Origin of the sequence: Dietzia sp. KRD202 (assembly GCF_017168155.1) — a bacterium.
GTDB lineage: Bacteria > Actinomycetota > Actinomycetes > Mycobacteriales > Mycobacteriaceae > Dietzia > Dietzia kunjamensis.
In genome coordinates, this window is the sequence record NZ_JABFAN010000019.1 from 384,943 (window position 1) to 426,480 (window position 41,538).

A 41,538-nucleotide genomic window follows, 5' to 3' on the forward strand; every position below is an offset into this window, starting at 1 on the left:
GGCCCAGGGCCGCGCAGGCGCGCCGGCTCTCGGAGATCCGCAGCGCGGTGAGCCGCGCGGGCGTCACCGTGGGGGAGTCGGGGTGCGAGGCGTCGCCGTCGGTGACGGCCACGATCACCACCTCCACCCCGGCTGCGGCGAACCGGGCGGCGGTGACGCCCACGCCGAGGATCTCGTCGTCGGGATGCGGCGCGACCACGACCACCCGCCGGACCCCGGACGGAACGGTCAGCTCCGGGTCGGCGGTACGCCCGCCGAACCAGGCGTCCCAGGCGGCGTGGGTAGTGCCGCGGTCGTCGAGCCCGATGCCGGTCCAGTGGGTGGAACCGCCCTCGGCGGGATCGGTGGTCATCGCGCCCACCCGCCGTGGGTGCGGGCGGTGGCGCCCAGCCCGGCGAGGTCACGCTCGGCGTGGAACTGCCGGATGTACACCTCGGCGTCGAGGACGTTCTGCCCGTGGCGCGGGTCCATCGCGAGCGGTCCCGGGCCGAGCGCCCGGCCGACACGCCGGATGGTCTCGTCCACCGCGGCCTCGACCATCGCCCGCACGCGCACGGCCCGGTGGCGCGCGACGGTGAGGTCGGCGCCGGGTCCGTCGCGATCGACTTCCGCGGCGGCGGCGTCCAGCGCCCACGACGCCCCTCCCAAGGCCACGTCCACGGCGCCGAGGTGGGCCAGCGCGTGGGGGTCGACGTCGGGCCGGGTCGCCCGCGCGAGCAGGGGCCGGGCCACGGCGATCCCGGCGCCCAGCCAGCAGGCGGCAACCCCGATCCCACCGTGCCAGAACCCGGCCCGCTCGAGGTAGGAGCGGTGGTCCCCGACGGAGCGGGCCGGCACGTCGGTGAATTCGACGGAGGTGGTACGGCTGCCCGCCATCCCCGGGTGCGCCCAGCCGCCCGCCCGGGGCGCGACACCGGGCTGACGCAGGTCGACGGCGAAGAGGCGCGGCTCGTCGTCGTCGAACGCGGTGACCAGGGCGTGCGTGCACACGTCGCCGCCGGAGCACCAGGCCTTGACCCCCTCGAGTACCCACCGGCTGCCCGAGCCACCGTCTGAACCACCGCCCGAGCCACTGCCCGAGCCTCCGCCCACGCGCCGGGCGCGGAGCACGGGCGTCGGCGGTTCGGCCGCCCAGACGCCCCACAGTTCGTTGCGCCCCACGCGGGTGCCGGAGATCTCGGCGAGGATCGCGTCGGCGTCGGCGTGGGCCTCGACCAGGCGGCCGGCGGAGACGTCCCGGGTGCACATCGCGGTGAGCTCGGACCATCTCGTCCGGGTGTCGCCGCGGGCGGGCAGGGGCAGGTCGGCGCGGCCGGCGCGGACCCATTCGCGGGCCAGGTCGGCGGACGAAGCGGCGTCCGGGGAGCCGCCGGGGGGCACGTCAGTGTTGCTCACGGGGCCTCCTTGCTCGCGGACACGCGGTCATGACGCGGTGGTCCCTGCGCTGGCGGCGCGTTCGGTCGCGGCGCTCTCCGTGGCGGCGAGGTGACCGGCGAAGCCCCCGGGGGCGCGCGCGGTCCGGCGGGCCGAGGTCATCACCGGCGCGGCGGTGGACCACGCCACCGTCCGTCCGGCCTCCTGCGCGCGCCGGACCAGCTGGACGTCCTCGTGGACAGGGAGCGGGTCGAAGCCGCCGAGCTGCCGGTAGGCGCGGGCGGAGATGCCGATGTTGGCGCCGTGGATGTGCCGGTGGCCGGGGCCCGGGTGGTAGCCCTCGAGGTAGCTCAGCCGGGTGGCGGGGGTCCAGTCCGACCAGTCGTCGACCGCGATCAGGCCCGCCACCACGTCGGCGCCGGAGCGGGCGACCGCCAGCTGGTCGGTGAGCCACGTGCGGGGCACGCGGGAGTCGGCGTCGGTGGTCGCGTACCAGCGCCGCGAGGGGGACGGCACGGAGCCGGGCGACGACGATGAGGGCCGCCGCAGCGAGTCGAACCCGCGCGCGCGGGCGATGCCGACGTTGTGGGCGCTCGTCCGCACGATCCGGGCCCGGCCCCGCGCGATCTCCTCGGTGGCATCGCGGCAGGAGTCCAGCACGACCGTCACGGTCACCGGGACCGGGGTGGCGGCGGTGCAGTCCTCGAGCGCGTCGAGGCAGCCCGCCAGCAGGTCCTGCTCATCGTGGGCGGGGATCACGACGTCGACCCCGGTGTACTCCACGGCCGGTCAGAGGTTGGCGAAGAAGTCGGCCCAGTAGAAGTCCCAGAACGCCCACAGGATGACCCCGGCCACCGCGAGGTACCAGACCACCACGGGCACCAGGTGCCACCGCTGCAGTGCGCGCACCCACCGCGCCCGGGTGAGCTTGGCCAACACGTGCAGCAGCGTGTACCAGAACATGGGGATGGTGGCCGCCCACACCACCATGCACCACGGGCACAGGACCCGGATCTGGAAGATCGACTGGTAGGCCAGCCAGTGGACGAATCCGGCGGCGAACGTCAGCCCGAGCAGCGCACCCACCCAGTACCAGCGCGGGAACCGCACACCCGTGGCGGCGGCGACGCCGATCGCGATCACGATGCCGAACCCGATCAGCCCGATGAACGGGTTGGGGAACCCGAACGCCGCCCCCTGCTCGGAGTTGATGACGCTCTTGCAGCTCATGAGAATGGAGAAGTTGCACGCCGGCGTGTAGTCCGGGTTCTCCAGCAGCCGGATCTTGTCCAGGCTGAGCTCGAACGACGCGACCAGCGCGAGGGCCGAGCCGAGGGTGAGGAGCACGCCGATCCACCGGTCGGTGAACACGCGCGCGCCGATCGTGTCGGGGGCGGCGTCGTCGGCGGTGGCCGCGGCGGGGGAGATCGTCACCGGGCCCGCGGGGGCGCCCGTGGGGTCGTCGTGGGGGGCGTCTGAGGTCTCGCGCATGCGGCAAGCATACCGATGGCCGATCAGCCCGCGCGCTCCTGCGACGGTGGACGCTGCCCTTGGTGGCCGCGGGAGTGGTCGGCGTAGAACCGCATGTGCACTGCGGCCGCCGCGTCCCAGGTCAGCGAGGCGGCCAGAGTGCTGCCGTCCCGGGCCCTGACGGGATCGGGGGAGAGTGCCGACTCCAGGCGGTCGGCGAGCTCAGGGATGGACGCGGCGTACTCCACGCAGGTGCCGAACACCTCTCGGAGGATCGGCAGGTCGCGGGCGACCACCGGCCGGCCGGCCGCGAGCGCCTCCATGGCGGCCAGCCCGAAGCCCTCCTTGGTGGAGGGGAAGGCGAAGACGTCGCACGCCGCGACGAGGCCTGGCAGGTCTCCCTCCGGTACCACCCCGAGGACGACGGGGTCGATCCCCAGCTCCACGCACCGCCGGTCGAAGCGCGCGCGGTAGTCGCGGTAGTCGAACAGGGTCTCCCCGCCGGCAAAGACGAGCGAGAGGTCCGGACGCCTCCGGCGCATCAGCGCGAACGCCTCGAGGAGATCGATGCTGCCCTTGCGGGGTTCGATGCCGCCGACGGCCAGCACGTACGGGCCGAGGTCGCTGCGCCACCGTTCGCGGGCGGAGACCGCCCCGGCCCCCGGGCCAGCGACCTGCGCGAAGCGGGCGTGGTCCACGCCGTTGGGGATCACCGTGGGGGACAGTCCCCACCCCCGCCGGACCTCGGTGGCGACGGCGTCGGAGACGCACACGTGCGCGTAGGGGGTGGTGATGGCCTTCTCGTGGCAGTCCACCAGTACGGGGGTGGTGAAGTCGTCGAGGTGGTGGATGGTGCGGATGCACCGGCCGACGGCGTTGGCGCTGATGCAGTCCTGGGCGTGGACGATGTCGAAGCCGTCCGGATCGACGAACTCGCGCAGGGTGGCGATCGAGCGCACGATGCGGTCGGTGACGGACTCGCCTGGGCGATCCGGGAACGGTGCGAGACGGACAGTGACGGCGGGGTCGACCTCTCGGAAGAAGCCGGCATCCGCGCCGCGGGCCAGCGAGTACACCGTCACGGCGGCTCCGGTCCGGGCCAGCGCCTCGGCCAGGTGCAGGGTGTGGACCACGCCTCCGCGCGGTCGGGTCGAGTAGGTGAGCAGGGCTATGCGCACGGCGGGTCCCCTTGCGGTGGCGGCGTGTAGGTCTCGGGTCGTCGCTCCGCGAGGTGGTTGAGGACCCTCCTTGATCGGCGGAGCTTCGTGTCGAGGTCCACCTCGACCCTCGCGATCCCGCCCTTGGACCGGGTGGCCGCGAGGACCTCGCCGCCGGGCCCCACGACCTTGGCCTGGCCGAGGAAGCGGAGGGAGCCCATGACTCCGGTCTGGTTGGAGGCCACCACGAACACCTGGTTCTCGGCGGCCCGCGCGCAGTCGTAGAGGTCGAACAGCCGGGATTGACGGTCCGCGGGGAGTCGCGCGGCGCGGTCGGTCACGCTGGCGGGCCACGCGGACAGGGTGGCCACCACCTGGGCGCCATCGAGGGCGAGCGATCGCGCCGACTCGGGGAAGGTCTTGTCGTAGTCGATGAGCATCCCCAGGCGCCCGACCGGGGTGTCGAACGCGCGGAACGTCTCCCCGGCGGCGTAGTGGGTGCCCTCGTCCACGGGCTGGTGGACCTTCCGGTGGACGCCGAGCACCCCGTCGCCGGTCAGGCAGACGGCGGTGTTGTAGCGCGTCCCGTCTCCGGCCTCGGTGTACCCGATGCAGACGGTCATGTCCCCCGCGGCGGCGGCGATGGCGGCCAGCTCCGGGCCGTCGGGATCGAGCGCCGGCGGGAGGGTCTCGGTCGAGGGCGAACGCAGGTCGCCGAGGTAGCCGCCGAGGGTCGCGTGCGGGAAGACGAGCAGGTCCACGCCGTCGCGGGCGGCGGCGTCGATGATCCCGACGGCCTTGCCGACGCACCGCGGGAGATCCCGTCCGAAGTTCCCGGCCAGCGCCCCCAGGGTCACCGTGCGCATCAGGCGGGGCCCAGCCCCGTGACGGTGCCGGCGACGGCGACGGTCACCTCGCCGTCGGGCCACCGCAGCCTCACCCCGGGCTCGGCGGTGAGGCGACCGCACGCCGCGCTGACCGCCGGCCCCGCGGGTGACGGGGCGGGGGCACGGTCCGTGGTGAGCATGGCGTAGCCCGGGAAGCAGGTGAGCCAGGCGCCGACGCTCGCCCCCCGGGGGCGCGGAATCGCAGCGACGTCGAGTTGGGCACCGGTCCCGGAGGCCTCGGCCAGCATTCCCGCCGTGCCGACGATCCCGGCCATGCTCACGTCCTTGGCGGCGGCGGGTGCGATCTGCGCCACGTGCCCGGAGAGCAGTCGAAGCTCCTCGGAGGTCCGGCTGCTGGAGGAGTCCCACTGCCGCTCGTGGTAGCCCGGGCGCCAGGAACCACCGAGGTCTGCGGTGAGGGACAGGGTGTGGCCGACGCGCCCGCCTCCGGCGGGGACCGGCCGGGAGGTGCGCCCGAGCGCGGTCACCGACAGCGCGGACGGGACACCGACCTGCGTGTGGCCGCCGAGCACGGGTACACCCCAGGCCGCGGCGGCCGCGGCCACGCCCTTGACGATCCGCTCGAGATGGGAGCTGGTCGGCGCGGCGACGGCGTCCAGCAGCCCCACGGGGTCGGCGCCCATGGCCGAGAGATCGCCGAGGTTGACCAGGACCGAACACCACCCCGCCCACTCGGGGTCACGCTCGACCATCGAGGGGAGGATGGCGTCGCACGCCGCGATGAGATCGGTGCCCGGCACCGGCGCCCCGTCGTCACCGCGGAACCCGGTCGCACCGAGGCCACCGGGCTGCCCGGCGAACGGGGACAGGAGTCCCGACAGCAGGGACTTGGTGGAGTCGGCGAGGCGCTGGATCCGGTCGACCGGCCACCTCATCCGGCGGTGGGCGCGACCGGCGACGACCGGCCCCGCCCCGGTGTCGACCCACCCCAGGGAGGTGAACAGCGGCGAGTAGCGGTCCTGGACGGTGGCGTCGAACCGCAGCACACCTCGGGCCTCCACGTGCGCGCAGGCGGAGCGGATCAGGGCTGGGCCGATGCCGCCGGAATGGGCAGTGTCGGCCACGACGAGTCGGCTGCCGGACCACCACCCGATGTCCGGCTGCGCGCACGGCGCGATCCGGACGCCGCCGAGGACCGTGCCGTCGGGGGCGACGGAGACGAGCACCAGAGTGCGGGGATCGGAGTCCACCTCGTCGAGGTCGCTCACGGTGAAGAGCCCCTGGCGGAGTACGAACTCCTCGTGCCGGAGCCGGTGGTAGGCGGCGACGGTACGTGGATCCTCGGCGATCCGCACCACCGGGCCCGGCTCCGCGCGGCGGCCTCCCGCGAGGAGGGACGCGGCGGCCGAGCCCAGGACGGACTCCGCCGTGCGGGTCCGGCCCGAAAGGGCGGGGCCGGTGAGGTCTCGGATTTCGAGCATCGTCTCAGCCCCCGACCGACTGCAGCACGCTGCACGCCCCGCACGCCGCGCAGCCGGCGCGCTGGTCGGCCCCGGCCATCCCGATGCGCCCCAGGTGCGCGCCCACCTCGCGGCTGATGTACTCCACGCGTCGCTGATCGGGGGCGGGTGCCCCGTCGACGTCGACGGCCAGCGTCCCCGACTGGGGGCGGTACGGGACGATGAACGGATAGACGCCCGACTCGGCCAACTCCTTGGCCCCGGCGATCATCTCGTCGGGGTCCTCGCCGAGTCCCACGAGCAGGTAGGTCGAGACCTGGTTGCGTCCGAACACGCGGACCGCCTCGTCCCACGCGGCCCGGTACTCCGCCAGGGGCACTGACGACTTGCCGGGCATCCACCGCCGGCGGGCGTCGTCGTCGAGCGACTCGACGTGGATGCCGATCGCGTCGGCACCGGCGTCGCGGAGGTCGGTGAGGACCGCCAGGTCGGCGGGTGGCTCGCACTGGACCTGGATCGGCAGCTCCGGGACCGCCTTTTTGACGGCGCGGACGCAGCGGGCCAGGTGGGCGGCTCCGCGGTCGCGGCCCGCCGAGGTCCCGGTGGTCATGACCATCTGGGTGATCCCGTCCAGGTCCACGGCGGCACGGGCGACCTCGGCAAGTTGCTCGGGTTGCTTGACTGGCACCGTCGTGCCCGCGCGCAGCGACTCCTCGATCGAGCAGAACCGGCAGCGCTCCTCCCGGCGGTAGCGGATGCAGGTTTGCACCACCGTCGTGGCCAGGACGTCCCGGCCGTGGAGGCGCGCGATCTTCTCGTAGGGCACCCCGTCGGAGGTCGTGCGGTCGTAGAACCGGGGTCGGCCGATCGCGGAGATCTCCAGCCCGGTGTCGACGCCGTCACGCAGGACCCGGTCGCCGTCGAAGACGAAGGGGCTGTCGGGATTGCGGGGGATCGCCGCGTCGCGCCCGGAGACGACGAGGTGCCCGTCGTCGCTGGGTCCCGCGCCCCCACTGCGGTGCAACGGAGGGGTGCCCCGGATGCCGAGGAGGGCCAGGTCGACCCGGGTCGAGGTGGATGCCCCGGTGGTGGAGGTGGTCATGATGCCTGTTCCTCTCTGGTGGCGTGACTGCGGGCGATGATGCCCTCGGCCAGGTGGGCCGCGTCGCGGTCGATGCCGAGAAAGCGGCCGGAGCCCCAGGTGTGCATCCAGGGCAGGCCGATGAACGACAGGCCGGGGACCTCCGTCACGCCGCGGGTCTGCATGGGGTGGCCGGCGCCGTCGAACGCGCTGGCCTCGATCCAGCGGTAGTCGGGCCGGTAGCCGATCGCCCAGATGATCGTGGTGATGCCCTCCGCGGCGAGGTCGAGTGACGTCGGGTCGGCCTCGGGCGCCCACACCGGCTCGTACCGCGACGGCGGCGGGGCGTCGATCCCGTGTGCGTCGATGTGTCGGTCGATGTCCGCGCAAATGGAGTTGTACACGCGGTCCGCGGAGTCCAGGGCGTCGCTCAGCGTCGGAGCGAAGCGCAGCCCGGAGTCCCGGCCCGAGGTGAGCGTGCCGTACAACCGCATGCCCTCTGCGGCGAAGCGCCGCAGGTCCACATCGCGTCCGCCGTCGCGGCCGGTGACGTAGTGGTTGGTCTTCTCTTGCGCGGCTTTGCCTCCGGGGTACTGCTGTGCTGGGGTGTCGTACAGGCCCATGTCCGCGAGCCAGGTCATGCAGTCCCGGCCCCGGTAGAACCGCGCGACCCGCGGGGCGCCCCCCACGGCCAGGTGGACCCGGCGCCCGGCCAGGTGCAGGTCCTCGGCGATCTGAGCGCCGGACTGGCCGGAGCCCACCACAAGGACCGCGCCCTCGTCCAGCTGATCGGGGTTGCGGTATTGCTCGGAGTGCAGCTGCGTCACCGCGGGGTCGAGGAACGAAGCGTAGGGCGGGATCACGGGGACCGGGTAGCCGCCGGTAGCCACCACCACCTCGTCCGCGGTGATGGTCCGCTCGCCGATCGGTCCGGCGAGGGTCACCTCGAAGCCGGTGCCGGTCCGGCGGAGCCGGGTGGCCGCCGTGTGCTCGGCGAGCGGCGGGTCGAAGGTCTCCAGCCACCCGTGCAGCCACTCGACCACCTGGTCGCGGGTCATGAACCCGTCGGGATCGGGGCCCTCGTAGTGGTAGCCCGGCAGTCGGCAGTGCCAGTTGGGCGTGACGAGCGTGAACGAGTCCCACCGGGTGTCGGCCCAGGCGTGGACGGCGGTCTGCTTCTCCACCACCAGGTGGTCGACACCCGCAGTGCCGAGGTGGTGGCTCACCGACAGTCCGGCCTGGCCGCCGCCGATGACGAGCACCGGGACATGGGCGACGGGGGAGACCTGCGTGGGGTTCATGGGTGCTCCTGGGGGTCCGGGGCGACGGATCGGAGGTCCGGCGCGGGGGGCTGGGACGCGGAAGGCAGCGGGGGGTGCATGGAGACGACCTCGACGAGGGCGTCCCCGGGGTGGACCCGGGACGCGGAGGCCACCTGGGCGGCGGTGTCCGCAGCGGAGCTACACAGGAAGCCGTAGCGCGCGCGGACCCGCTCGCCCGCCTCGGTGAGCCCGTCGGTGGCCCGGCGGCGGAACTCGGCCACGCTGAGGCGGTCGCCGACAGTGAGGTGATCGTGGATCACCAGACTGGGGGAGTAGTAGTCCCGGACCGTCCCGTCGGGCCACCGGACGGCGAAGCTCATCTCAGGCACTGGCGAGCGTCCTCTCCTCGGCCGGGTCGCTGACCTCGACCAGCGACCCGTAGACGTCGGGGCGCCGATCGCGCAGGTGGAACATCCCGGCGCGCATGGCCGCGAAGGTCCCCGCCACGTCGACCTCGGCGACCGCCAGGCCCTCGTCGAGGGTGGTGGTGGCCAGGATGTTCCCGCCGGGGTCGACGATCTTGGCGTTGCCGACATACCGCAGGGACCCGAAAGTCCCCGCCTGGTTGGAGGCCACCCAGAACACCTGGTTGTCCAACGCCCGTGCGGAATCGAAGAGGTTGAACCGGTAGGTCCAGCGGTCCTCCTGGAGGTTGGCGGCGGTCGCGGTACGTGCCGCCGGCCACGCGGACAGGGAGGCGATGATCTCGGCGCCCTGCAGTGCCATGACGCGCGCGGCCTCGGGGAACGCCTTGTCGTAACAGATCTGCAGGCCCACCCGCCCGACCGGAGTGTCGAACACCCGGTAGTCGCCGCCGGAGGCGTAGGACATGTTCTCCCCGAGGGGCTGGTGCACCTTGCGGTAGGTGCCGTAGACGCAGGTTCCGTCGAGGACAGCGGCCGCGTTGTAGCGGCTCACCCCGTCGTCGTCGAGTTCGCAGAACCCGATGGCCACCACCAGGTCTCCGATGATCTCCTGCACGCGGGCGATCTCGGGGCCGTCGAGTCGGATGGCGGGGGGCAGCGAGCCGGCGGTGGAGACGGTGTCACCGTGGTTGCCGAGGCTCGAGAGGTAGCCCCCGATGGCTGCCTCGGGAAAGACCAGGAAGTCGACGCCGCTCTCGCGGGCGATCCCCGTGTAGTGGGCGATGGTCCGGTAGTTCTCTTCCAGGTCGCGGCCGAAGTTGGCGGCGACCGAGCCGATGGTCGTCATGACGTCAGACCATGTAGGTGGAGTTGATGATCGCGCCCTTACGGGCGTAGTGGATCAGGGCGTCCTGCACGTCGAGCGGGTGCGCGGGAATCACGCCCTCGATCAGGTCCTCCTCGCGACCGCCGTGGAGTCCGAGCCCGAAGCGGCAGCAGAACACCGTCCCGCCCTCGGAGATGAACGACTCGAGGGACTCGTTGATGTTCTGCTCGCCGGGGAAGCCGGAGTCCCCGGTGGTCGGGAATCCGCGGGTGGCCAGGCAGTTGATCGCGCCGGGCCCGTAGAAGTAGATGGCCGACTCGAATCCCTTGCGCAGCGCGCGGGTGGCCTGGAGGACGGCGACGAAGGAGACGGAGGACTCGTGTGCGATGCCATGCACGAGCGTGAAGTACGACTCCCCCTCCTCGGCCTTGTAGTCCGGGAAGATCTTGGTGCCGCCGTAGATGTTGGTGCCCTTGGGCAGCGACGGGTGCGGGATCTCCTTGAGGGAGGCGGCGATGTTCTCGGTGATGGTGGTGTCGAACTCGGGCATGGTCGGCTCCTCGGGGACGAGGCCACCGGAGGGGTTCCGGTGACATGGCAGCGAGTACACGCCCGCACCGTTACCGTTGCGTGTCGGTCTGTTACCGGGTGGTTGCGATTGGAACAACGCATCCGTCGCCGACGAAACATTGCGACCGACGCCGCCACCCGGGGGTGGCACTGAGGCGGCTCTGCGCCACGACCGGGTGCGGCACCGTGGCGGCACCACGGGGGTCCTGAGGCTGCTCCGCGCAGCCCGTGGAGTCGCCCCCGCGCTCCGGCGCCGGATGCCGATTACACTGGTGCTTTCCGTGCGGCCACGTCCGCCGCGCCCACCCCACCTGGAGGACTCACACGCGTGACCACCACTGTCAGCAGCCCCACCACCGCCGCGCTGTCCGGTCTGGCCGGTGCGGTCCTGGCCAACCCGGCGCTGGCCGACCTGCGCGACGGTCTGGAACGCGACGCGGCGGTGGTCCGCGCGCCCGAGGCGCTGCGGCCGTTCCTCGTCGCCGCCGTGGCGCAGCGTGCCCCGTTGTTGGTGGTGACGGCTACGGAACGCGAGTGCGAAGAACTGGCCGACGAGCTGTCGGGGTTGTACGACGACGAGGTGGCGCAGTTCCCGAGCTGGGAGACCTTGCCGCACGAGCGTCTCTCGCCGGCGGCGGACACGATCGGTCGCCGGCTCGAGGTGCTGAACTCGGTGTTGTCGGGGCGGCCCCCGGGGATCGTCGTGGCGGCGGCGCGGTCGGTGGTGCAGCCGATCTCGCCCGGCGCGGCCCGCCGGGAGCCGGTGCGGCTGGCCAGGGGCGCCGAGCTTGACCCCACCGACCTCATGGTTCGGCTGGCCGAGTTCGCGTACCTGCGTGAGGACATGGTCGCCCGGCGCGGGGACGTGGCGGTGCGCGGCGGCATCGTGGACGTCTTCCCGACCACCGCCGACCACCCGCTGCGCATCGAGTTCGACGGGGACACCATCGCCGAGATCCGTGAGTTCTCCGTGGCCGACCAGCGCTCCCTGCCCGACGGCGAGGTGGAGTCCGCGGTGCTGTTCCCGTGCCGCGAGCTCCTGCTGGACGACGCCGTGCGGGCCAGAGCGGGGGAGCTTGCGGCCGAGCACCGTGCCAACCCGACGCTCGCCGAGCTGCTGGACTCGCTGGCCGAGGGCATCCCGCGCGACGGCATGGAGGCCCTGACCTCGGTGCTCGTTCCGGAGGACATGACGACCCTGCCGATGCTCATGCCCGCCGACACCCGCGTGGTGGTGTGCGATCCGGACAAGGTCCGCCGTCGCGCCGCCGACCTGGCCTCCGCCGGTCGGGAGTTCCTCGAGGCCTCGTGGACCGCGGCCACCATGGGCGGCGACGCCCCCGTGGACAGCGAGACGCTGGACCTGTCCGGCTCGGGCTACCGCACCTTCTCCGCCGTCCGCTCCGAGGCCACCGAGGCGGGCCGCGCGTGGTGGCAGCTCGTCCCGCCCGGGTTCCTCACCGACCCCGAGGACGGCGCGGTCATCACCGTCCCCGCCGGCGACCCGCCCGCCCCGCGCGGCAAGGACTCCGAGATGGAGGCCATGTTCGTCCGGCTCCGCGCGCTCGTCGGCGGCGGCGGCCGGGCCGCGATGGTCGTGCCCGGTCACGGCACCGTCGCCCGCATCCTGGAACGCCTGTCCGAGGCCGAGGTCCCCGCCACGGCCGCGACGGCGGGATCCGAGCCCGCCTCCGGACTCGTGTCGGTCTACGAGGCCGTCCTGCACGGCGGGTTCTCGCTCACCACCGGCGCTGGCGCCGCCGGGGTGGCCGATGACCTCGTCGTCGTCTCCGAAACGGACCTCACCGGCAACCGCCTCGGCTCCACCACCCGCCCCAAGGCGCGCCACTCCAAGCGCCGCAACCAGGTCGACCCGCTGGCTCTGAAGGCCGGCGACTGGGTGGTGCACGACCAGCACGGCATCGGCAAGTTCGTGGAGATGGTCGAGCGGCAGGTGCGCGGCGGCGACGGCTCCTCACGGCGCGAATACCTGGTCATCGAGTACGCGCCCGGCAAGCGCGGCGCGGCCGGGGACCGGCTCTACGTGCCCATGGAGTCGCTCGGGCAGCTCAGCCGCTACGTCGGCGGCGAAGCCCCGACGCTGTCCAAGATGGGCGGCGCCGACTGGCAGAACACCAAGCGCAAGGCCCGGAAGGCCGTCCGCGAGATCGCGACCGAGCTGGTCCAGCTGTACGCCAAGCGGCAGTCCGCGCCCGGGCGCGCCTTCGGCCCCGACACCCCGTGGCAGCGCGAGATGGAGGACGCGTTCCCCTTCACCGAGACCGTCGACCAGCTCACGGCGATCGAGGACGTCAAGGGCGACATGGAGAAGACCGCCCCCATGGACCGCGTGGTGGTGGGCGACGTCGGCTACGGCAAGACCGAGGTCGCCGTGCGCGCCGCGTTCAAGGCCGTGCAGGACGGCACCCAGGTCGCGGTGCTGGTGCCGACCACGCTGCTCGCGCAGCAGCACCTGGCCACGTTCGCCGAGCGGATGACCGGTTTCCCCGTGACGATCCGTGGACTGAGCCGTTTCACCTCCGACGCCGAGGCCAGGAAGATCCTCGCCGGGTTGGCGGACGGGACAGTGGACGTGGTGATCGGGACACACCGGCTGCTCGCCACGGGCGTGAGGTGGAAGAACCTCGGCCTGGTGATCGTGGACGAGGAGCAGCGCTTCGGCGTGGAGCACAAAGAGCACATCACGTCCCTGCGCACCCACGTCGACGTGCTCACCATGTCCGCCACCCCGATCCCGCGCACCCTGGAGATGTCGCTGGCCGGCATCCGCGAGATGAGCCAGATCCTCACCCCGCCCGAAGAGCGGCTGCCCGTGCTGACGTATGTGGGCGCGCACTCGGACAAGCACGTCGCCGCCGCCATCAGGCGCGAGCTGCTGCGCGAGGGGCAGATCTTCTACGTCCACAACCGCGTGCGGACCATCGACTCCACCGCCGCGAAGATCCGCGACCTGGTGCCCGAGGCGCGCGTCGTGGTGGCGCACGGGCAGATGGGGGAGGAGCAGCTCGAGCAGACGGTCGGCGGGTTCTGGAACCGCGACTACGACGTGCTGGTGTGTACGACCATCGTCGAGACCGGCCTGGACATCTCCAACGCCAACACGCTCATCGTGGACCGCTCCGACCAGCTGGGACTGTCGCAGATGCACCAGCTGCGCGGCCGCGTGGGCCGGTCGCGTGAGCGCGGGTACGCCTACTTCCTCTACGACCCGGAGAAGCCGCTCACCGAGACCGCGTACGACCGGCTCGCGACGATCGCGCAGAACAACGACCTCGGCGCCGGCATGGCCGTGGCGATGAAGGACCTCGAGCTGCGCGGCGCCGGCAACGTGCTGGGCGCGGAGCAGTCGGGGCACATCGCGGGCGTCGGGTTCGACCTCTACATCCGTCTCGTGGGCGAGGCGGTGGAGGCGTACCGCGCGGTGGCCGACGGGGAGAAGGTGGAGGTCGAGGAGGAAGTCGGCGAAATCCGCATCGAGTTGCCCGTCGACGCGTACATCCCGGTGGAGTACGTCGACGGCGACAGGCTGCGGCTGGAGGCGTACCGCAAGCTGTCGCAGGCTAGGGAGGCCGCCGATATCGACGCGGTGGTCGAGGAGCTGCTCGACCGCTACGGGCCGCTTCCCGCCGAGGCCCGCCGCGTGGTGTCCGTCTCGCGGCTGCGGTTGGTCGCGCAGAAGTACCGGGTCCGCGAGATCGTCCTGGCCGGCTCGCGCCTGCGCGTGGGCCCGCTCGACCTGCTGGACTCGCAGCAGATGCGCCTCAAGCGCATGTACCCGGCCGCGCAGTACCGGGCCACGCAGAAGACCGTGCTGCTCCCGCTGCCCAAGGCCGCCGGCGCGCGTGCGGGTGCCGGTGGGGAGAAGGCACGCGACGACGAGATGCTGCAGTACGCCGCCGACTTCCTCACGGCGATGGCCGGGGATCCGGAGGGGTCGAACCCGGTGATCCAGCCGGAGACGGTGCCCGCGCGATGAGCCCGGGCGGCGGGCGGCCCGACTCAGACGCGGACCCCGGCGGCGCGGCGCGCGGCCACAGTGGCCCCGGAAGCCCCGGCGGCGCCCGCGATCCCCGCCGAGAAGAGGATTTCGCACGAGTCCACTCGACCGATACGGGCGAAACCCTCTTCTCGACGGGCGGCGGCGACCGGCTGGCCGAAGCCGTCGAGGTGATGGTCCGCATCCGCCGCGACGGGGAGTGGGAGTCCGCCCAGACCCACGCCTCGCTCCTGCCGTATCTGCTCGAGGAGTCGTGGGAGCTGGTCGACGCAGTGGCAGACGGCGACCGTGACGAGCTGGTCTCCGAGCTCGGCGACCTGCTGCTCCAGGTGCTGTTCCACGCCGCGATCGGGGCCGAGCGGGACGAGTCGCCGTTCGACGTGCAGGACGTGGCCGGGGCGCTGCTCGACAAACTCCGACGCCGGGCACCGTACTGGTTCACCGACGGGCCCGGTCGTGGGCCCGGGGCCCTCGATGCCGCCGAGCAGGACCGACTGTGGCAGGAGGCCAAGGCCGCCGAGCGCGCCGGTCGCCCGCCGCGCGGTGTGGTCGAGGGGATCTCCTGGGATATGCCCGCGCTGGCACTGGGGCAGAAGGTGCTCGAGCGCGTCCGGTCGGCCGGGATCCCCGACGATCTCGTGCCCGATCGGATGCGGGTCGTCCACGTCGGTGCCGGGGGGTTGTTCCACGCCGCCGCCCACGCCGCCGACGAGGCCTCCGACGCCGACGGCTCCGGCTCGGCGGAGGTCGAGTACCGACGGGTGGTCCGCGAGTTCGCCGAGACCGTCAGCGCCGCGGAGTCGCGGCTGCCCGTGCCCGCGGCCGAGGCCAGCGCTGACGACTGGCGCGCCGCCTGGCCCCACCGCACCGGCCAGTACTGATCCACACCTCGGGACCACCCGCCTTCCGGCCGCCGCCGGCCAGCCCGCCGCCGACCCGCCCACGGGTGCGTCCGGCCGATGGGTGGTCCTCGCAGTCACCTGCTGAGGGATATGACACCACTCTTAAGTTGACGGCACTCCGTTCGTTGAGCGCACACTCGCCGGGGTCGACTGCTGCCGCTTGATCCTGGGCCGTCAGCGCAGGCAGGCGCCGCAATTTTTGCGTCCGACCGCAACATTCTGGGTGTCGCTGATCTGGCAACGTTCATCCACAACATTCCCTGAGCGTCGGCCTCGCCAAAGGGGGACGTTTGGGGTTTTCCTCCATCTTGTGGCCGGGTCGCAGGCCGTCGAACGGTCGGGAGCGGGCTCCATTTTGGACCTCCCGACAATGCCTCTCACCTTGGCGATTCTCAGTTTCCCGTCAGGGTTCTCTATGCTGGGCCCGTTGTTCTGACAATAAAAGAGAGAAAGGCAGATATGGATTTGCTCGGCTCTCCCGCGCTGAGTGCGACTGCGCTTGTATTGCTACTGCTGCTGTTCTACGGCGGCACCATGGTCATGTCCATGCGGATCGCGCGCAAGGACGAGAACGCTGACAACTACATGACGGCCGGTCACCGGATCGGATTCGGCATTTCGGCGGCGTCGATGACGGCCACCTGGATCTGGGCCTCGTCGATGTACGCCTCGGTCAACTCCGGCTACCTCTACGGGGTGTCGGGACCGATCCACTACGGGCTCTGGGGTGCCCTGATGATCCTGTTCATCTACCCCTTCGGCCGGCGCATCCGTAAGGTCGCGCCCCAGGCTCACACCCTGGCCGAGGTCATGTTCGCGCGCCACGGGCGCTCCTCCCAGCTGATGCTGGCCGGCTCCAACATCCTGGGCTCGGTCATCTCGCTGACGTCGAACTTCATCGCCGGTGGCGCCCTGATCGCGATGCTCAGCCCGTTCAGCTTCATGCAGGGCATCATCGTGATCGCCGCCGGTGTGCTGCTCTACACGCTGTGGTCCGGCTTCCGCGCCTCGGTGCTCACGGACTTCGCCCAGGTGCTGGCCATGCTCGGCGCGGTCATCATCATCGTTCCGTCGATGTTCTTCTTCCTCGGCGGCGTCGAGGTGTTCTCGAGCGGTGCGGCCAACCTCACCCCGCAGCAGAGCAACTTCTTCTCCTCGGACGCGTTCCTCAACCAGGGCGCGCCGTACATCGCGGCCGTGCTGGCCTACGCGATCGGCAACCAGACCATCGCCCAGCGACTGTTCGCGGTGCGCGAGGACCTGATCAAGCCGACGTTCATCACGGCGACGATCGGCTACGGCGCCACGATCATCGGCATCGGCATGGTGGGCGTGCTCGCCCTGTACGCGGGTATCGATCCCGTGGACGGCGACCCCAACAACATCCTGCCGCAGGTGGCCGCCGAGTACCTGCCGGGCGTCCTGGTCGCGGTGTTCTTCATCATGATCATCGGTTCGCTGTCGTCGACCGCGGACTCCGACCTGTCGGCCATGTCGTCGATCGCCATGACCGACGTCTACGGACAGAGCCTGCGCAGCAAGGGCAAGGTCCCCAACCCGCGCACGATGCTCATCGTGGGCCGGCTCACGATGGTCGTCGCCACCGCTGCGGCGCTGGTGTTCGCCAACATCCGCTTCAACATCCTCGACCTGTTGGTCTTCGTGGGTGCACTCTGGGGCGCCCTGGTGTTCCCGGTGATCGCGAGCTTCTACTGGAAGAAGGTCACCAACATGGCCTTCACCGTGTCCGTGCTCGCGGCGCTGGCGGTGTTCCTGCCGACCCGTTTCGGTGCCATCCCGGACAGCGGGCTGCTCGCCTACGGCATCGAGGCGCTGGCGGTGGTCGGCGTGGGCGTGGTGCTCGGGCTGATGGTCTTCGGGTTCTTCGGCCTGCGCCCGGCGCTGGTCGTCGGCGCGATCGCAGCCCTGGGCAGTGCGCCGTTCGTCTTCGGCTTCCTGCGTGACTACGACACCCTGACCGCTTCGCTCGTGGCGTACGCGGTGAGCACGATCGTCTGTGCCGCGATGTCCTTCCGTAGCTCGATGGACTTTGACTTCGCCAAGATCGCCGCCCGCACCGCCGACTACGACACCGCCGAGTCGGCGGAGGCGCTCGAGGCCCAGTCCGACGACGACGGCCGCGACCAGAACGTCCGAACCGATGACGACGACGACGACCTCGTCCGCGTCTAGGAAGGAAGGCAGCTGACAATGACACCGATCCTTCTCACGATCTACGTCCTGATCTGGCCCGTCATCGTGGCCGGCGTCCTCGCCGTCCTCGTCCGTGGCTTCGTCAAGGAGGCCGCCGAGGCCAGGCGCGAAGGCGACCCGATCATCTAGGTCGCCACAGAGCTGGCACGTTGCAGAGCTGGCCCGCCACAGAGCTGGCCCGTTGCAGAGCAGAGCCCCCGGTAGGCAGTCGCCGACCGGGGGCTCTGCTCATGCCCGAACCACGACCGCGCCGAGAGCGAGCCCCGGACCGGGCGCGAGTCTCAGGCCAGGAGTGAGGCGTCGACCTCGTCCCACGAGCTGGCGCCGCTCAGCGACATGGTGAGGTCGATCTCGGCGAGCAGGTTGTCGAGCACCTCGCCGACGCCGTGTTCGCCGGCGATGGCCAGGCCGTAGACGTGGGGCCGGCCGATCGTCACCGCGTTCGCGCCGCACGCCATGGCCTTGACGACGTCGGTGCCGTTGCGGACGCCCGAGTCGAGCAGCAGTGTCGGCTCCGGGCCGACCGCCTCGCGGATCGCCACGAGGGCGTCGAGGGTGCCGATCGACCCGTCGACCTGGCGGCCGCCGTGGTTGGACACCATGACCGCGTCGACACCGGCATCGAACGCCTGCCGGGCGTCATCGGGGTGCAGGACGCCCTTGAGGACGATCGGCAGCCTCGTCCGGTCCCGCAGGGTCGCCAGGTGGTCCCAGCTCAGTGCCGGGTTGGAGAACGTGTCGAGGAACGTCTGCACGGCGGCACGGGTCTCGGGGGCGCGCAGGTTCTCCCGCGTCGAACCCGGGTGGTTGCGCGCCATCTCGAGCAGCGTCAGCGCCGCCTGCGGGGTGACCTTGACGGCATCGGCGTCCGCGCTGGCGCCCGCCGCGGCCTCGCGGTCGACCCGCTCGGCGACCAACTGCCGGAAGCGCGGGTCCGAGGTGTACTGCGCTATCCCGACGCCGCGGGTGAACGGCAGCGAACCGAGGTCGAGGTCCCACGGCCGCCAGCCCAGCGTGGTGGTGTCGAGGGTGACGACCAGGGCGCCGGCGTCGATCGCCTCGGCGCGGGCGATGAAGCTGTCGACCAGCTGCTCGTCGCTGCTCCAGTACAGCTGGAACCAGCGGGGGCTGTCCTGCATCGCGGCGGCCGTCGCCTCCATGGGCGAGGAGCCCTGCGAGGAGAAGATGTACGGCAGTCCGCGCCGGGCGGCGGCCCGGCCGACCATGACGTCGGCGTCGCGACGAATGAGTCCGGCGGCGCCGATCGGGGCCACCAGGACGGGCGCGGGGAGCGTCTGCCCGAGCACCGTGGTGGAGATGTCGCGCCGGGAGGTGTTGCGGAGCATGCGCGGCACCAGTCGCCGGCGGTCGAAGGCCTCGCGGTTGGCGGCCATCGTCTGCCCCGAGCCGGCGCCTCCGTAGACGTAGGCCCAGGCCTTTTTGCCGCCGGGTCGTCGCAGGAGCGCGCGCCGGGCGGCGGCTTCGAGCTTCTCGGCGCCGGTCGGTACCGCGGGGGTGATCCCGGAGACTCCGGAGCGGTAGATGATGTTCTGGCGCGCGCGGCCGAGGGTGTCTGTGATGGGGGTCACGAAGTCTGCCGTCATAGCCGTGAGCGTACTGAGGCCTTCGTCGCGTGCGCGGAGGAGGTGCTGCCCGGCGGGTCTACTCCGCGCGTCCGTCGGGCCGGTCGGACCGGTCCGCGCTGTCGACGGGCCGACGGACCATGGCGGTCGAGGACTGACCGGGCAGCGTCGGCACGGAGCCCACTGCCTCGAACCCGAACCGCTCGTAGAGGCGACGGCTCGCCGGGGTGGTGGATTCGAGGAACGCCAGCGGGTTCGCGGAGTGGTCGACGACCCTCAGGCGGTGCTCCAGCAGTGCCGATCCGACGCCCTTGCCGCGGGCTCGGGGACCGGTGCCGATGTCGCGGATGTACCAGTGCGGTTCGGTGGGCCGGTAGGCCTCGATCTGGAGGGTGTGCCGGGCACCGCGGCCCAGGGGGAGCCGGCCCAGCGTCCACAGGGCCGCACCGGAGATCGCTCGCCGGGCGGTCCCCAGAGCGCCGGGGGCGGCAGGGGGCTGCCACAGGACCGCTCCGACGACACGGCCGTCGTCCATCGCGACGTCGACCCACTGGGGGTGTCGCCGCACCCGGCGGAGGTAGTACGAGGTGAGTTTGGTGTGCCGGGTCTCGTCCTCGGGCAGCGTGACCGACCATGCGGGGTCGTCGCGGAACGCGTCGCTGAGGATGCGGGCGATCGCGGGCGCGTCGGCACGCGTGGCGGTTCGGACGGTGACCATGGGCGGGCTCCTGGCGGGTGCGGGTCGGGTGCGGCGTCGGGCTCTTACGTCAGGTGCGCCGTGGTCAGACAGGTGAGGTCGTCGTCGCCGGTGGCGATCGGCACCGTCGAGGACTTTCCGTCGTGCTCGACGGTGAGGGTGCCGGTGAGGTCGCGGGGGAGCCACAGGCCGACGAACCCGTTGTCGTAGGCCGTGCGGGTCTCGTCGAGGACCGTCTGCCCCGCCTCGTCGGTCACGGTGATGTCGACGGGCTCGCCGGCCATCTCGCCGAGGCAGGTGGTCAGACTGTGGAAGAGACAGTCGTGGGTCTGGTCCTCGTAGGGCGCGACGGCGAGGTAGAACTGCTCGTCCGGCATCGGCAGGGTCGCGATGGAGCCGCCGGCGGTGTCGGTGAGGACGAGCTCGGTCGGCTGGACCGAGGCGAGGAGGGTGGCGGGGCGCTCGGCGACGGGCATGGTGTCGAGGTGCTCGATCACCCCGCGGGCGTCCATATCGGCCAGCCCGTACCGGTCGAGGACCTCGGTCGCCGCGGCCTGTCTCGACTCGCTCTGGTTCTGTCCGCTTTGGACTTGTCCGCCCTGGTTCTGCGCGCTCTGGTTTTGCCCGCTGGGGCTCTGGTCCGCCTGGCCGGGTTGGGTGGCGCCGCAGGCGGTGAGGGTGAGCCAGCTCGCGGTGAGGGCCGCGGCCAGGGCCCGGCGACGGAGTCGAGGGGTGGTGGTCATTGCTGGGCGGGCTCCTTGTCGGGTATCACGCTGTCGGGTGTCACGTGGCCTGTCAGGCCTCACATCTCGGCGAGCATCTCACGCATCCGCGCGATCTCCTGCTGCTGGGTGTCGATGATCGACCGGGCCAGGTCGACGGTCGGCTGATAGGTGCCGTCCGCCACCTCCCCCTGTGCCATGTCGATGGCGCCCTCGTGGTGGGCGATCATCTGCTCCAGGTAGAACCGCGCGGCGTCGGTGCCCTCGGCGTCGAACAACTGCTGGAGCTCGTCGGCGGAGAGCATGCCGTCCATCATCGACATGTCGTTGCCCATCACGGGCATGCCGCCGCCGCCGTGACCTCGGTGGCCGTCGCGCGGGCCGGGCGGTTGTCCCCACTGGTCGAGCCAGGCCGTCATCTGATCGATCTCGGGAGCCTGTTCGGCCTTGATCTTCTCGGCGAGGGCGGTGATGTCGGCGGGGATGTCGGATTTGGCCAGGATGATGTCGCTCATCTCGATCGCCTGCTCATGGTGCGGGATCATCATCCGCACGAACATGACATCGGCGGCCGAGCGCTCACCCTCATCGGCGGGAGCGTCGGCGCCGGGCTCGGGCGGGGCGTTCGTGCCGGGCTCCGCGCTGGCGTCGGCGGAGGTGCCGGCCGGGTCAGTCGCGGTCGCGGTGTCGTCTCCGCCTCCGGCGCAGGCGGTCAGGGCCAGCGCGGACGCGGTCACGGCGGCGGAGACCAAGAGCTTCGTGCGGGTCATGGCGGGTGTCCTCTCCTCGGGGATCGGGACCGTGCTCAGCCCAGGGTATGCAGAATCGCGAGTCCGAGCGCCCCGCACGCCGCGGCGACGAGAAGTGAGGCGAGCGTGCCGATGATGAACCGCTCGCTCACCGCGGGGTTCTCGCGGATCTCGGGGTATCGGCCGAGGGCCTTGATGGCCACGACCACCGCGGCGAGCTCGAAGCGCCCGGCGAGGATGGCCGCGGTGAGTCCGACGCGTTCGAGGATCCCGATCCACATCCCCCCGCGCAGGACCTCGCGGACAGCTGGGGCGGGGTCGTCGCGTCGGCGCATCACCGGGGTCCGCGCGTCGCCGCTGACCTCGATGGTCGGGGGTTCGGGGACCCGCGCCGAGCGCAGGACGAGCGACGCGATGGGCGAGCCGAGCGCGGCGGAGGCGATCAGGCTCAGCGTCACGACGATCGCGACGAGGATCCAGTCGGGCCAGCTGCTCATCGGTCGGCCTTCCCACGCCCGCCGTCCGCGGCCTTCCCGCGCTGGCCGCTCGCCGGGCTGCCGGCCCCGCCCACGGCCGCGTCGTGCGCGCCCGCGAGCAGCCGGTCGAGCACCGGGTACGCGGCGCGCTCCTCGCGGATCTGCGACAGCCGCAGTGCCCCGGTGACCGAGGCGGGCGTGATGCCCAGCTCCTCGGCGGCGGCGACCTGGGTGGGGGAGCGGTCGACGGCGTCCACCACCCGCCACTGCGCCTCGGTGCGCCCGAGCACGAGTGGCGCGAGCAGTGCCCATACCGCCTCGCAGTCGGCGGCCCACGCCGTCGCCGAGCCGCGGTCGTCCTGCGATCCGGGGTCGCCCGACACCCGTATGGCCACCGAGCCGGGGAGGCCCTTCGCGGCGTCGACGGCGTCGCGGGCGGCGAGGTAGGCGTCCCCGCGACCGGCCCTGGTCCCGGAGGAGTAGGACTCGTCGTCGACGTCTCCCGCCCCGACACCGCAGTGCCATTCACCTTCGCGCAGGGCGACGAGCAGCGCCGACCGCACCGCGGCAGGGTCGTCGAGCAGGCCCTGGACCTCGTCTCCGGCCGTGCGCTCGAACGCGGCCGCGGCCGGGATGTCCGCCAGGGCGTCGATCAGGGCGGGTACCCGGTCGGCGCTGCTGCGGCTGCGGCGTTGGTCGATGGTCACCACGTACATGAGGCGATCGTGCCACACACCGCCGACATAAGGTGAAAACACCTAAAACCGACAAATTAGCCGTTATCGGCTCATTTGGCGATCTGAGGCGTTCGAGCCTCACGCACGCGCGCCGTCTCCGCAGGTGTCGAGGGGATCCGCGCCGCCCGCAGCCCGTTGAGGATCACGATGACCTCGGCGATCTCGTGGACCAGGACCACCGCGGCGAGCCCGAGAACTCCGGTGATCGCCAGTGGGACCAGGGTCGTGATGAGGATCAGCGAGAGGACGATGTTCTGGTTGATGATCCGGCTGCCCCGGCGGGCATGCGCGAGGGCTCGGGGGAGTAAGCGCAGGTCGGTGCCGGTGAAGGCCACGTCCGCGGACTCGATGGCGGCGTCGGATCCGGTCGCGCCCATCGCGATGCCGACGTCCGCGGTGGCCAGTGCCGGGGCGTCGTTGATGCCGTCGCCGATCATCGCCGTGGGCCGGGTGCGGGCGAGCTCGGCGATCGCGTCGGCCTTGTCGCCGGGCGAGAGGTCGGCGCGGATGTCACCGATGCCGGCCTGCGCGCCGAGAGCGGCCGCGGTGCGCGGGTTGTCGCCGGTCAGCATGCTCACGCCGATGTGGTAGTCGGCCAGGGTGGCGACGACGACGAGGACCTCCGGCCGCAGTTCGTCGCGGATGCCGATGGCGCCGATCGGGCGGCCGTCGCGGTGGACCACCACCACGGTCATGCCCTCGTGCTCCAGGGCCGTGATCTGCCCGGTGAGCTGTCCGGCGGCGAGCCGGCGTGGTGAGCCCACGGTGACGAGGTGGCCGTCGACGGTGCCGCAGATCCCGTGCCCGGCGGACTCCTCGACGTGCTCGGCGTCTGCGATTCCCGGCCCGGAGGCCCGCGGGTCTGCCGGGTCCTGCCGGGCGGCTCCGGCGAGGGCGGCGGAGGTGATGGCGGCCGCCAGCGGGTGGGTGCTGTGGCGCTCGACGGCCGCGGCCAGGGACAGCACCTCGGACTCGCTGGTGCCCGGGGTGGTGAGGACGCGGACGACCGAGGGCTCGTTGCGGGTGAGGGTCCCGGTCTTGTCCATCGCGAGGTGGCGGATGGTGCCGAGCCGTTCGAACGCCGCCCCGGACTTCACGACGACGCCGAACCGGCTGGCCGCGCCGATCGCGGAGACCACGGTGACGGGCACCGAGATCGCCAGGGCGCACGGCGAGGCAGCGACCAGGACGATCAACGCGCGGGTGATCCACAGTTCCGGGTCGCCGAGCAGTGAGCCGAGGCCCGCGACGAGCAGGGCCAGCACGAGGACCCCGGGGATCAGCGGGCGGGCGATCCGGTCGGCGAGGCGGGCCCGGTCGCCCTTTTCGGTCTGGGCGCGCTCGACGAGGCCGACGATCGTGGTGAGCGTGTTGTCGGTGCCCGGGGCGGTGGTGGTGAGGTCGAGGAGGCCGGAGGTGTTGATCGAACCGGCGAGGACGCGGTCGCCTGGTGAGACCTCGACGGGGATCGACTCGCCCGTGACCGCGGAGGCGTCGACGCTGCTGTGGCCGCGGGCAACGATCCCGTCGGTGGCGACGCGCTCGCCCGGGGCCACGACGAGCGTCTCGCCGGCACGGAGCTCGGCGGTGGGGATCTCGGTGGTGCGCGCCCCCCGGCGGACGGTGGCGGTGTCCGGGACCAGAGTCAGCAGGGAGCGCAGGCCGGAGCGGGCGCGGTCCATCGCCTTGTCCTCGAGCGCCTCGGCGATGGAGTAGAGGAAGGCCAGGGCGGCGGCCTCCTCGACGTAGCCGAGGATGACGGCGCCCACGGCGCTGATGGTCATGAGCAGCCCGATGCCGAGCCGGCCGCTGGTGAGCAGCCCGCGGATCGCACCCGGGGCGAACGTCGACCCGCCGAGGAGCAGGCCTATCCAGAACAGTGCCTGGCCGGCCGGTCCGGCCCCCGTCCCCTCTGCCCCCCACCACTCTGCCGCGAGGCCCGAGACGAACGCGACGCCGGACGCGGCCGGGATGAGGACCGCCGGGTCCCGCCACCACGGCCGGTCCCGGTCCTCGGGCTCGCCGGGCGTCGGTGCCTCGCAGCCGCACGCGGAGGTCATGACGCCCTCCCCGCCGAGGTGCCCGCCGCCGGCCGTGCCCCGGGCCGGGCACCGGGCGCACCGCCGCAGGTGGGGCAGTCGGAGACGACGCATCCGGCGTCGCTGTCCACGGCGAGCGTGACGTCGAGGAGCGCGGTGAGGGCCGCCTCGAGGTGGGGATCGGCGATCTCGTAGCGCATCTGCCGCCCCTCGGGCGCGGCCACGACGATCCCGCAGTCCCGCAGGCACCCGAGGTGGTTGGAGACGTTGGGCCGGGTCAGTTCGAGTTCGCGGGCGAGGTCGGCCGGGTACCGGGGCCCCTCGAGCAGGCACAGCAGGATCCGGGACCGGGTGGGGTCGGCCATCGCCCGGCCGAGCCGATGCATCACGTCGAGGCGGGTGGCACGCGTCAGCATGCGCTGAACTGTACAGCGCGCGCTGAACTGACGCTGAGCCACCAGGCGGCTGTCTGACCTCCTCGCCGCCATAGCCCGCCGACAAGAGGAATTCGTGCACCCGTCTCTCGGGCGATACGCGCGAAATCCTCTGCTCGGCAGGCTGGCAGCCAGGCAGGCAGGCAGGCGGGAGGGCAGGCGGGCGCGGGTCGGGGCGGTCGGGGCGGGCCCCTCGGGGGAGTCCGGCGTCAGGTGGTGGCGGGGCGGCCAATGTCGGGCCGGGAGTCGCCGAAGGTCTCCTTGCGCTCGCGGGCGCGGACCTTCTCGCCCCACGACTCGAGCCGGGCGCGGCCCCACGGCGTGCGGTAGCGCAGGGTGTTGAGCGGGACGAGGTAGGCGTGTGCCCACGGCGGGCGGACCGGCAGGCCGAACTCCCGCATCGATTCAGGGCCGAGCAGCACGGTGAGCATGCTCAACAGCCGCTCATGACCCACCCGGGCCCGCAGGCGGGGCAGCGGCCCGCTGCGGTGGCGGCGTCGTTGGGACTCCACCAGGGCCTGCGTGAGCTTCGGTCCGGCCTCGGAGATACCGGCCTGGGACAGCAGGATGTGGTAGTTGACGCGGTGGCGTTCGCGCTCACCCTCGACCAGGTAGTGGTCGGCCACGCCCATGAGCCAGCCGACGTAGCGCCACATGTGCATCACCGCGTCCGAGTCCTTGCGGCTCACCGGCACGCCCAGGGTGCGCACGCCGAGCAGGACCACGGCGTCGAAGAGGCCGAGGGTCGAGGCCAGGTCGCTCTGGTTGATGGGCAGGCCCCAGCGCTGGCTGTCCCAGCGCGGCTCCATGGCGTTGTTGACCACCGCGTGCATGGCCCGCACGTGACCGGTCAGTCGCCACGCTTCACCGCCCGGCCGCAGCCCGTCCGGGATGGACAGCGACATGGTCCAGTGGCTGGTCTCGGCCAGGCGGCGCAGCGTGGTCTCGCCGGTCAGGCCGCCGGTCGCCACCAGCAGGTCGGTGGGGCCGCCGAACCGGTAGCCGCCGATGAGGGACAGCTGTAGCAGGATGTCGGCGGCGTTCTGGCCGAGCCGCAGGTAGGCCTTCTGTCCTCGTTCGACCTTGTCCCAGTCGACCCAGTCCGGGGTGCCCTCGAGGTGCGCGATGTAGTCCCGCAGGATCTGAGGCGCGTCGTCGGGCAGGCCGGCCGAGCCGGAGTGCAGCGCCTCGTCGAGCTGGCGGCGGGTCACCGCGCCGGGCTCGCCGGACCGCAGCCGCATGGCGCGGGCGAGCTGATCGCCCAGATCGTCGCGTTCGAAGTAGTCGCGACCGATCCGGTCCATGAGCTTCTCGTCGAGGTGGCCCACGCCGGCGATCGGCTTGAGGGCGCGGCCGAGGCGACGGCCACGCTCCTCACCCTCGCGGAAGCGCTGGGGGTACGGCATTACGGATGCTGTCTTCTCGGGCGTAACGGTCATGCCATGACTATGACGCGAGTTTTTACTCGCATACAATTCGCGTTTATGAGAAGGGTGCCCAAGCAGGCGAGATCCCGCGCGATGGTGGAGCGGATCGTGGAGGCTGCTCGCGTTGTGCTCGTGCGCGACGGCTACGAGTCGTTCACCACCAACCGCGTCGCCGACGAGGCGGAGGTCAGCCCTGGCTCGCTGTACCAGTACTTCCCGGACAAATCCGCGCTGGTCGCGGTGGTCATGGACCGGTGGTCGGCGGAGATCTCGGACCGGGTCGCGGCATCGCTCTCGGCCACGGGCCCGGTCGACGTGAAGAGCCCGGCGACGGCCCGGTCGATCGCCGACGCCCTGCTCACCGCGCTCGAGGCCGACGCCGGACTGCTGCGCATCATGTGGGAGGAGCTGCCCGCAGTGCGGCACCGGGCGGCGCAGCACGCCCTGGAGCAGCGGGTTCGCGAACTCCTGGCGGTCTACCTCGCGGCCGCCGGCGCCACGAGCGGGGACCCGGCGGCCCGGGCGTGGGTGATCGTCATGGCGGTGGAGAACATCGCCGTGCGGTGGGTGCTGGATCGTCCCGCCATCAGCCGGGACGCGCTGCTCGACGAGCTCACCGCGCTGGCCGGGGGCTTCGGCGGGCGTGGCTGACCGCGGCGGGCCCGCCGCTTACCTCGGCGCCCGCGGCTGCCCGGACGCCCGCGGCGCCGGCCCGCCGGGAATCGGGGGATACCCCGACGCGCTGCCGGGCCCCGCTCGGGCAGACTTGAGCGCGATGCCCACCCTGACCCCCCGCGCCACCGCGAGTCTCGCGGGCCTGGTCGCCGTAGCCGTGTTGTCGTCGTCGTGTTCCTACGGGCCCACCCGCGAGGCGCGGACGCCCATCCCCCCGGGCATTCCGCCCGCCGCCGGCGCCCCGGTGCCGAGCGTCGACATCAACGCGCCCGGCCGCACCTCCGACCAGCTGCGCGAGTGGGCGGCGGGCCTCAACGAGCCGATGAATATCCCCGTCGCCGCGCTTGCTGCCTACGGCAACGCCGCCGAGACCATGCGGCAGACCCGGCCCGAGTGCAACCTCGCCTGGACGACGCTCGCCGGGATCGGGCACGTGGAGACGCGGCACGGCCGGTACCGCGGGGCGTCATTGAGTGACGACGGCTACGCGCTCCCGCCGATCATCGGCATCAAACTCGACGGCTCGCCCGGCTTCGCCGACATTCCCGACACCGACGGCGGCGAGCTGGACGGCGACACCGAGAACGACCGGGCCGTCGGGCCGATGCAGTTCATCCCCGAATCGTGGCGCAAGTACGGCGTCGACGCCGACGGCGACGGGCGCGCCGATCCGAACCAGATCGACGACGCCGCCGTGTCCGCCGCGCGCCTGCTGTGCACCAACGGGGGAGACCTCTCGCAGGCCGAGAATTGGCAGCGGGCCGTGCTCGCATACAACGCGTCGCGCGAGTACGTCATGGACGTGCGCGACGCGGCGGCCGCCTACTCGGTGGGGACGACCGCGCCGTAAGGCGGTTGCCGCGGCAGCGCGCGGACGAGGCCCGGGGAACGCCAGGGGCATGATGTCCGGCCGGGCCGGGCTTCAAGAGCCGGCGGGGCGGGTTGGCGCCGATTCGCCCCGCCGGTGTCGATCTGCCCTCCGGCCCGCCGTGACGCGCCTCGTATTCCGATTCACGCGCGGGCTCCCTGGGGCGCATCGATATCTGAGGGGCAGATCGTGGGCCGGGCAGATCGCGGGCCGGGCGGGCTGCCCGCGGCGGGCAATCCGACAGGTGAGGTGTGGGCGCCGCTGCGTGGGCGCCGCGAACTACGCTGCTGAGTCGGCCGAGTTTGCAGGCGAGATCACCAACGGCGGGAGTCCCACACCCATGTCAGCACCGACGTCGACGCGCCGGCAGTCCGCGGGCGCCCCGACCCCGGCGGATGCGCCGACCACCGCCAACGGGCTCCTGCTCCGCGCGGTCCGGCGCCGCCGGCACCTGGTGGTCCCCGGCCTGGTGCTCATGACTCTGTGGCAGCTGTGTGAGGCGCTGGTGCCCATCGCGATCGGCGTGATCGTCGACGTCGCGATCATCCCGCTCGACCGGTGGGCCCTGCTGTGGTCGGTCGTCGGACTCGTAGCGCTGTTCACCGTGCTCAGCCTCGGCTACCGGTTCGGCGCGCGGATGAGCAATCGGGCCCTGCAGGAGGAGGCGCACGACCTGCGGGTCGAGGTGACGCGGGTGCCGCTGAGCCGGCGGCGCGCGATGGACGGTGCGAGCTCCGGTGACGTGCTCTCGGTGTGCTCGGCCGACGCCGACGTGGCCGCGCTCGTCTTCCGGCAGATCGCGCTGGGCGGGTCGGCTGTGATCAGCATCGTGGGGATCTCGGTCTACCTGTTGTGGACCGACTGGCTGGTCGGGCTCATCGTGCTCATCGGCGTCCCGCTCAGCCTGGTGTTGGTCGCCCTGCCCAGCCGCGCCATCTCCCGGCACAGCACCGCCCAGCAGGCCGCGATCGGGCGGGCCAGCAGCCGCGCGACCGACATCATGGCGGGCCTGCGCGTGCTCAAGGCCGGCGGCGGGGAGCGCTGGGCCGCAGAGCAGTACCGCACGGCGTCCGAGGAGGCGGCCGCGGCGGGGATCGTCACCGCCGAGCGGACGGGGCGGGTCCAGGGGATCGGCTCGCTCGGCATGGCCGTGGTCCTGGCGCTGGTGCTGCTGGCCGCCGGCTACCGCGTCCTGGCGGGGGAGATGGAGATCGGCACGCTCGTCTCCGTGGTGGGCGTGGCCGTTTTCTTCGAGGAGCCGGTGCGGATGATCACCCAGATGGTGTCGATCTCCGCCCGGTCCCACGGCGCGGCGCAGCGGCTGGTCGACCTGCTGGGGTCGGCGCCGGTCGACGACTCGGGCGACGAGGTCCCTGCGGGGACGCGGTTGGAGGTGCGGGGGCTGGCGCTGCCCGACGGTCGCTCCCTCGACCTGGAGGTGGCCGAGGGGGAGGTCGTCACGCTCGTGGCCGATCAGCCCGCCGCCGCGAACGCTGTCACCCTGGCGATCGCCGGGCACGGCGACGGGGCCGACGCCGTCCTGGTGGGCGGGCACCGACGCAGTCACCTGGCACCCGCGATCGCCGAGCATCTCGTCGCCGCGCCGCACCGCGTGGACCTGTTCGTCGGCACCATCCGTTCCAACATCGCGATGCGGCACGACGGCCCGGGGGACGACGACGAGCTCGGTGAGCCCGGCGCCGGTGGCGAGGCCGCCACCCCGATTACCCGTGAGGTCCTGCGCGCCTCGGCCGTCGCGGAGATCATCGAGCACCTGCCCGACGGGCTCGACCACGCGGTGCAGGAAGGCGGCCGGAACCTCTCCGGCGGTCAGCGCCAGCGGATCGCGCTCGCCCGCGCCCTCCACGCCGACCCGGACGTGCTGGTGCTCCACGAACCGACCAGTGCTGTCGACGCCGTCACCGAGTGGGAGATCGCCCAGGCCGTCCGCCGACTGCGGACGAGTCGGCCGCGGCAGGCCACGCTGATCGTCACGTCGTCGCCGCCGTTCCTCGCGACCGCCGATCGGGTGGTCCACCTGCCCCGCAGCGGCGAGGCGCGCTCGGGCACCCACCTCGAGCTGCGCGAGGCGTCGGCCTCCTACCGGACGGCGGTCGACCGATGAGCACAACCGAGACGGGGACGACCCGCGGGATGACGACCACCGCCGCCGCCACCGCCGCGGACGGCCCGGACGGCTCGGGCGCGGCGGGGTCCTCCGGCGCGTTGCCGCTGGCGACGGGCCGCGAGTCCCTGGCTGTCCTGTGGCCGCTGCTCCGGCAGCGGCGCGGATACCTGGCGCTGGTGTGCCTGGCCGGGCTGATCGGATCCGTGGCGGGACTCGTCGCGCCATGGGTGATCGGCCGGCTCGTCGACGACCTGCCCGGCAGCGAGGACTACACCGCCGTGTGGATCGGCGCGGGCGCGATCGCCGTGGCCGGCGTCGTGGGCGCCGGCTGCACCTGGGCCGGCCAGGCGTGGCTCGCCCGGCTCACCGAACCGACCGTCGCCCGTCTGCGCGAGATGGTGATGGACCGCTCCCTGCGCCTGGGCGCGGCGCAGATGGAGACGACCGAGACCGGCGACCTCGTCTCGCGCGTCGCCGAGGACGCCCGCGAGATCAGCCAGGCCGCGACCGCCGTGATCCCGCTGGTCGTGCAGTCGGCGTTCACGGTGATCGTCTCCGGGGTCGGGCTCGCGACGGTCGACTGGCGGCTCGGGCTGGTGGGGCTGCTCGCGCTGCCGATGTACTGGACGACCCTGCGCTGGTACCTGCCCCGGTCCGGCCCCATCTATGCTGCCGAGCGCGCCGCCTTCGGCACCCGGGCCAGCCGTCTCCTCGGCGGGATCTCCGGATCCCGGACCCTGCACGCCTACGACGCCCAGGACTCCGAGCTGGAGCGGATCACCGCCGCCTCCGCCCGCGCCCGGGACCTGTCCATCCAGGTGTTCCACTTCGTCACCCGCGCCTTCAGCCGCAACAACCGCGCCGAGGTCACCGTCCTCGGGCTGCTGCTGGTCGTGGGGTTCTTCCTCGTGGACTCCGGCGCCATCACCGCCGGTGCCGTGACCACGGCGGCGTTGCTGTTCCATCGCCTGTTCAACCCGATCGGTGCGCTGGTCGGCATGGTCGATCAAGTCCAGTCCGCCGGGGCCTCGCTGGTGCGGATGGTCGGAGTCATCACCATGCCCGTGCCCGAGCGCACCGCCACGCTGCACTCCGCCGCCGCCGGGCCCGGCCCGCTCGAGCTCACCGGCGTCACCCACACCTATGGAGAGGGTGCCCCGGCGCTCATCGATGTGGACCTCACGGTCGCGCCGGGCGAGGTGGTCGCGGTGGTCGGATCCACGGGCGCCGGCAAGAGCACGCTGGCGTTGGTCGCCGCCGGCTCGGTGGTTCCGACGCGGGGGAGTGCGCGACTGGGTGGGGTCCCGCTGACCGACGTCGACCCGGTGGAGCTGCGGCAGCACGTCACGATGGTCTCGCAAGAAGTGCACACCTTCGCGACCACCGTGGTCGAGAACGTCCGCGCGCCCCGGCCCGAGGCCGGCCTCGCCGAGGTGCGCGCCGCGCTGGAGATCGTCGGTGCCGATTGGGTCGACGACCTGCCCGACGGCGTCGACACCCTCATCGGTGAGGGCGGACACGTGCTCGACCCGATGCAGAGCCAAATGATCGCCCTGGCCCGCGTCGAGCTGGCCGACCCGGACGTGGTGATCCTCGACGAGGCCACGGCCGAGGCCGGGTCCGCCGGGGCCCGCCGTCTCGACGCGGCCGCCGCCGCGGTGCTCCGCGACCGGGCCGGACTTGTGGTCGCGCACCGGCTGAGCCAGGCTGCCACCGCCGACCGCATCCTGGTGATGGACCACGGCCGGATCGTCGAATCCGGCACGCACGACGAGCTGCTCCGGGCGGATGGGCGCTATGCCGAGCTCAGCCGGGCGTGGTTCGGGGGCGCGTGACGTAGGCGTGCGTCGGTGGCGTCAGCGACAACGACGACAACGACCACAACAACAGCGACGACGACGAGGGCGATCGTTCGAACCGGTCGGCGTCCTCAGAGCCCGCGGCACAACGCGAGGAGCCGCCGGGCGGAGAGGACGGCGAAGACCGACCACGGAATGAGCGAGGCGAGGGCGAACGCGAGCCCGATCGTCCCGACGTTCGACGGCACCGCCATGAGGACTGCGGCCGCGAGACCCCACACCGCGGTGGCGCGACTGAACACGGTGCTGCGGTAGATGAGGATGCCGAAGATGAGCAGGGCGGCGAAGTTGAGGACGTAGTAGACGTCGAAGGCGGTGCCCGTCCACGTGGCGAGCATGCCCTCCCCGGTCGCCAGCAGCGCAGCCCCCTCAGCGGGACCGGCTTCCGCGTAGGCGCGGGCCAGGTGGAGCATCTCGATCGGGCGGGGAGAGGACATGTAGGCCGCCATCCCGATCCCGCCCAGCCCCAGCGCGATCACGACCGCGGACCGGCTTACCCGCCAGAGCACGACCGCCAGTGCGGCGTAGAGCAGCAGGGTCAGCAGATTGCTCACCGGGTAGAGCAGGTCCAGCATGAGCAACCCCGCGACGGGATTGTCGGCGAGCACGAGGAAGAAGCCCTCGACGGTGTCCGGGGGAGGCCAGAGGAGGTAGACGATGATCTGCACCGTGATGAGCCCCACGCTGGCCAACGCCGCCCACGCACCGGTCCGGACGAGACCACGCCAGCTCCGGACGTCCGCGCGGACTGCGGCATCGTCGATCGGCGTCATCGCGGACATCCACTCTGTCGGACTCGTATTGTGTGAAGTGTAGGCGGAGGAGTCATCGTGACCAGTCGCACGCGGGAACCGAAAGGCCGGGCCCACGCGTGGGTCACCGCGGCCGCTGTGGTCGTCGCCGTCGTCGTCTTCCTCCCCGTCCTCCTGTTGCCCCTCACCACCTCGGTCCCGATCTGGGCGTGGCTTCCTCTACTCGTGCTCGCCGTGACCGCGCTGGTCTGGCTCGTCGTCGGGCGCCGACGGCGATGGGTCAGGCCGGCCGCGGTGGGAGTGGTGACGCTCGCCGCGATCGGGGCGGTCGTCGCTTCGCAGACGCTGGCCGTGACCCCGCCGATCACCGGGCCGGAAGGCGAGCGGGTGCCCGGCAGCATCGCGTCGATGGAGCAGGTGGACCTGGGCGGCAGCGAGCAGTGGATCACCATTCGCGGCCATGACGAGTCCAATCCGGTCCTGCTCAACCTCGGGATGGGTGGGCCGGGTGGCGGCGGGTTCTTCAACTCGAGCGAGTTCCGTCCGCTGGAGGAGCACTTCACGGTGGTGAACTGGGATGAGCCGGGCACCGGCAAGTCCTACGGCGCCGTGCCGTTCGACGAACTCGACCGGGAGCGGTTCGTGAACGACGCCACCGCCCTCACCAACCACCTCCGCGAGCGGTTCGGGCAGGACAAGATCTACGTCTACGGGGTGTCGTGGTCGAGCATCATCGGCATCTGGCTGGTGCAGGAGCATCCCGAGCTCTTCCACGCGTTCATCAGCAGCGGGCAGATGGTCAACACAGGCGAGAACGACCGGATGGGTTACGAGCTGGCGTTGGCGCACCTGGAGGAACAGGGGGAGACCGGGCGAGCGGAGAAGCTCCGCGAGAACGGGCCGCCGCCGTACCGCGGCGACGCTGTGGTGTGGCCGTACGTGGACTTCCTCGACGTGCTCAACGAGATCATGGGGGTTCCCCGCTACACGCTGGTCGTGCCGCTGCTCGGGTTCCTCGTGCCCGAGTACGGCTACGTCGACACGGTCAACCACACCCGCGGTCTGATCGATTCGTTCAACGCCGTCTATCCGCAGCTGGAAAACCTGGACTTCGTCGAACAGGCCCCGGTGCTCGAGGTGCCGGTGTTCTTCTTCGTCGGCCGCCATGACGTCAACGCGATGCCGAGCCTGGTGGAGGAGTACGTCGACGTGCTCGAGGCGCCGGAGAAGGAACTGATCTGGCTCGAGGGTGCGCACGGGCTCGGCAGCGCGGAAAACAAGGACGTGTTCGTCGACGTGATGCTCGAGCGGGTGCGGCCGCTGTCGCGGTGAGACCTGCAACGAATCGAGAGAAAGGAGCGCCTCGGTGAGAACCAGACGCCCATGGGCCACGTATTCACTCACCGCTGGGGTCGCGTTCTGGACCGTCATGGCGTTCGGGGGCAGCGTCGGCCTGGCGTCCTCGCCCGACGGGTCCGCGATGACGTTCGACACCGCGTGGCTGCGGGGCACGCCCTTCAGTGACTACCTGCTGCCCGGGCTGCTCCTCGGGCTCCTCGGGGTGGCCGGGGCGATGCTCACCGCGCTGCTGGTCCGCGGCCTGCGCGCACGCGGGCGGCTGGTCCGTGGCCTGCGCGCACGCGGGCGGCGTGGCAAGAATCGCGGCGGCGCCTCTGCGTGGCAGTGGTACTTCGCGGTGGCCGTGACGCTCGCACATCTGGGGTGGATGGCGGGCGAGATCGCTCTCATGTGGACTCCGGTCGCGGGGCTGGCGGTGGAGCAGAAGACGTTCTTCTACGGGTTCTGGTGGGGCTTCGGGTTGCTGAGCGTGGCGAACCTGGTTCTGGCGTTCGCGCCGACGACGCGGCGGGTTCTGGGCGGGCCTGCTGGGTGAGGCCCTCCCGGTGGCGGTGAGGGGGTACGCGTCGTACCGGCGACGATGACGACGACGACGAGGTCTACCGCCAGACCGGGCGCGCAGACAACGATTGGGCCGCTCGGGCGTCGCATGATTCGACTCGCCTTTGCAGTGGGCAGTTCTTCGTCGGGAGAGCCTGCCCAGGCGCCCAACGGGTTCGACCGTTCCCGCCCGCGTGTGTCCGGCATCACCTAGATTCCTGAGAAAGTGACAGGTGTCACTTTGTTCGAGTTCGAGCTCGACCCCCGCCCCTCAGGAGAACCGATGAGACGCATTCCCACCGCTGCCGCAGCACTGACCATCACCGCCCTCGCACTATCCGCGTGCGGCACGAGTGAGGGTGACCCGGCAGCGTCCGGGGAGCAGGACACGGTGTCCATGCCCGCTGACGACGCCCGGTGCACCGAGGACAAGGCCGGGGGCACCATCACGATGGGCACCTACGTGATGCTGCCGTCGTTCTCACCCGGCCAGGGCCAAGTCGGCGTGCGCGGCGGGGCGGAATCCGCGGCCGTCTACGACCGGCTCATGCGCTGGAACCCCCAAGCTGAGTCCTTCGAACCCAAGCTCGCCGAGTCGCTGGAGAGCTCGGACGACTTCACCGTGTGGACGCTGACCCTGCGCGACGGCGTGACGTTCTCCAACGGTGACCCGCTCACCGCACAGGACGTGGCCTTCACGATGGACCTGCACAAGGATCCGGCCACGCGCTCGACCGCCATGACCGACGTTCAGCAGATCGAGCGGACCCGGGTGGTGGATCCGCTGACCATCGAGTTCACGCTCGCCGAGCCCTGGTCCACCTTCCCGGTCCTGCTAGCCGGTTCCGCGGGCGAGGTGATCCCCGAGAAGGCGTACGAGGCGGCGGGCCCGGAGACGTGGGCGCGCGAACCGGTGGGTGCCGGCGCGTTCACGGTGGCCAGCTACGTCCCTGATCAGGAGATGGTGCTCGAGCCGAACCCGACCTACTACGGCGGGCCGGTGTGCCCGACCCTAGAGTTCACGCAGATTCCCGGATCGCAGGCCACCTTCGAGGCCTTCCAGAACGGGGAGGTACAGGTGGGTTTCCTGCGCGGGTCCAAGTTCGCTGACCTGGCGCGCGAGGCCGACGCCCAGGGGTACGAGGAGATCACCAGTGCCGGCCGGCTGGTCTACATGAACAACGGTGCCGGGGGGTACGACGGGATCCTCACCGATCCGCGCGCCCGCCTGGCGGTGACGCACGCCCTGGACCGTGAGCTGCTGCTCGGTCGTCTTGGCGACGATCCAGCTCAGGCCACGTCCGCGTTGCTCGCTGATTCGTCTCGCTTCTATGACGGTCAGGAGGGCCCGGCGCTAGATGTCGACCGCGCCACGGAGCTGGTTGCCGAGCTGAAGCAGGAGACGGATTGGGACGGTTCGCTCACTTTGCTCGTGCTCGACGTGCCGGAGAACCGCGAGGCGGGGATCGCCATCAAGGCGATGCTCGACGCGGTCGGTTTCGACGTCACCATCGAGGTCGCGCCCTCCTCCGCCGCGAGTGCCCGTCAGTTCACGGGCGATTATGAGGTAGCCATCGGCGGTCTGGCGACCTCGGATGCCGACCCGGCGTCGACGCTCGCGAGTTCCCTGATGCCGGGCGGGGCGCTCAACGTCTCGGGCGTCGACGACCCAGCGTTCGCCGACGCCATCTCCGCCTTGAAGGCCGCCCCGGATGTCGAATCCCAGAAGCAGGCCTACACGGATCTGCAGGAGGTCCACAACGAGGTGGCGCCCTACGCGGTCTTCGGCAACGGCGTCGAGATGGTGACGATCGACGAGTCGGTGAAGGGCGTCAGCCCGACGATCTCCTCGACGATGCTCTTCGATGGTGCGTTCATCGAGGAGTAGTCGGAGGGGCTGCAGTCGAGGTCGCTCTAGTGGCCCTCGGTGTCGTGGGCCGCAGCAGGCTGGGTGGCACACAGACGCCGGGGGCCTGGCCTCGCTCGGACTCGGGCGACATTCGTGCTGGGAGAACAGCGCCGTTACTCGCTGGTCTCCAGCATCCGCCGCACGCCACCGCGTGCGACCATCAGCACCACGATGAGGGTGGTCACCGCGAGGAAGCCGCCCAACTTGACGGCATCGCCGAACGCGAGCGCCACCAGCTCGAGGACCAGGAACTTGCTGCCGGGCAACACCAGCACCAGTGCGGCCACGTTCACCGCTCGAACCGGAAGCGTCCTGTCCGAGCGGATGCGGCCCACGATGCGCTTCTTGACCTGCAGCACGATTTCGAGGACGCCCTTGAGCAGGACCGCAGTGAGGAGCGCCAGCAGGAATGTCTCGGACAGGACCGCGGGGAAGAGCTGGATGAACACGCCCAGCACGATGAGGTACGCCAGGACATCCACCAGGTCGACGGGGCGTATCCGCACCCTGGGAGTCTATCGGCCGCGCCGTCGGGTGGTCTTGAGGTTCCGGGACTCAGGGACCTCGCTGGGTTCACGGCGCGGTGCGCGGCGCCTCCCGACCGCCAGGCCCACACCCGCCCACGTCACGCCGAACGCGAGGGCAAACACCACGGCGGGGCCCGTGATGCCGCCGTCGAGGACCGCTCTGAAGGTCAGTGCGGCCACCGCTCCCGCCCCAACTCCCGCTACCGGCCACAGGGTCTTGAGTGATGATCCACGCATGCTGGGACGGTCCCACACGGGTGAGGACCTCGACGCCACGCGGGGTGCCGTCCGGTTCCCGGGCCCCCTCTCCCGCACCCTGCGGAGCCTCCTCCTGCGCGGAATCGTTCCGCGCAGCCTGCCGGTGAGGCGGGACGCGGGGCGGGGAAGGCGGCCAGCTCACCCGGGGCGGGAGGCGCCGGTGACGACGACGAGGGCCTTCGCTGGTACCGGTCTGCCCTGGCTAGCCGAGCTCGTCCGCCACTCGGACGGCGGGGATCCAGTCGATCCCGAACACCCGGGCAACCTCCGCAAAGGTCGAGGCGTCCGCATCGGTGCTGGTCGCCGACGCGATGAGACGGGACAGCATCACCGTCCCGGCCCGCTCCTCGATCGTGCCCGCCGCCGCCAGGAGCGACCACGCGCACACCTGATGGTTCCGGTGTGCGCGGCCCATCGTCTGCTCGGCCAGGAGCCCCGAGTAGCGGGCCTGATGGAAGAAGCCCCTCCGCGGGGTGCCGGTCGCGAACGAGCCGTCGGCGAACTGCTCGCGCGCCTGCAGGTTGATGGCGGTCGGGGTGTTGAACACCACCACCGGCGCCTCGCCTCGCTGGAACCGCATCCGTTCGGACTCGGCCTGCGGGTTCGAGCCGTAGATCCGTGCGACCGGGATCCCGTCGGCCTCTAGCATCTCGGCCACCGGGTGCGCGGCCGTGGACACCATCTCGGTGGCGATCAGCACCTGGTAGCCGCGCTCGAGTTCGGCCTTGGCCGCCGCGACCGTGTGCTCGACCCGGATCATCGATGCCTTCTGGCGCAGCCGCACCAACGCAGCCAGCCCGCGGGCGACGTTGTTGCCCGTCCGGGCCAGCTGCATCTCCCGCTGGAAGTCGCCCCACTCCAACTCGTAGGCACGCCACTGGTCCGGGGTCAGCTCCACCAGGTCCACGTCGAACGGCGGAGGCCCCCACGGCGCCGACCGGGTGAGCATCAGCGGCGGATCGTGCCGCAGCAGCATGTCGCGCACGTCGCCGATGGCGGCCTGCTGGGTCCGCAGCGACTCCTTGGCCTCCGCGGTCCACGTCCACTTGCCGTACGAGGTCTCCAACGGCACACCCCGCTCGGCCAGGGCCCGCCCGAAATCCGCCCACCGGGCAGGTGGATCGCCGTGCACCTGCGCGTACAGCGACGACAGGTAGCCCCACTCGCCCGGATGGTGGCCCGGGGTGGCGGTGATGGTCAGCACGAACGGGGCCTTCTCGTGCGGGCCGTCCATGCGGGTCAGTCGCCGCATGTAGCTGGTGCGCTTGCTGGCGTGCCGGAACTGGTGGGCCTCGTCGATCACCGCGACGTCGACCTTGAGCCGCGGACGCCCGTTCCGCGCCATGAGTTTGCCCAGGCTGTCGGAGGACATGATGATCCACCGCAGGCCGTCATCACCCAGTGCGGCGATGGTGCGCCGCCACGACGGGATGGTGATGCGCGCCGGCCGGTCCACCGTCACCAGGACCGTGTGTGCGCCGCGCAGCTTCGCGATGGCTTTCGCCGCGGCCACCGCCACCAGGGTCTTGCCCGTGCCCACATCGTTCGCCAGGTGGACCTGCCGAAACTGCTGCTCGGCGGCGGCGACGATCGCGTCCACATCCGCGAGTTGCTCCGGGCGCAGCGACATCGGCGCGGCGGTCGCGCCCGGGCCCTCGCTGCCGTTGAGTTCGTCCTCGAGCCACCGCAGGTAGGAGTACGGCTTGCTGGCGTAGGCCTCAAGTGCGCTCGGCAGGGCGGTGTCGACGTAGGCGTGCGCGGTGAGCGATTTGTAGTAGGTCACCCCGGCCGGTGTCCCGCCGTCCAGTCCTCCCCACGGGAGCTCCAGCAGCCACACCCGCTGGCCGGGAGGGATCGACGGAACCGCCGGCGCCGCGTTGGGCTTCTTGGCTGGCTTCGTCCGGGTGGAGGTGGGCTTGCTCCTGGTCGTGGCCTTGCGCGAGCTCGTCTTGCGCTTGGTGGTTGCCTTGCGCGCGGACCGGGCCGCCATCAGATGCCGTCCCGGTTGCGGGCGGTGATGAGGGCGGGTGAGTCCACTGAGTCCTCCTGGGTGGTCCTGGCAGGGTCGGGCTCACTCTAGGGGCCGGGTACGTCACCGACGGCGTCCGATGGTGGGCATCCCGCCGGGCCGCCGGGCTGCCGGGGTGAGCGTGGGGAGCCGGCGTGAGGCCGCGCGTTCGGGACGAAGTCCACGACGATGACGAAGACGACGCGGGCCCGCCGCGGCCAGAGTTCTGGCTGCGGGTTGGTTCGTATTCACGCAGGACCTCGTCGGACGCGAAGAATTGGCATAGTTTCCCGACAGGGGTGATGAGTATGCAGAGCCTGAATAGTGAGGACGCAGTCAGGCTCGCGGCGCTACGTGCAGCGACCGATCTAGGGTGGGCAGACGTGGCAGAGGGGCGCTACGTGGACGTCGACAATGAGGACCTTCAAGACGCTATTGCGGACATCAGGGCACACGCTGTGGCCGATGGTCGGTCATCTGGGTGACGGCGACATTCCGCCTCACGGTGAGCGCGGGTGAAAAGTCTGTCTGGTCTGCCGTTTCGACCCGGGCATGCTCGTGGTGGGTGGGGTTCTCCACGACGCGATGGACGTGGGCCAGCACGTCGATCCTGCTCGTCTGTGGAGCTGAGCGAGGGGGGCTGGGGAGAGGTATACGCCCGGAATGGACCAGACCGGGTGCGTACCCGGGCCGGCGGCGTACATAGGGGACGCGCAACCCGGGCGGGGGCGGGGTGAGCGCCCCCGGCCCAGCCTCATCCCGCCCTCTGGACCGACGTGGAACAATGGCCAGCGGACTGCGCCCGCCTAGCGGCGCCGGCCACGCACACGAACCCACGAACTTCCCCCAAGGAGCACAGATGGCGCTTATCGAGCAGGTCGGAGCCCGGGAGATCCTCGATTCGCGAGGCAACCCCACCGTCGAGGTGGAGGTGCTTCTGGACGACGGCTCGTTCGGCCGCGCCGCCGTGCCGTCCGGTGCATCCACCGGCGCCCACGAGGCCGTGGAGCTGCGCGACGAGGACGACCGCTACATGGGCAAGGGCGTCACCAAGGCCGTCGAGGCCGTGCTGGACGTCCTCGCCCCCGCCGTCATCGGCATCCCCGCCGAGGACCAGCGCGTCGTGGACGAGGCCCTCCTCGACGCCGACGGCACCCCCAACAAGTCGACCGTCGGCGCCAACGCCGTCCTCGGCGTCTCGCTGGCCGTGGCCCGCGCCGCCGCCGAGTCCTCGGGCCTCGAGCTGTACCGCTTCATCGGCGGCGCCAACGCCCACGTGCTGCCCGTGCCGATGATGAACATCCTCAACGGCGGCGCCCACGCCGACTCGGGCGTCGACGTCCAGGAGTTCATGATCGCCCCCATCGGCGCGCCCACCTTCCGTGAGGCCCTGCGCATGGGCACCGAGGTGTACCACCACCTCAAGACCGTCATCAAGGACCGCGGCCTGTCGACCGGCCTGGGCGACGAGGGCGGGTTCGCCCCCTCGGTTGAGTCCACCACCGCCGCGCTCGACCTCATCGCCGAGGCCATCGAGAAGGCCGGCTACTCGCTCGGCACCGACGTCGCCCTCGCGCTCGACGTCGCCGCGACCGAGTTCTACAAGGACGGCAAGTACCACTTCGAGGGCAAGCAGCTCTCCGCCGCCGAGATGGCCGACGTCTACGCCGAGCTCGTCAACAAGTACGCGCTGGTCTCCATCGAGGACCCGCTCGACGAGGACGACTGGGACGGCTGGAAGACGCTGACCGACATGATCGGCGACAAGGTCCAGCTGGTCGGCGACGACCTCTTCGTCACCAACCCGCAGCGCCTGGCCGAGGGCATCGAGAAGGGCCTGGCCAACGCCCTGCTGGTCAAGGTCAACCAGATCGGCACGCTCACCGAGACGCTGGACGCCGTGGACCTGGCCCACCGCAACCGCTACGCCTCGATGATGTCGCACCGCTCGGGCGAGACCGAGGACACGACCATCGCCGACCTCGCCGTGGCCTGCAACTGTGGCCAGATCAAGACCGGCGCCCCGGCCCGCTCGGAGCGCGTGGCCAAGTACAACCAGCTGCTGCGCATCGAGGAGATGCTCGGCGACGCCGCCCGGTACGCCGGCGCCGAGGCGTTCCCGCGCTTCAACGCCTGACGGCACCAACACCCCCCGTCGGCAGGTCACCGCTGACGGGCACGTAG

At 71.6% G+C, this 41,538-nt stretch carries 37 protein-coding genes (1 of these 37 only partly in view); 12 read left to right on the forward strand and 25 right to left on the reverse strand.

All coding sequences use genetic code 11. From position 1 onward, the window contains the following. The 12 genes in view from J1M64_RS17520 to J1M64_RS17575 are tightly spaced (at most 27 nt apart) and all read right to left on the reverse strand, a layout consistent with a single transcriptional unit that may run on beyond the window. Window positions 1–352 carry the 5' portion of a PIG-L deacetylase family protein gene (locus J1M64_RS17520; RefSeq protein ID WP_206474963.1) on the reverse strand. 440 nt of this gene lie to the left of the window's left edge, so only the first 352 of its 792 coding nucleotides appear in the window; its start codon is at window positions 350–352; the stop codon falls past the left edge of the window. Then, complete coding sequence (locus J1M64_RS17525; RefSeq protein WP_374220868.1) at window positions 349–1,395, reverse strand: acyl-CoA dehydrogenase; 1,047 nt, start codon at window positions 1,393–1,395, stop codon at window positions 349–351. The genes J1M64_RS17520 and J1M64_RS17525 overlap by 4 nt, the downstream gene beginning before the upstream one ends. A 27-nt stretch (window positions 1,396–1,422) precedes the next feature. Next, window positions 1,423–2,157 carry a glycosyltransferase family 2 protein gene (locus J1M64_RS17530; RefSeq protein WP_206474964.1) on the reverse strand — a complete coding sequence of 245 codons (735 nt, stop codon included), beginning with the start codon at window positions 2,155–2,157 and terminating at the stop codon, window positions 1,423–1,425. A gap of 6 nt (window positions 2,158–2,163) precedes the next feature. Further along, entirely contained in the window at window positions 2,164–2,865 is a 702-nt protein-coding gene (locus J1M64_RS17535; protein ID WP_069390289.1) for a vitamin K epoxide reductase family protein, read from the reverse strand. Between the two features lie 23 nt (window positions 2,866–2,888). Then, window positions 2,889–4,022, reverse strand: a complete 1,134-nt coding sequence (locus J1M64_RS17540) for an MSMEG_0565 family glycosyltransferase (protein WP_206474965.1) — start codon at window positions 4,020–4,022, stop codon at window positions 2,889–2,891. Then, the gene (locus J1M64_RS17545; RefSeq protein ID WP_061913868.1) at window positions 4,013–4,867 is read right to left on the reverse strand and encodes a carbon-nitrogen hydrolase family protein; all 855 of its coding nucleotides are present in this window, start codon (window positions 4,865–4,867) and stop codon (window positions 4,013–4,015) included. Before J1M64_RS17545 ends, J1M64_RS17540 begins: the two co-directional genes overlap by 10 nt. Further along, window positions 4,867–6,330: an MSMEG_0567/sll0787 family protein gene (locus J1M64_RS17550; RefSeq protein ID WP_206474966.1), complete on the reverse strand. Its 1,464-nt coding sequence runs from the start codon at window positions 6,328–6,330 to the stop codon at window positions 4,867–4,869. The genes J1M64_RS17545 and J1M64_RS17550 overlap by 1 nt, the downstream gene beginning before the upstream one ends. A 4-nt stretch (window positions 6,331–6,334) precedes the next feature. Continuing rightward, entirely contained in the window at window positions 6,335–7,411 is a 1,077-nt protein-coding gene (locus J1M64_RS17555; RefSeq protein ID WP_132061754.1) for an MSMEG_0568 family radical SAM protein, read from the reverse strand. Continuing rightward, on the reverse strand, window positions 7,408–8,691 hold the full coding sequence (locus J1M64_RS17560; RefSeq protein WP_206474967.1) for an MSMEG_0569 family flavin-dependent oxidoreductase: 1,284 nt from the start codon (window positions 8,689–8,691) through the stop codon (window positions 7,408–7,410). The genes J1M64_RS17555 and J1M64_RS17560 overlap by 4 nt, the downstream gene beginning before the upstream one ends. Next, on the reverse strand, window positions 8,688–9,032 hold the full coding sequence (locus J1M64_RS17565) for an MSMEG_0570 family nitrogen starvation response protein (RefSeq protein ID WP_241261738.1): 345 nt from the start codon (window positions 9,030–9,032) through the stop codon (window positions 8,688–8,690). Before J1M64_RS17565 ends, J1M64_RS17560 begins: the two co-directional genes overlap by 4 nt. Before the next feature lies 1 nt (window position 9,033). Further along, window positions 9,034–9,924: a carbon-nitrogen hydrolase family protein gene (locus J1M64_RS17570; protein ID WP_061913876.1), complete on the reverse strand. Its 891-nt coding sequence runs from the start codon at window positions 9,922–9,924 to the stop codon at window positions 9,034–9,036. A 4-nt stretch (window positions 9,925–9,928) separates the two neighbouring features. Then, window positions 9,929–10,453, reverse strand: a complete 525-nt coding sequence (locus tag J1M64_RS17575; RefSeq protein ID WP_061913878.1) for an MSMEG_0572/Sll0783 family nitrogen starvation response protein — start codon at window positions 10,451–10,453, stop codon at window positions 9,929–9,931. A gap of 348 nt (window positions 10,454–10,801) precedes the next feature. On the opposite strand from J1M64_RS17575, the gene mfd reads away from it, so the two are divergent. From mfd to J1M64_RS20030, 4 genes are all read left to right on the forward strand, one after another. Next, complete coding sequence (gene mfd / locus J1M64_RS17580) at window positions 10,802–14,470, forward strand: transcription-repair coupling factor (RefSeq protein ID WP_206474968.1); 3,669 nt, start codon at window positions 10,802–10,804, stop codon at window positions 14,468–14,470. Beyond that, entirely contained in the window at window positions 14,467–15,372 is a 906-nt protein-coding gene (locus J1M64_RS17585; RefSeq protein ID WP_206474969.1) for a MazG nucleotide pyrophosphohydrolase domain-containing protein, read from the forward strand. Before mfd ends, J1M64_RS17585 begins: the two co-directional genes overlap by 4 nt. A gap of 480 nt (window positions 15,373–15,852) precedes the next feature. Continuing rightward, window positions 15,853–17,586 (forward strand): sodium:solute symporter family protein, encoded by a 1,734-nt coding sequence (locus tag J1M64_RS17590; RefSeq protein WP_206474970.1) that lies wholly within the window; start codon window positions 15,853–15,855, stop codon window positions 17,584–17,586. 18 nt (window positions 17,587–17,604) lie between these two features. Continuing rightward, complete coding sequence (locus tag J1M64_RS20030) at window positions 17,605–17,736, forward strand: putative transporter small subunit (RefSeq protein WP_096907137.1); 132 nt, start codon at window positions 17,605–17,607, stop codon at window positions 17,734–17,736. Window positions 17,737–17,888: 152 nt separating this feature from the next. Here J1M64_RS20030 and J1M64_RS17595 read toward each other — a convergent pair whose 3' ends face one another. From J1M64_RS17595 to J1M64_RS17635, 9 genes are all read right to left on the reverse strand, one after another. Continuing rightward, window positions 17,889–19,211 carry an alpha-hydroxy-acid oxidizing protein gene (locus tag J1M64_RS17595; RefSeq protein WP_206474971.1) on the reverse strand — a complete coding sequence of 441 codons (1,323 nt, stop codon included), beginning with the start codon at window positions 19,209–19,211 and terminating at the stop codon, window positions 17,889–17,891. 58 nt (window positions 19,212–19,269) lie between these two features. Further along, complete coding sequence (locus tag J1M64_RS17600; protein ID WP_163376042.1) at window positions 19,270–19,908, reverse strand: GNAT family N-acetyltransferase; 639 nt, start codon at window positions 19,906–19,908, stop codon at window positions 19,270–19,272. A 44-nt stretch (window positions 19,909–19,952) separates the two neighbouring features. Beyond that, window positions 19,953–20,630, reverse strand: a complete 678-nt coding sequence (locus tag J1M64_RS17605; RefSeq protein WP_206474972.1) for a CueP family metal-binding protein — start codon at window positions 20,628–20,630, stop codon at window positions 19,953–19,955. Window positions 20,631–20,689: 59 nt separating this feature from the next. Continuing rightward, the gene (locus tag J1M64_RS17610; protein ID WP_206474973.1) at window positions 20,690–21,379 is read right to left on the reverse strand and encodes a DUF305 domain-containing protein; all 690 of its coding nucleotides are present in this window, start codon (window positions 21,377–21,379) and stop codon (window positions 20,690–20,692) included. A gap of 35 nt (window positions 21,380–21,414) precedes the next feature. Beyond that, window positions 21,415–21,855 (reverse strand): hypothetical protein, encoded by a 441-nt coding sequence (locus tag J1M64_RS17615; protein ID WP_206474974.1) that lies wholly within the window; start codon window positions 21,853–21,855, stop codon window positions 21,415–21,417. Further along, entirely contained in the window at window positions 21,852–22,550 is a 699-nt protein-coding gene (locus tag J1M64_RS17620; RefSeq protein ID WP_241261670.1) for a hypothetical protein, read from the reverse strand. Before J1M64_RS17620 ends, J1M64_RS17615 begins: the two co-directional genes overlap by 4 nt. A gap of 71 nt (window positions 22,551–22,621) precedes the next feature. Next, a complete protein-coding gene (locus J1M64_RS17625; protein ID WP_206474975.1) occupies window positions 22,622–24,631 on the reverse strand; it encodes a cation-translocating P-type ATPase in 2,010 nt (669 codons plus the stop codon). After that, window positions 24,628–25,026 carry a helix-turn-helix transcriptional regulator gene (locus tag J1M64_RS17630; RefSeq protein ID WP_206474976.1) on the reverse strand — a complete coding sequence of 133 codons (399 nt, stop codon included), beginning with the start codon at window positions 25,024–25,026 and terminating at the stop codon, window positions 24,628–24,630. The genes J1M64_RS17625 and J1M64_RS17630 overlap by 4 nt, the downstream gene beginning before the upstream one ends. Before the next feature lie 227 nt (window positions 25,027–25,253). Continuing rightward, a complete protein-coding gene (locus tag J1M64_RS17635; protein WP_206474977.1) occupies window positions 25,254–26,483 on the reverse strand; it encodes an oxygenase MpaB family protein in 1,230 nt (409 codons plus the stop codon). Window positions 26,484–26,528: 45 nt separating this feature from the next. Between J1M64_RS17635 and J1M64_RS17640 the strand changes: the two genes are divergently transcribed. From J1M64_RS17640 to J1M64_RS17655, 4 genes are all read left to right on the forward strand, one after another. Continuing rightward, window positions 26,529–27,122: a TetR/AcrR family transcriptional regulator gene (locus tag J1M64_RS17640; protein ID WP_241261671.1), complete on the forward strand. Its 594-nt coding sequence runs from the start codon at window positions 26,529–26,531 to the stop codon at window positions 27,120–27,122. Window positions 27,123–27,246: 124 nt separating this feature from the next. Continuing rightward, window positions 27,247–27,996, forward strand: a complete 750-nt coding sequence (locus J1M64_RS17645; protein ID WP_206474978.1) for a lytic transglycosylase domain-containing protein — start codon at window positions 27,247–27,249, stop codon at window positions 27,994–27,996. A 358-nt stretch (window positions 27,997–28,354) separates the two neighbouring features. Beyond that, window positions 28,355–30,139, forward strand: a complete 1,785-nt coding sequence (locus J1M64_RS17650) for an ABC transporter ATP-binding protein (RefSeq protein WP_206474979.1) — start codon at window positions 28,355–28,357, stop codon at window positions 30,137–30,139. Beyond that, entirely contained in the window at window positions 30,136–31,977 is a 1,842-nt protein-coding gene (locus J1M64_RS17655) for an ABC transporter ATP-binding protein (protein ID WP_241261672.1), read from the forward strand. The genes J1M64_RS17650 and J1M64_RS17655 overlap by 4 nt, the downstream gene beginning before the upstream one ends. A 95-nt stretch (window positions 31,978–32,072) precedes the next feature. Here J1M64_RS17655 and J1M64_RS17660 read toward each other — a convergent pair whose 3' ends face one another. Next, window positions 32,073–32,774 (reverse strand): DUF4386 family protein, encoded by a 702-nt coding sequence (locus J1M64_RS17660; RefSeq protein ID WP_206474980.1) that lies wholly within the window; start codon window positions 32,772–32,774, stop codon window positions 32,073–32,075. 57 nt (window positions 32,775–32,831) lie between these two features. Between J1M64_RS17660 and J1M64_RS17665 the strand changes: the two genes are divergently transcribed. From J1M64_RS17665 to J1M64_RS17675, 3 genes are all read left to right on the forward strand, one after another. Then, window positions 32,832–34,085 carry an alpha/beta fold hydrolase gene (locus J1M64_RS17665; protein ID WP_206474981.1) on the forward strand — a complete coding sequence of 418 codons (1,254 nt, stop codon included), beginning with the start codon at window positions 32,832–32,834 and terminating at the stop codon, window positions 34,083–34,085. 34 nt (window positions 34,086–34,119) lie between these two features. Continuing rightward, complete coding sequence (locus J1M64_RS17670; protein WP_206474982.1) at window positions 34,120–34,647, forward strand: hypothetical protein; 528 nt, start codon at window positions 34,120–34,122, stop codon at window positions 34,645–34,647. Window positions 34,648–34,935: 288 nt separating this feature from the next. Next, window positions 34,936–36,540, forward strand: a complete 1,605-nt coding sequence (locus J1M64_RS17675) for an ABC transporter substrate-binding protein (RefSeq protein ID WP_206474983.1) — start codon at window positions 34,936–34,938, stop codon at window positions 36,538–36,540. Window positions 36,541–36,674: 134 nt separating this feature from the next. Here J1M64_RS17675 and J1M64_RS17680 read toward each other — a convergent pair whose 3' ends face one another. From J1M64_RS17680 to J1M64_RS17690, 3 genes are all read right to left on the reverse strand, one after another. Further along, entirely contained in the window at window positions 36,675–37,067 is a 393-nt protein-coding gene (locus tag J1M64_RS17680) for a hypothetical protein (RefSeq protein ID WP_206474984.1), read from the reverse strand. 9 nt (window positions 37,068–37,076) lie between these two features. After that, window positions 37,077–37,325: a hypothetical protein gene (locus J1M64_RS17685; protein WP_206474985.1), complete on the reverse strand. Its 249-nt coding sequence runs from the start codon at window positions 37,323–37,325 to the stop codon at window positions 37,077–37,079. Between the two features lie 223 nt (window positions 37,326–37,548). Beyond that, window positions 37,549–39,336, reverse strand: coding sequence for a DEAD/DEAH box helicase family protein (locus J1M64_RS17690; protein WP_206474986.1), 1,788 nt, complete (start codon window positions 39,334–39,336; stop codon window positions 37,549–37,551). 877 nt (window positions 39,337–40,213) lie between these two features. Between J1M64_RS17690 and eno the strand changes: the two genes are divergently transcribed. Beyond that, complete coding sequence (eno, locus tag J1M64_RS17695; protein WP_206474987.1) at window positions 40,214–41,491, forward strand: phosphopyruvate hydratase; 1,278 nt, start codon at window positions 40,214–40,216, stop codon at window positions 41,489–41,491. Window positions 41,492–41,538: the final 47 nt, after the last annotated feature.

Excerpts from the sequence above, each read along its gene's own strand:
- J1M64_RS17645 (WP_206474978.1), top strand. The coding sequence starts at position 27,247 with ATGCCCACCCTGACCCCCCGCGCCACCGCGAGTCTCGCGGGCCTGGTC.
- J1M64_RS17590 (WP_206474970.1), top strand. The coding sequence starts at position 15,853 with ATGGATTTGCTCGGCTCTCCCGCGCTGAGTGCGACTGCGCTTGTATTG.
- J1M64_RS17615 (WP_206474974.1), bottom strand. The coding sequence starts at position 21,855 with ATGAGCAGCTGGCCCGACTGGATCCTCGTCGCGATCGTCGTGACGCTG.
- J1M64_RS17565 (WP_241261738.1), bottom strand. The coding sequence starts at position 9,032 with ATGAGCTTCGCCGTCCGGTGGCCCGACGGGACGGTCCGGGACTACTAC.
- J1M64_RS17560 (WP_206474967.1), bottom strand. The coding sequence starts at position 8,691 with ATGAACCCCACGCAGGTCTCCCCCGTCGCCCATGTCCCGGTGCTCGTC.
- J1M64_RS17630 (WP_206474976.1), bottom strand. The coding sequence starts at position 25,026 with ATGCTGACGCGTGCCACCCGCCTCGACGTGATGCATCGGCTCGGCCGG.
- J1M64_RS17570 (WP_061913876.1), bottom strand. The coding sequence starts at position 9,924 with ATGACGACCATCGGCTCGGTCGCCGCCAACTTCGGCCGCGACCTGGAA.
- J1M64_RS17585 (WP_206474969.1), top strand. The coding sequence starts at position 14,467 with ATGAGCCCGGGCGGCGGGCGGCCCGACTCAGACGCGGACCCCGGCGGC.
- J1M64_RS17595 (WP_206474971.1), bottom strand. The coding sequence starts at position 19,211 with ATGACGGCAGACTTCGTGACCCCCATCACAGACACCCTCGGCCGCGCG.
- J1M64_RS17640 (WP_241261671.1), top strand. The coding sequence starts at position 26,529 with ATGAGAAGGGTGCCCAAGCAGGCGAGATCCCGCGCGATGGTGGAGCGG.
- J1M64_RS17555 (WP_132061754.1), bottom strand. The coding sequence starts at position 7,411 with ATGACCACCTCCACCACCGGGGCATCCACCTCGACCCGGGTCGACCTG.
- J1M64_RS17605 (WP_206474972.1), bottom strand. The coding sequence starts at position 20,630 with ATGACCACCACCCCTCGACTCCGTCGCCGGGCCCTGGCCGCGGCCCTC.
- J1M64_RS17535 (WP_069390289.1), bottom strand. The coding sequence starts at position 2,865 with ATGCGCGAGACCTCAGACGCCCCCCACGACGACCCCACGGGCGCCCCC.
- J1M64_RS17690 (WP_206474986.1), bottom strand. The coding sequence starts at position 39,336 with ATGGCGGCCCGGTCCGCGCGCAAGGCAACCACCAAGCGCAAGACGAGC.
- J1M64_RS17685 (WP_206474985.1), bottom strand. The coding sequence starts at position 37,325 with ATGCGTGGATCATCACTCAAGACCCTGTGGCCGGTAGCGGGAGTTGGG.
- J1M64_RS17550 (WP_206474966.1), bottom strand. The coding sequence starts at position 6,330 with ATGCTCGAAATCCGAGACCTCACCGGCCCCGCCCTTTCGGGCCGGACC.
- J1M64_RS17575 (WP_061913878.1), bottom strand. The coding sequence starts at position 10,453 with ATGCCCGAGTTCGACACCACCATCACCGAGAACATCGCCGCCTCCCTC.
- J1M64_RS17650 (WP_206474979.1), top strand. The coding sequence starts at position 28,355 with ATGTCAGCACCGACGTCGACGCGCCGGCAGTCCGCGGGCGCCCCGACC.
- J1M64_RS17660 (WP_206474980.1), bottom strand. The coding sequence starts at position 32,774 with ATGACGCCGATCGACGATGCCGCAGTCCGCGCGGACGTCCGGAGCTGG.
- J1M64_RS17635 (WP_206474977.1), bottom strand. The coding sequence starts at position 26,483 with ATGACCGTTACGCCCGAGAAGACAGCATCCGTAATGCCGTACCCCCAG.
- eno (WP_206474987.1), top strand. The coding sequence starts at position 40,214 with ATGGCGCTTATCGAGCAGGTCGGAGCCCGGGAGATCCTCGATTCGCGA.
- J1M64_RS20030 (WP_096907137.1), top strand. The coding sequence starts at position 17,605 with ATGACACCGATCCTTCTCACGATCTACGTCCTGATCTGGCCCGTCATC.
- J1M64_RS17600 (WP_163376042.1), bottom strand. The coding sequence starts at position 19,908 with ATGGTCACCGTCCGAACCGCCACGCGTGCCGACGCGCCCGCGATCGCC.
- J1M64_RS17625 (WP_206474975.1), bottom strand. The coding sequence starts at position 24,631 with ATGACCTCCGCGTGCGGCTGCGAGGCACCGACGCCCGGCGAGCCCGAG.
- J1M64_RS17655 (WP_241261672.1), top strand. The coding sequence starts at position 30,136 with ATGAGCACAACCGAGACGGGGACGACCCGCGGGATGACGACCACCGCC.
- J1M64_RS17675 (WP_206474983.1), top strand. The coding sequence starts at position 34,936 with ATGAGACGCATTCCCACCGCTGCCGCAGCACTGACCATCACCGCCCTC.
- J1M64_RS17610 (WP_206474973.1), bottom strand. The coding sequence starts at position 21,379 with ATGACCCGCACGAAGCTCTTGGTCTCCGCCGCCGTGACCGCGTCCGCG.
- J1M64_RS17545 (WP_061913868.1), bottom strand. The coding sequence starts at position 4,867 with ATGCGCACGGTGACCCTGGGGGCGCTGGCCGGGAACTTCGGACGGGAT.
- J1M64_RS17620 (WP_241261670.1), bottom strand. The coding sequence starts at position 22,550 with ATGTACGTGGTGACCATCGACCAACGCCGCAGCCGCAGCAGCGCCGAC.